Source organism: Streptohalobacillus salinus (assembly GCF_003201605.1).
Lineage (GTDB): Bacteria > Bacillota > Bacilli > Bacillales > Amphibacillaceae > Streptohalobacillus > Streptohalobacillus salinus.
The window spans coordinates 1-54,976 of the sequence record NZ_QJJR01000017.1; the positions used below are offsets into that span (position 1 = coordinate 1).

Annotated in this window: 53 protein-coding genes, 3 pseudogenes and 1 riboswitch; of the genes and pseudogenes, 26 read left to right on the forward strand and 30 right to left on the reverse strand. The window is 40.8% G+C overall.

What is annotated here, in order from left to right; all coding sequences use genetic code 11:
• Window positions 1–204: 204 nt before the first annotated feature.
• Together DES38_RS10810 and DES38_RS10815 are read right to left on the reverse strand one after the other, a co-directional pair.
• Window positions 205–462 (reverse strand): hypothetical protein, encoded by a 258-nt coding sequence (locus DES38_RS10810; protein WP_110252126.1) that lies wholly within the window; start codon window positions 460–462, stop codon window positions 205–207.
• A 144-nt stretch (window positions 463–606) separates the two neighbouring features.
• Window positions 607–1,005 (reverse strand): annotated as a pseudogene (locus DES38_RS10815) (ATP-binding protein); the annotation flags it as partial.
• 237 nt (window positions 1,006–1,242) lie between these two features.
• Between DES38_RS10815 and DES38_RS10820 the strand changes: the two are divergent.
• Together DES38_RS10820 and DES38_RS10830 are read left to right on the forward strand one after the other, a co-directional pair.
• Window positions 1,243–2,508, forward strand: a pseudogene (locus DES38_RS10820) (IS1380 family transposase).
• 889 nt (window positions 2,509–3,397) lie between these two features.
• Complete coding sequence (locus DES38_RS10830; protein ID WP_110252128.1) at window positions 3,398–4,264, forward strand: hypothetical protein; 867 nt, start codon at window positions 3,398–3,400, stop codon at window positions 4,262–4,264.
• A gap of 165 nt (window positions 4,265–4,429) precedes the next feature.
• On the opposite strand, the gene DES38_RS10835 is transcribed toward DES38_RS10830, so the two are convergent.
• The 6 genes from DES38_RS10835 to DES38_RS10855 all read right to left on the reverse strand — a co-directional run bounded on the left by DES38_RS10835 (window position 4,430) and on the right by DES38_RS10855 (window position 9,317).
• Window positions 4,430–5,941: an SIR2 family NAD-dependent protein deacylase gene (locus DES38_RS10835; protein ID WP_110252129.1), complete on the reverse strand. Its 1,512-nt coding sequence runs from the start codon at window positions 5,939–5,941 to the stop codon at window positions 4,430–4,432.
• Between the two features lie 50 nt (window positions 5,942–5,991).
• Window positions 5,992–6,210, reverse strand: coding sequence for a hypothetical protein (locus DES38_RS10840; RefSeq protein ID WP_110252130.1), 219 nt, complete (start codon window positions 6,208–6,210; stop codon window positions 5,992–5,994).
• A complete protein-coding gene (locus DES38_RS12030) occupies window positions 6,194–6,334 on the reverse strand; it encodes a hypothetical protein (protein ID WP_170114393.1) in 141 nt (46 codons plus the stop codon). The genes DES38_RS10840 and DES38_RS12030 overlap by 17 nt, the downstream gene beginning before the upstream one ends.
• A 209-nt stretch (window positions 6,335–6,543) precedes the next feature.
• Complete coding sequence (locus tag DES38_RS10845) at window positions 6,544–7,659, reverse strand: DNA/RNA non-specific endonuclease (RefSeq protein WP_170114394.1); 1,116 nt, start codon at window positions 7,657–7,659, stop codon at window positions 6,544–6,546.
• 231 nt (window positions 7,660–7,890) lie between these two features.
• Window positions 7,891–8,535 carry a hypothetical protein gene (locus DES38_RS10850; protein WP_110252132.1) on the reverse strand — a complete coding sequence of 215 codons (645 nt, stop codon included), beginning with the start codon at window positions 8,533–8,535 and terminating at the stop codon, window positions 7,891–7,893.
• An 11-nt stretch (window positions 8,536–8,546) separates the two neighbouring features.
• Complete coding sequence (locus DES38_RS10855) at window positions 8,547–9,317, reverse strand: MerR family transcriptional regulator (protein ID WP_110252133.1); 771 nt, start codon at window positions 9,315–9,317, stop codon at window positions 8,547–8,549.
• 255 nt (window positions 9,318–9,572) lie between these two features.
• Between DES38_RS10855 and DES38_RS12035 the strand changes: the two genes are divergently transcribed.
• Window positions 9,573–9,722: a hypothetical protein gene (locus DES38_RS12035; RefSeq protein ID WP_170114395.1), complete on the forward strand. Its 150-nt coding sequence runs from the start codon at window positions 9,573–9,575 to the stop codon at window positions 9,720–9,722.
• A gap of 189 nt (window positions 9,723–9,911) precedes the next feature.
• Complete coding sequence (locus DES38_RS10860; RefSeq protein ID WP_110252134.1) at window positions 9,912–10,253, forward strand: hypothetical protein; 342 nt, start codon at window positions 9,912–9,914, stop codon at window positions 10,251–10,253.
• A 794-nt stretch (window positions 10,254–11,047) separates the two neighbouring features.
• Here DES38_RS10860 and DES38_RS10865 read toward each other — a convergent pair.
• The 9 genes and pseudogenes from DES38_RS10865 to DES38_RS12150 form a co-directional block, all read right to left on the reverse strand.
• Complete coding sequence (locus DES38_RS10865) at window positions 11,048–11,872, reverse strand: DUF4097 family beta strand repeat-containing protein (protein ID WP_110252135.1); 825 nt, start codon at window positions 11,870–11,872, stop codon at window positions 11,048–11,050.
• 4 nt (window positions 11,873–11,876) lie between these two features.
• Entirely contained in the window at window positions 11,877–12,449 is a 573-nt protein-coding gene (locus tag DES38_RS10870) for an HAAS signaling domain-containing protein (RefSeq protein WP_110252136.1), read from the reverse strand.
• A gap of 13 nt (window positions 12,450–12,462) precedes the next feature.
• Entirely contained in the window at window positions 12,463–13,095 is a 633-nt protein-coding gene (locus DES38_RS10875) for a response regulator (protein ID WP_110252137.1), read from the reverse strand.
• Between the two features lie 10 nt (window positions 13,096–13,105).
• The gene (locus tag DES38_RS10880) at window positions 13,106–14,140 is read right to left on the reverse strand and encodes a sensor histidine kinase (protein WP_110252138.1); all 1,035 of its coding nucleotides are present in this window, start codon (window positions 14,138–14,140) and stop codon (window positions 13,106–13,108) included.
• On the reverse strand, window positions 14,137–14,853 hold the full coding sequence (liaF, locus tag DES38_RS10885) for a cell wall-active antibiotics response protein LiaF (protein ID WP_110252139.1): 717 nt from the start codon (window positions 14,851–14,853) through the stop codon (window positions 14,137–14,139). The genes DES38_RS10880 and liaF overlap by 4 nt, the downstream gene beginning before the upstream one ends.
• 79 nt (window positions 14,854–14,932) lie before the next feature.
• Window positions 14,933–15,562, reverse strand: a complete 630-nt coding sequence (locus tag DES38_RS10890) for a PspA/IM30 family protein (protein ID WP_110252140.1) — start codon at window positions 15,560–15,562, stop codon at window positions 14,933–14,935.
• A gap of 23 nt (window positions 15,563–15,585) precedes the next feature.
• On the reverse strand, window positions 15,586–15,900 hold the full coding sequence (locus DES38_RS10895) for a lmo0954 family membrane protein (RefSeq protein ID WP_110252141.1): 315 nt from the start codon (window positions 15,898–15,900) through the stop codon (window positions 15,586–15,588).
• 776 nt (window positions 15,901–16,676) lie between these two features.
• A complete protein-coding gene (locus DES38_RS10900; protein WP_110252142.1) occupies window positions 16,677–17,852 on the reverse strand; it encodes a dicarboxylate/amino acid:cation symporter in 1,176 nt (391 codons plus the stop codon).
• Window positions 17,853–18,159: 307 nt separating this feature from the next.
• Window positions 18,160–18,569 (reverse strand): annotated as a pseudogene (locus tag DES38_RS12150) (IS5/IS1182 family transposase); the annotation flags it as partial.
• 315 nt (window positions 18,570–18,884) lie between these two features.
• Between DES38_RS12150 and DES38_RS10905 the strand changes: the two are divergent.
• The 6 genes from DES38_RS10905 (at window position 18,885) to DES38_RS10930 (ending at window position 26,414) form a co-directional block, all read left to right on the forward strand.
• Entirely contained in the window at window positions 18,885–20,639 is a 1,755-nt protein-coding gene (locus DES38_RS10905) for a flavocytochrome c (protein WP_245882012.1), read from the forward strand.
• 252 nt (window positions 20,640–20,891) lie between these two features.
• Entirely contained in the window at window positions 20,892–22,493 is a 1,602-nt protein-coding gene (dcuS, locus tag DES38_RS10910; RefSeq protein WP_110252143.1) for a DcuS/MalK family sensor histidine kinase, read from the forward strand.
• Window positions 22,490–23,203, forward strand: a complete 714-nt coding sequence (locus DES38_RS10915; RefSeq protein ID WP_110252144.1) for a response regulator — start codon at window positions 22,490–22,492, stop codon at window positions 23,201–23,203. The genes dcuS and DES38_RS10915 overlap by 4 nt, the downstream gene beginning before the upstream one ends.
• Window positions 23,204–23,681: 478 nt before the next feature.
• Window positions 23,682–24,539, forward strand: a complete 858-nt coding sequence (locus tag DES38_RS10920) for a DMT family transporter (RefSeq protein WP_110252145.1) — start codon at window positions 23,682–23,684, stop codon at window positions 24,537–24,539.
• A gap of 95 nt (window positions 24,540–24,634) precedes the next feature.
• Complete coding sequence (locus tag DES38_RS10925; protein ID WP_110252146.1) at window positions 24,635–26,083, forward strand: amidase family protein; 1,449 nt, start codon at window positions 24,635–24,637, stop codon at window positions 26,081–26,083.
• 106 nt (window positions 26,084–26,189) lie between these two features.
• Window positions 26,190–26,414 (forward strand): hypothetical protein, encoded by a 225-nt coding sequence (locus DES38_RS10930; protein WP_110252147.1) that lies wholly within the window; start codon window positions 26,190–26,192, stop codon window positions 26,412–26,414.
• Window positions 26,415–26,579: 165 nt separating this feature from the next.
• Here the strand turns inward: DES38_RS10930 and mnmH are convergent, their stop codons facing one another.
• From mnmH to DES38_RS10945, 3 genes are all read right to left on the reverse strand, one after another.
• Window positions 26,580–27,617 carry a tRNA 2-selenouridine(34) synthase MnmH gene (mnmH, locus tag DES38_RS10935; RefSeq protein WP_110252148.1) on the reverse strand — a complete coding sequence of 346 codons (1,038 nt, stop codon included), beginning with the start codon at window positions 27,615–27,617 and terminating at the stop codon, window positions 26,580–26,582.
• Window positions 27,618–27,620: 3 nt separating this feature from the next.
• Window positions 27,621–28,670 (reverse strand): selenide, water dikinase SelD, encoded by a 1,050-nt coding sequence (selD, locus tag DES38_RS10940; RefSeq protein ID WP_110252149.1) that lies wholly within the window; start codon window positions 28,668–28,670, stop codon window positions 27,621–27,623.
• Between the two features lie 71 nt (window positions 28,671–28,741).
• Window positions 28,742–29,455 (reverse strand): HAD family hydrolase, encoded by a 714-nt coding sequence (locus tag DES38_RS10945; RefSeq protein ID WP_110252150.1) that lies wholly within the window; start codon window positions 29,453–29,455, stop codon window positions 28,742–28,744.
• A 177-nt stretch (window positions 29,456–29,632) separates the two neighbouring features.
• Here DES38_RS10945 and DES38_RS10950 point away from each other — a divergent pair, with 177 nt between their 5' ends.
• From DES38_RS10950 to DES38_RS10960, 3 genes are all read left to right on the forward strand, one after another.
• The gene (locus DES38_RS10950) at window positions 29,633–29,986 is read left to right on the forward strand and encodes a DUF2200 domain-containing protein (protein WP_110252151.1); all 354 of its coding nucleotides are present in this window, start codon (window positions 29,633–29,635) and stop codon (window positions 29,984–29,986) included.
• 77 nt (window positions 29,987–30,063) lie between these two features.
• Complete coding sequence (locus DES38_RS10955) at window positions 30,064–30,813, forward strand: ABC transporter ATP-binding protein (RefSeq protein ID WP_110252173.1); 750 nt, start codon at window positions 30,064–30,066, stop codon at window positions 30,811–30,813.
• Entirely contained in the window at window positions 30,810–31,571 is a 762-nt protein-coding gene (locus tag DES38_RS10960; protein ID WP_110252152.1) for an ABC transporter permease, read from the forward strand. The genes DES38_RS10955 and DES38_RS10960 overlap by 4 nt, the downstream gene beginning before the upstream one ends.
• 92 nt (window positions 31,572–31,663) lie before the next feature.
• Here DES38_RS10960 and DES38_RS10965 read toward each other — a convergent pair whose 3' ends face one another.
• Window positions 31,664–32,638: an ABC transporter substrate-binding protein gene (locus DES38_RS10965; protein ID WP_110252153.1), complete on the reverse strand. Its 975-nt coding sequence runs from the start codon at window positions 32,636–32,638 to the stop codon at window positions 31,664–31,666.
• A 13-nt stretch (window positions 32,639–32,651) separates the two neighbouring features.
• Window positions 32,652–33,395 carry a polysaccharide deacetylase family protein gene (locus tag DES38_RS10970; RefSeq protein WP_110252154.1) on the reverse strand — a complete coding sequence of 248 codons (744 nt, stop codon included), beginning with the start codon at window positions 33,393–33,395 and terminating at the stop codon, window positions 32,652–32,654.
• Between the two features lie 215 nt (window positions 33,396–33,610).
• On the opposite strand from DES38_RS10970, the gene DES38_RS10975 reads away from it, so the two are divergent.
• Window positions 33,611–34,087, forward strand: a complete 477-nt coding sequence (locus DES38_RS10975; protein ID WP_110252174.1) for a DUF2975 domain-containing protein — start codon at window positions 33,611–33,613, stop codon at window positions 34,085–34,087.
• A gap of 9 nt (window positions 34,088–34,096) precedes the next feature.
• Window positions 34,097–34,312, forward strand: coding sequence for a helix-turn-helix domain-containing protein (locus DES38_RS10980; RefSeq protein ID WP_110252155.1), 216 nt, complete (start codon window positions 34,097–34,099; stop codon window positions 34,310–34,312).
• Between the two features lie 124 nt (window positions 34,313–34,436).
• Here DES38_RS10980 and DES38_RS10985 read toward each other — a convergent pair whose 3' ends face one another.
• Together DES38_RS10985 and DES38_RS10990 are read right to left on the reverse strand one after the other, a co-directional pair.
• Window positions 34,437–34,787, reverse strand: coding sequence for a hypothetical protein (locus DES38_RS10985; RefSeq protein WP_110252156.1), 351 nt, complete (start codon window positions 34,785–34,787; stop codon window positions 34,437–34,439).
• 200 nt (window positions 34,788–34,987) lie between these two features.
• Window positions 34,988–36,565 carry a bifunctional metallophosphatase/5'-nucleotidase gene (locus tag DES38_RS10990; protein ID WP_110252175.1) on the reverse strand — a complete coding sequence of 526 codons (1,578 nt, stop codon included), beginning with the start codon at window positions 36,563–36,565 and terminating at the stop codon, window positions 34,988–34,990.
• Between the two features lie 187 nt (window positions 36,566–36,752).
• Here DES38_RS10990 and DES38_RS10995 point away from each other — a divergent pair, with 187 nt between their 5' ends.
• From DES38_RS10995 to DES38_RS11015, 5 genes are all read left to right on the forward strand, one after another.
• The gene (locus DES38_RS10995; protein ID WP_110252157.1) at window positions 36,753–37,856 is read left to right on the forward strand and encodes a PhnD/SsuA/transferrin family substrate-binding protein; all 1,104 of its coding nucleotides are present in this window, start codon (window positions 36,753–36,755) and stop codon (window positions 37,854–37,856) included.
• A 112-nt stretch (window positions 37,857–37,968) separates the two neighbouring features.
• On the forward strand, window positions 37,969–38,754 hold the full coding sequence (gene phnC / locus DES38_RS11000; RefSeq protein ID WP_110252158.1) for a phosphonate ABC transporter ATP-binding protein: 786 nt from the start codon (window positions 37,969–37,971) through the stop codon (window positions 38,752–38,754).
• Window positions 38,744–39,559, forward strand: coding sequence for a phosphonate ABC transporter, permease protein PhnE (gene phnE, locus DES38_RS11005; RefSeq protein WP_110252159.1), 816 nt, complete (start codon window positions 38,744–38,746; stop codon window positions 39,557–39,559). The genes phnC and phnE (DES38_RS11005) overlap by 11 nt, the downstream gene beginning before the upstream one ends.
• Before the next feature lie 12 nt (window positions 39,560–39,571).
• Window positions 39,572–40,384, forward strand: coding sequence for a phosphonate ABC transporter, permease protein PhnE (phnE, locus tag DES38_RS11010; protein WP_110252160.1), 813 nt, complete (start codon window positions 39,572–39,574; stop codon window positions 40,382–40,384).
• 478 nt (window positions 40,385–40,862) lie between these two features.
• The gene (locus DES38_RS11015) at window positions 40,863–41,567 is read left to right on the forward strand and encodes a hypothetical protein (protein WP_110252161.1); all 705 of its coding nucleotides are present in this window, start codon (window positions 40,863–40,865) and stop codon (window positions 41,565–41,567) included.
• Between the two features lie 279 nt (window positions 41,568–41,846).
• Here the strand turns inward: DES38_RS11015 and DES38_RS11020 are convergent, their stop codons facing one another.
• Entirely contained in the window at window positions 41,847–42,293 is a 447-nt protein-coding gene (locus DES38_RS11020; protein WP_110252162.1) for an OsmC family protein, read from the reverse strand.
• Window positions 42,294–42,411: 118 nt separating this feature from the next.
• Window positions 42,412–42,514: riboswitch (SAM riboswitch) on the reverse strand.
• A gap of 287 nt (window positions 42,515–42,801) precedes the next feature.
• Between DES38_RS11020 and DES38_RS11025 the strand changes: the two genes are divergently transcribed.
• Window positions 42,802–43,779 carry an NAD(P)/FAD-dependent oxidoreductase gene (locus DES38_RS11025; RefSeq protein WP_110252163.1) on the forward strand — a complete coding sequence of 326 codons (978 nt, stop codon included), beginning with the start codon at window positions 42,802–42,804 and terminating at the stop codon, window positions 43,777–43,779.
• Between the two features lie 72 nt (window positions 43,780–43,851).
• Here DES38_RS11025 and DES38_RS11030 read toward each other — a convergent pair whose 3' ends face one another.
• The 5 genes from DES38_RS11030 to DES38_RS11050 form a co-directional block, all read right to left on the reverse strand.
• Entirely contained in the window at window positions 43,852–44,286 is a 435-nt protein-coding gene (locus DES38_RS11030; RefSeq protein ID WP_110252164.1) for a GNAT family N-acetyltransferase, read from the reverse strand.
• A gap of 97 nt (window positions 44,287–44,383) precedes the next feature.
• Window positions 44,384–45,391 (reverse strand): FecCD family ABC transporter permease, encoded by a 1,008-nt coding sequence (locus tag DES38_RS11035; RefSeq protein ID WP_110252165.1) that lies wholly within the window; start codon window positions 45,389–45,391, stop codon window positions 44,384–44,386.
• On the reverse strand, window positions 45,388–46,398 hold the full coding sequence (locus tag DES38_RS11040) for a FecCD family ABC transporter permease (RefSeq protein ID WP_110252166.1): 1,011 nt from the start codon (window positions 46,396–46,398) through the stop codon (window positions 45,388–45,390). The genes DES38_RS11035 and DES38_RS11040 overlap by 4 nt, the downstream gene beginning before the upstream one ends.
• Before the next feature lie 91 nt (window positions 46,399–46,489).
• A complete protein-coding gene (locus DES38_RS11045; protein WP_110252167.1) occupies window positions 46,490–47,407 on the reverse strand; it encodes an iron-hydroxamate ABC transporter substrate-binding protein in 918 nt (305 codons plus the stop codon).
• Window positions 47,404–48,204, reverse strand: a complete 801-nt coding sequence (locus tag DES38_RS11050; protein ID WP_110252168.1) for an ABC transporter ATP-binding protein — start codon at window positions 48,202–48,204, stop codon at window positions 47,404–47,406. The genes DES38_RS11045 and DES38_RS11050 overlap by 4 nt, the downstream gene beginning before the upstream one ends.
• 243 nt (window positions 48,205–48,447) lie before the next feature.
• On the opposite strand from DES38_RS11050, the gene DES38_RS11055 reads away from it, so the two are divergent.
• From DES38_RS11055 to DES38_RS11075, 5 genes are all read left to right on the forward strand, one after another.
• Entirely contained in the window at window positions 48,448–49,503 is a 1,056-nt protein-coding gene (locus DES38_RS11055) for an NAD(P)/FAD-dependent oxidoreductase (protein ID WP_110252169.1), read from the forward strand.
• An 881-nt stretch (window positions 49,504–50,384) separates the two neighbouring features.
• The gene (locus DES38_RS11060; protein ID WP_281267690.1) at window positions 50,385–50,822 is read left to right on the forward strand and encodes a CopY/TcrY family copper transport repressor; all 438 of its coding nucleotides are present in this window, start codon (window positions 50,385–50,387) and stop codon (window positions 50,820–50,822) included.
• 83 nt (window positions 50,823–50,905) lie between these two features.
• On the forward strand, window positions 50,906–51,121 hold the full coding sequence (locus DES38_RS11065; protein WP_110252170.1) for a heavy-metal-associated domain-containing protein: 216 nt from the start codon (window positions 50,906–50,908) through the stop codon (window positions 51,119–51,121).
• Between the two features lie 16 nt (window positions 51,122–51,137).
• Window positions 51,138–53,603 (forward strand): heavy metal translocating P-type ATPase, encoded by a 2,466-nt coding sequence (locus DES38_RS11070; protein ID WP_110252171.1) that lies wholly within the window; start codon window positions 51,138–51,140, stop codon window positions 53,601–53,603.
• 84 nt (window positions 53,604–53,687) lie between these two features.
• The coding region (locus DES38_RS11075; RefSeq protein WP_146206380.1) for a heavy metal translocating P-type ATPase at window positions 53,688–54,976 on the forward strand (1,289 nt) is incomplete at its 3' end.

Consider the following 54,976-nt stretch of genomic DNA (forward strand, 5'->3'; position numbering starts at 1 on the left):
CTTACGTCTAAGAATGCTCTATCAACCATAATTTCAAAAAATAAACGAATTTATATTTGTTAAGCGCATGTATTATCCCCAAAATTGCGTAAGAACCATTTTTATCTTGCCATATACAATGAACGCATAGATTGGTCTAAGTTTAGGATGTTTCGTTAGTATCTCATTCATTATTTTCCGTTTCTTCTCATCTTCTAAATCATTTTACCATAATATTTTTCTAACGTTTTTTCTTTCGTAATAGCTATCAGGCTGTAACGTTTGGCCAGCCTTTTTCTTTCTACGTACACGTGCAACATAACATTTTAAAGCACCATAGGTTCCAGTATAATCTTTTTCTTTTAATTTATGATACATTGCACGAATGGTGAGACCGTCGGTCTCCCACTGTATAACCTCTTGTTGAAAAACATCTAAATGTTTTGAACGTTTTGTGCGCTTGAGAGATGGTGGTTCTGTCATCTCAACGTATTTCTGAATATTGCGGACAAAAAGAGCCACTTAAGCGGAGTTTAGAGCTACTGAATGCATGAAATAGAGCCACCGAGGGCGGAGAGAGAGCCAGTCGGTGGCTCGTGTCATGTTTTAAGCTTACGGTTAAAGGCTTTATTTACTTCTCTTCAATCCGTGTCGTTCACGCATAGAGATTTCGCCATCAATAATGATGTTATATGAATCATGGACAATTCAATCAAGTATGGCATCCGCAACGAGCGCTTCGCCTAACTTGTCATACCATCCTTCAGGCGCTGTTTGTGAACATAAGATGGTGGAAGCTGTCTTTAAGCGCGATTCAATAATCTCAAAAAGGGTTAACGTGTATTCATCTGGCAAAGGGGTTAAGAGCCATTCATCAATAATCAATAGATTAACCCCCTTATACTTTTTGATTAATCGACGAAAGCTACCATCTGCTTCATTCTTCGCAAGAATAAACTCATCTAATAATTCCGGTAAACGGACATATTTTACTTTATAATTTTGGCGACAAGCCTGAATGCCGTATTCAATTTCTTAACTGTTCGTCTGTCTATGTTCACGATGTCGCTAATTTTCTGAAGAGAATAACCTTGTTTTTTCAATTCTTTTCCTGAATTATTCATAGAAAATCAACAATAGGCTACTAACGCCTACCTAATAAGCTTTTTTGTTAAAAGGTAATGCATCTAAAAAGTGAAAAAAGAACCCATTTCTGATAAGGTTAAAGCAACTACGAAATAACCATCAGAAAGGATTCTTATAATGGCTACTTTACCGCAACTAACGCTTGATTTCAATCGTCAAATTAAACTATCAAATGATGGAGGAGAACTTTCGTCCGATACAGGTGAATTCATCTTTAGAGAATTCGATGAAAAAAATCTGTTTTTCAGAAACATTGGCTAAAAATTTAAACCTGAAAGATGACAGACGTTACTATTTTCATTCAAATGAAAACTTGCTTCGCCAAAAGATATATCAAATTATTGCTGGTTATTCTGAAGATGATGCTGCTGATCAACTAACGAAAGACCCTGTATTTACTCAAATCATTGGAACGGATGCGTTAGCATCCCAACCTAGTTTGTCACGCTTTTTAAACGGTTTGATAGCCAATCCATAGAGGAATTAAATCAAGCTAACCAAGAACTTATCGACAAAGCACATCAATTCAGAGAGTCAAAGGCACTCATCTTTGATTTGGATTCTACGCATTCTGATACCTATGGAGATCAAGAATCCGCGGCTTACAATGCCCATTACGGAACAGTCGGTTTCCACCCGTTAGTTGTTTTCGATGGAGTAACTGGTGAAGTTATCAAAGCTAAGCTTCGTCCTGGGAATGTCTATACTTCTAACGGTGTTGTTGATTTTATTCAACCGTTGGTTGAACATTATAATGAAAAATTCCCGGAAACTACACCATTTGTTCGTGGCGATAGTGGTTTTGCCGTCCCAGCTTAGTACGATTTGTGCGAAAAAGAATCTGTTTATTACGTTATTCGTCTCAAAGCAAATGCAAATCTACAAAGAATTGCGAATGAACTCCATCCATCATCAATGACTTCCGATGTAACGAATACGGAATGTTATTATGAAGAAACCATTTATCAAGCGAATTCATGGTCTAAGCCTAGAAAAGTGATTATAAAATCGGTACGTCCTGCAGACGAGTTGTTTTTCACACATTCATTTTTTGTAACGAACTTGATAGATGCTTTCTCTCCAAAAGATATTGTTCTTTCTTACCAGAGAAGCGGTACGATGGAGAACTATATCAAGGAAGCCACGAATGGTTTCTATTTAGATAAAATGAATAGTCATTCCTTCCACGTAAATGAAGGAAAGGTGATGTTGAGTCTACTAGCTTATAACCTAACGAATTGGCTGCGTACGCTTTGTTTTCCGGAAGAACAAAAGACAATGCAAATCGAAACAATACGTACACGGGTTATTAAAGTTGCTAGTAAATTAGTAAAGTCAGGAAGATCGCTTTACTTTAAATTGTCTTCAAGTTTCGTGTACTAAGAATTCTTTTGGAAAGTACTTCAGCGAATTCAGAACCTAAAGCTAGAGTAAACATCTTAATACCTGTTTTTAAAAAGTAAATGTCAGACCAAGGGAGCAGTCTGCCCAAAAACCGACTCTCCTCAATCACTTGCTTGAAAATCACATCGAATTTTCCAATTTACTATGAATTTTTTTGATGGTAAAGAAAAATTCTAGATTTTGATTCCATTTATGACTTAAGTTCGAAGTATGAATAATTCAGGTTAACGTAATAGAATTCTTCCGATTTGATATTGGAATGAGATGGTTCAATTACTGTATTATACCAAAAAATTCCACTTAGTGACATACTGCTGACCAGATGGCTCTTCTTGACCAACTCCTGGTACGCAAACGAAGTGTACACACTTCCTTGATTGGAGTGGATAATCACACTTCGGATTCCCACACATCTCTAGCGCCTCTTTCAAGGTATCGATGACCACCGGCGTCTTTTGATGGTTGTGTATTTTGTACGCGGAAATTTCATTATTGAATAAGTCCATCATCAATCTACCACACAGTGCCAACCTATTTACCAGCACGCTAAAGTACTCATTTACCTTTGAGGTCTCTAGGAAGTTAACGTGGCTTGACATTGAGCCTTTGCGGGTATGGTTCTTGCGCCAAAGAACCAGCGAATGTATGCTGGCTCTGCCGAACGGCCACAGCTCGATATAAAGCCTAGCCCCACTCAAGTAATGGTAAATAGCTGGGCAAACAGTGGTACAATTGTTGGCAATCACTGACCATGAACTTTGTAAGCCTGGTAAATATCATTGGCAGTAGTCAGTCAAAGTGAAGGAACATTTAAGCAAATCGCGAAAAATGTATTATAATTATAAAACTACTAAAGGAGATGAACGTTGTGCATAAAAATCAAGAAAATAAATTGTCGATATTAGAACAAGATTTAAAGTTACACTGCCAATGTGATACAAAGGTGTCAAAGGAAGAGCATAGTATTAATCGTATAATGGCCTTTTTCTGTAGTAATTCTATACAAGGGGATTTAGAAAAAGGGAATCTTCCGATAGTTAATAAACTATATGAAGTATTCGAGTGGGATAAATTCAGTTATTTTGATATCATGTATTCATTTTGGAATATGTATTCTTATGGATTACATCAGATTGATGGCGAATATTATTATATAACAGAGGCTGAAAATATCAAGCATGCTTATAAAAGATCTAAAAAAATACATATCCCCTCTTTTCCTAAAAGATATCTAAATACTAATTCTAGGGATTACGTGAAAGAAAAGCAAAGTAGTAAATGCTTAGAAGAAAAATATAAAAACATTAAAGATTTGGCTGTAAAATGCCACTCAATTTCTAATTTTTATCCTGTCCCAGATAATAAATTTAATAGGGTCAAGGGGATGTGTGGTGTAGGTGATTTTCTTCCGGTTATGATTGATAAAATACAAAAACATATAGATGATGAAACGAGTTTGATACAAAAAGATATTTGTATCGATTTAGATACATTAAAAATTTGGCATGAGTTCTTTAAAGAAAAAAGACAGGAGCTTTTTCTCGATAATGAATATACAGTAAATGGCGATACTCTTAAAGGGAATTTACTTTTTAGAAAACAATCAGAAGGTCGTCCGCTTCCGTTAAAAGAGACAGAATACATTGAGTGTCTTAATAACATACTTGATCGGATACATAAGAGGGCGGCTCTTATGGAGAAATTTTGGGATAAGAAAGAAGGGAGTAATAATTAATATATAGAAAGACGAGTTTCAAATGATCCCCACCTTAATAATAGATGTGGATCATTTGAGTTATATGGATAAATCAATAACAATATGATTATGATGATAACGCTATCCCTTTAATGCATTAAGCTAATTTTGAGAAAACCACAAAAATTTGAATGAATATAGTTATTACGTTAAATCATCAGATTCAGAATAATTAAGATAATCATATGCACAAAGAAGCATTCGATAATTTGTTTTAGTTTTATCTTTATATATTTTTAAATATTTTTTCAATGCTTCTAAATCAATGTGTTTGTTCATGGCTGAGTAAAAGATTACTTTTTCCTTGTTCGTGTTTGCAATATTTTCGTCTTCCATAATAGAGTCTATGGATTCTTTTATAATCTTACATTTAGATGATAAGCCTGACAAAATCCCGTTTAGTTTTTCGCTTTGCTGTTTTTTTAGTTTGAAAGCAGATTCGAGTGAAGCGTTCAGTCTGCAAAAACCGTATATAGGGAAGTATTGTTGAGGTTGTATCTTAAATTTATCGATAATATTTAATAATTGTATATTTTCTTCTTCAATAATATTGAAGTAATTTTCAATTACTTCTGAACTTGTTTGATATACGTAATGAATAGTATTATTTGATCCAATAACAAGCACCTTATCTTCATTGGAGAGTTTATTTAAATCTTCAGTAATGCTGACTTTAATATTCCCACCTGAATATATTTCTTTAACAATATTTTGTACTTTTCGGATATCCATAGCTGAAACTGGTAGTTGTAATGAAGATAAACTTTCATAAATAGCCTCATAATTATCTGTTTTTATTTTGTTGATTCTTACCGTTTGATTTTCTTGAAGTACAATATCATGCTCAACAACTTCTTGATTTTCATTGCCTTCATCATACTCTACCAACAAAAAATTCGATCTTATTTGTTCAGCTGTTTTAGAGTTAGGGTCAACGTAAGTATATATAGTTTGTAGTATATCCTTTATATTTTTGTCGCCCATACTGTATCCTAAAAAAATAATTGGGTTATGAATAAATAGCGACAATAATTGGGCCCTTATCAATTCATATTTTTTATCAAAATGCAGATAATCCTCTTTAGAAATAATTATTCTTTCTGAATCATTAATGCATCCGTGAATTTTATAGACAGATCCATAGGGATTACTTAATAAAATATCATTACCAATTAAAGGGTTGAAATCAAAAATATCTTCAATCATACAATCATAATTAGTAGTAATAACCGAACCAATATTTTTTCGTATTTTCTTTAATTTATTTATTTCCTCTTCCATCTCATTCTTATATTTTAACTCGCTGAAAATTTCTGATAAATAAATTTTAAATTTATTTAATTTCACACCACTCTTCATGTGTTTATAAAATATATCGTTAACTCTATTAAATTTTCCATCTCTGTGTTTATTTGCATATTCAATAAATAAATCTTGTATATTTCCTGCTATGCTGGCATAATCGAAGTCATTATTTACACTGTATTTCGCTTTTATATCATAGTATCGCTCTTCTTCGTTTGTTATTTCTAAGACAATTTTATATAAAAGTTGATCCCAAGTATAAGAATTTTGTAAATAACGTAAACTCATTCCGGTACCAACAAATAAAACAGGGTGATTTTTAAATTTTGAAATAAAACTATTAACATTCATGGTATTACTCCTCTCGAAACTATAGTAGGATTTTAATTAATCGGTGTAAATTAATTAGATAGTTGTAAATCCTCAATCAATAATTTCAACAATTCAACCTTTACATCATCAGCTACATTTATTGTCCCATCATCAGTGTGTGACACGCGTTCATCATCTTTGATTGCCCAATAATAGTTGTTGTACCCTATTTTGTCAGCAATCATAAACAATAGTGATTTAATATGATTTTGATGTTCAGTATCCATTGAATCATTTAATGTTTCCATCAATAAACGTACCGCTTCTTAAACGCCGAATCGTTCCTTGAGAAATGCCGGTTTCTCGACGCAAGGTACCATCGGTAATATCTGAATTTAACAACGCCATAATATTGCTTTTAATATCTTCCATCTTCATGCCTCCAACAGTTTAATTGATACTTATTGTAGGTTGCGAGCTGATATATGTTTTAAATAGCTATCTCTATTTTAAAGCTTTTTTCTCTATAAGTTGATTTCGACATTTAGCGCTTTTTCTGAGTCATCGAACTTATTTAGTGTTCTGTTTCTATCGGTTTTAGTAATGAAGTCATCGACGACCAGTTGTTTTCAAATAGCGTTTTATTCTCCAACCATTCCATCACCATCACGGTCAATCATATATTTATATAACCAATGATCATCAGTAATCGGCATTGAATAGCCCGCTGCTTCAGCTTCTGAGATTGTTACTGTTCCATTTCCATTTGTATCTACTGATGAGACATCACCGTCTTCCGGTTCGGGTTCAGGATCCGGCTCTGGTTTAGGTTCAGGCTCTGGTGTTGGCTTCGGTTCGGGTTTAGGATCTGGCTCTGGTTTCTGTGCTACCGCATCTTCTGTATTAGGTTCATTTAACGCGACACTTGATCCATCTGCATAATTAATTTCAATACCTGGTTGAATATTAGGTACATAAATGTTAAACATAAGTCCTTCACCGTTATCTTCAATAGAGAATCCCTCCATATAAGCGCCGGAAGCAACCAAGTTATTCCCCTCAAAGATAGGTGTGACACGATATCTGACATGATTTTCTGTGATTTCTACATAATTAGCGACATAGTTTTCATACTCTAACATGCGCATATTAAACCAGCGGGTACCCGTCATTAAGTTTGCGTAATCATCATTTCCAGTCATTTGATGACCGATGAGATGCGAGCGATTATATAACCATCCGCCTGCGCCAATTCCTTCATAACGTTCTTGATTCCAACCGGTAGGCTCATGGTGTCCGATATCTCCGCGTTCTTCTGCAGGCATAATTTCAACGCCTACAATAGCATTGGCGGCGGTCACGCGTCCGAGTGAATCTAGAGCGCCATTCCGGTGGTAAACGTCTGTACTTGATATATCCGCATTACTAAAAAGAGGAATATTATCGTTTATGACGACAGATTCTTGACCCGATGGGACACTGACAGGTTCCGTTGGTACTTGAGTTTCATTTGATTTATTTGGGTTAGCTTCTGCTGCTTCTTTCTCTTTTCGTTCTTGCTCTTCCTGTTCTTGGCGTTCTTTTTCCTCTTGTTCTTCCTTCTGCTCTTGAACTGCTTCTTCTTGTTCTTTACGTTCCTGTTCTTCTCTCTCTTCTTGTTCTTGAATGTCTTCTTCAGATAGTTCAACTTGATCAGGCGCATCTTTTTCACTTGTAGATTCAGAAAAACCTTCACTATTTATTATCGTGCCGAACATAATTAGACCACATACACTAATTATTGAAGCGTAAATAGCGTATTTTTTAGATGTTTTCTTAGGCTTTTTCTTTGTAAAATACCAGAATGCAAAAAGTGATATGGGAAGGCTGAATGGCCAAGCAAATATCGATATAAATAATGCTAGAAGTACACCTATTATAATTATTGCTTTTTTAACTTTTGTCATTTGGTTATATCTCTCCGTTTCTTTTAATAGTCTAATCGTTACTTATTGTAGATTATAATCTAATATTGCCGAATACTTCTTTTTATAAAGCACATCTATTTTTTGTTTGTATATTTGAGCTTGCTTGTCTGTTTTGTAAGCATGTATCACTCCCTCGATATTCAAAACTATTGCTAGTGTTAAGAGTGAGACAATAAATAATTGATTGCTGGTTGATAAGACAAAAATACTTATCGATATGGCAAGATAAAAGAAAGCTTGTCCTAAACGTATCACCCGCTGCCATTGCTTTGATTTGTGTGAGAAATAAAAGTAATCCTCCATTACTGACATAGCATCAACCTGTTTATTTTTAAATGTTGTTTTTGCTTGGAAATATAGACGATTTAATTCAGCAAGTGCTCGTGTATCGGTATTTTTTAATGGTTGAGCTCTTTCATGATGTGCTTGTGTCTCATTATGTATCGTTTGTTCTGTAGTATATTTAAGTTGGAAATTTGATGCATGGAAAAGGCGTATAAAGAACAGGTTGACTGTGGCCATCCCCCATATAGCTCGTGTTGGCGTGAGTGTTATTGTTGCGGTGTTATCAATGATTATTATGATGAGTGTGCTTAAAAAGATGGCAAGAAGGACTTGTCCGCTCTTTGATGAATAAGTTACGTTGACATTACCTTTATTATACATGTTTTCATCCCTTACTTAAATTGGATTTCGAAATATTTCTCTCTTTTTTTTACTAATTCTGCAATAACATCAGATATAGAGCCGTTTCTTTCTTTTGCCATCGCTTTTAACTCGGATTTAATCTCTTGGTGTAGCAATAAAGCCGTGTATTGTTCATTAGAGATGAAAGCAATGAAGCCATCGTTCATTTGTACATCCCCGTCAATACAATGTTTTTGTAAATAAGTGATGAATTCATACGATTGATTCGTTTCTAATGTACGCTCTTTAACGCTTACCAAGATGCTCCCGTTATCCGATTGAATATCTAAGTTGAGATAGCCTACTTCCGACATGAGCCAATCAATCACATCATAAACACGGTCGTTTAATGATAAGGGGTGATGGAATTGAAAGCGGACATCCCCTTTTTTTTGAATATATGTTTTCTTTACCAATGGTTGAAGCGGTTTATAATGCAGGGCTGTGGCTTCATGAAAGGATAAGATATGTTGGTCCTTTGTTTGGAACAGCGTTTCTTGATTATCTATATCCATCACACGGATCAATTGATTCGTCCCTGTCTGAATAAACGGTTGATACATATAGATTTGCTGTTTAAGGTTGTAATACGATGATGGCATTGACTGCGTTGTTCCTTTTGATTCAATGTAGCGATTGGCACTCTCTTTATCAATGATATAACGGCCATGAGCTTTAAACGGTTCTTTCGTTGCCATGAGTTCCCCGTTTTTGATTAAGCGGTGCACTTTTGTTGTTGATATCTGTAAACGTTCTTCCATCTGAGGCTCTTTTTTACGATGCAGATTGCGAATTAGTCTTGAGTATTCGATTCGAACACTACAATAAATTGATTTACTTAAAAAATTTAAAAAAGAAGGGAATCAACTGAAAAACTGTCATGTGGATGATGCCAACGGCCTCTCAGACGAAGCGAATGAAGAAGATGCCTATGGTCCTTACAGGTTATTTCAAATTACGGGATGATTGATACGTATATTCATAAGCTAATACATACAGAGGGAGTGGGGTAATGTATGGCATCATCTCACCATATCCAGGCATTAGTGAATGATAACCGTTCACTCACTGATGTAATGACTAACGTGCCCTATGATGACCTGGTTAGGAAACGTCAAGAAGCGGATGAACAGGGGCAAAAGGACTTTCATTATTTTAATGATTAAGAGATATTAGCGTATTACTTACATCATAGACTCAGTGTCAATCAGAGTTGTTCATGTTTATTGAGCATATCATGATGTAACTGCTAAAATAAAGTTAACAACTTTCGCTTGATAAAAATGAATACTTTTCAGTAAAAGAAATGATGATAATTCAAGGGACAAATTTTAAGCAAAAGTGAATCAGACCGTTTGAGAAAACAGAAACTAATTGAAGGTAGATATCCAAATGTTTATGTATCCTCACAGATAGCCGCTTTAACCGGAGATAAATCTTCTTATATAAAAAATAGAGCATTTGATAAAAAACATTATAAAAAAATGATTCTTTCATTTATTAAAGAATATTCTTCAGCAAGTAGAGCCGAGTTAGATGCGTTATTACTAGACAAGTTGTCTGATGCACTTAATCAACAACAGAAGAAGAAAAAGATAACAAATTTATTATATGAGATGCACAAAAAAGATAAGACTATAAAGAATGTGGGTTCAAATAAAAAATCAAAATGGATTTCAATATCTAAAGATGACTAAATACTTTTTTAGAAATAATTAAGAAATAAAAAACCCGCGTAATCACCAGTTTTATTTCTTGTACATCTGTATTAACAGTGAGTTAAGTACTTTTGTGCTATGAAATTTATGTCTTAAATGGCATTTTTAAAAATCATTTAAGACATAATAAGAAATAAAATGTTACCCAATCAAGTGCACATGTTGATTAAACGATATTAGACTAGACATTACGTTGTTTAGGTTTACACAGAATATGCTTAAAGGAAGTATGACATATGAGCGAAATAAAAATTTAGACAAAGAGGCAATAAAAATGAGAATTCTATCCTTATTAAAAGAACGTCCATTAAAAAATCAAGAAGTAAGGCAAATGACAAGGCTAGATCGGCAACAAGTCAATTCCCTTAGAAGGTGTTAAGGTCGTTTGACACGAAAGAGGAGCTAAATATGTTCTTGGAGACTAGTTTTACAATATAGATGCATTTACTAAACAATTCGTATACATTTATTACTTTTAACAGGTTGTTAAATGTATACGAATTGTTATTTTATACATTTATTCATACATTTATTCATACATTTTGATACCTTGTAAAGTAGCCATGCTAAAGTAAAAAATGAATGATTTGATTAACTATATAAAAACTCTAAAAGAACTATGCATTAATAAGTATTAAGACAGTGTAACTGCTAAAATAAAGTATACAGATTTCTCCTGATAAAAATGGACACTTTTCAGTGAAAGAAATGATGATAATTCAATCGTAAAAAAAGCGCTCTTTCTTCTTTTAAGAAGGAGCGCTTTAAGTTTTTTACTGGGCATCAATAGTGACTTGACCTACATCAACAGAAGCGTTTAACCTCGGTCCATCTGTGCCTACTTGTGTTTGCCACTGCTGTGTTGTGTCTACATCTGCTGCTGGCAATCCTTCAGCTTGTACCTCGCCTAAATCCGTTTCAAGGTCAACCTGATAGGATTCCGGCATCTCGAACAAGGTCATGTCAATCGAACCAAGGTTCACTTCGGCATCTACGTCCGCTTCAAACTGAAGTAAGCTAAGCTCAATCTCCCCAACACTGGCCCTTGCATGCCAAGCACCCGTTCCTCCTGTGACTTTGATTTTACCAACATCAACGTTAAGCGAAGCAGTCTCGGTTTCCACTGCGGCAAGGTCTAGTTTACCTACATGCGTCCGCGCAGAAAGTGTCTGTGCCCTTACGTCGTTGATCGTAATCTCCCCGACGTCTAACCGAATATCAATCGCATCATAGAGATTATCTGGCAATGCAAGTGTGATCAGTGGTGTCTGTTTACTGATCAAGCTAAATTTCGGCCACCCAAATACACTCGTTTGATTTAACCGGATCGTTAATGCATGATCATCATCTAACGTGACGCGTAAATCAGATGCATCATCTTCACCGATGAAAATGTGGATATCTTCATCAGCACTTGCCTCAAGCACAACTGACCCAGCATTTGCATCAAGCGCAATTGCAGAAACAGGCGATGAAATTGTTTCACTTTCGATGACCATGGCATCATCCTTAAAAACTGTCAAAGGCTCACCAAAGATGAATAAGCTAAGTGTTCCTAGCACAATCAATACCATACCTAAACGAATTATTGTTCGCATTGTTTCACCCCTTCACCCAGTTGCTTAATAGCTCGATATATTTTCTAGTCATGCTTGCGACCCCTTTTGTAAGAAGGTACCAAAGTGCTGAGGCAATCAGTGCGATGCCAAAGCCAATCGCTAACCAAGACCCCTCTGTTACAAGCGCAACAGGCGCACGGAAAAAGAGAGAGGCGAGCCAAATCACTGGACTCATTAACCCGGTGGCGATCAGTGCCCAGCCACCAATCAGGAGTCCATAAAAACCAATGACTGGACCGATGATAAAGATTACGTTAACGAGAACCACAACCAGTAAACGGCCAAGGTTGACACGCTGTTGCTGGCCAGTACCGAAATCAACATCAGGCTCACGTTCAAATGGTTCAGCGCTTGTCGGCCCATCAGATGGGGTGACATAGTTCGCTGCGATTCTTTCAGGTGGGCCAAGTTCTAAAATCAAGGTTTGTTCATTCTTCCCATCAATCGCCCCAATCTTAAATTGGTCCTCGATGTCGGCTAAAATGAGGCGCTGCTCACGTGTTGGTAAAGACCGAAGATGATAAGTGAGTTCTTGCAGATAGCTTTTCTTATCCATGTCGCCGTCTCCTTTATGGTTTGATTAAATGATGTTCATGGGCGTAAATGGCTGCTTGGGTCCGGTCATTGACCATGAGTTTACTGAGGATGTTACTGACATGGACCTTCGTTGTTTTTAATGCAATCACCAAGGTATCAGCAATCTCTTGATTGGTTTTGCCTGCTGCAATCAACAGTAACACTTCCTTCTCACGGGCAGTGAGATGCTCATGTAAGGGAGCGTCTTGGCTCCGCATCCGGGCAAGTACCTTGCTTGTGACTTCTGCTTCAAAGAAAGATTCACCTTGATAGGTGCGCCGAATAGCTGTGGCCATTTCACTGGCCTTGGTGGTTTTTAGCACGTAGCTCGTTGCCCCGGCTTCTAGGGCAGGGTAAACTTTATCATCGTCGACAAAACTGGTCATCATCAGCACCTTCGCCTCACGCCAGGCACTAATGATTTGCCTTGTTGCTTCAATGCCGTCCATGTCATCCATCACGATATCCATTAAAATTAAATCGGGTCTTAAAGCTAAGGCCTGTTTGACGCCTTCTTGGCCACTTCCCGCTTCACCAATCACGTCAATATCGGGCTGGGTAGCGAGGTAAGTCCGGACACCGAGCCGGACCATTTCATGATCGTCAACCAATAATACCTTTATCATTGTTCTTCACCTACTCCTTAATGATTGGGACTAAACAATCGAGTTTTGTTCCGGCACCAGGCACACTGACAATCCGTAAACTGCCACCAATTTCTGATGCCCGTTCATTCATGTTACTCAAACCGTACGAACTAAATGGTTGATCGGTCATTTCAAAGCCAATGCCATCGTCGACGACCGTTAAGATGACTTTGTCCTGGCGATTAATCAATGTAATATCAAGTGTCGTTGCTTTAGCGTGACGTAATGTATTCGAGACCGCCTCTTGCAAGATCCGGAACAAATGATCTTCAATTCCTCGGGGCACTTGAACCGCTTCAATGCGCCACTGCACGGTGACGGGTACTTTCTCCACCAGGTCTTTTAGTAACGCTTCGATGCCTTCTTTTAAGCTATGGTCATTAAGTGCAACCGGTCGTAAATGGAGCAATAAGGCGCGCATTTCAAGCTGAGCTTGTTGGATCATTTGTTCAACTTGTTGAATCGGCTTTTCGATGGTGCTGCCGTGTGTATCTGGCATTTCATTGATTGCTGAGACAAGCATGGAAGCAGCGAATAGTTCTTGACTGACCGAGTCATGTAAATCACGGGCGAGCCGGTTACGTTCCGCGGTGATGCGTTTCTCAATCGCTGCTTCTTGGTCTTCAACCCGTTGACTAATTAAATCCTGGGACCGTTTCGTCTGTTCTTGGAGCTGTTGATGAATCGTCGTTAATGAAACCATCACCTGCTTGAGTGTTGGTGTAACTTGACTGATCCGACTAAAGCGCGGGGCCCGTCCGCTTTCTAGGTCAGTTAAGGCATGAGCAAGGTCTTGCCACTGGGCCTGTTGACGAAAAGCACGCAGTAACCCTTTGATTAGACCGAACCCAGTCGTTATCAGCACAATCAGTACCGGAAACGGTAAAGGACCGATGACACGCACGCTCAGCATCTGCCAGCTCGTGACAGGGAAATGGAGCCACACCAACCCCATGAATAGGGCAGCAAATAATAATGAACCAGCAATCGCTTTAGCGACAGTCCGAATAAGATAGAGGATCATCCGCGTCTCACCTCAATCTCACCGAACCATAATGTCGTATGTAACTTCACCCGGCGTGCTGCGGTGTGATAGTCGGCGGTTATAATATGCAGGGTTCGATTGGTCATTCGGGCATCTTGATAACCGAGAAGATTGATTGAACCCGCGAGGACAGAGTGGTGGAGACTGATTTCAACGTCATAAGGAACGATAATGATCACTTTTCCGAACCATTGATTGACCGTTACAACTGGCTCGCCTTTAGGGAGAATGGTTGCTGTAAGGTCGATAATTGTTTCACCGATGCCCGCTTGAATGTTGATGTCTTGAAAGGGATAACCGTCTTTAGGTGTCGTTTGTTTGCCGAACCATTGGTTGACGAGTAAAACCGGTTCGTGTTTCAACTCAGCATCAGCTAAAAACTGGGGTTGATGATAGCTCGGTTGTTGATGTTGCTTGTAAAGTCGAATGAGCCAGATACCTAAAATCAGAAACAATCCAAACTTAAACAGCGTGGTATCTAACAAAGTCACCCCGACCAAGACGAGACCAATCCAAAAAACCACTTTTCCTTCCGGCCGATAGCTATGTTTCCAGGCGATATACGTAATAACACTCGCAATGATCAGCCAAATAAACGTGCTTGTTTGAAGAAAGATTAATTCAAATAAGAAAAATAAGAGCAAAGCAAGGATCAGGTAGGGTAGCACGTGGTCTTTATCATGTTTAAACATAACGGTCTCCTTTTCATCAACAATAAGTAGCAAGAGGCGCCAGGATCTGGCACCTTACTACTTATAAGAATAACCGAACTTAATGAGAAATTGAATCGTTTTTTTCCAATTCAGCAAAGCGAGCATCTAATGTGTGCAAGCGGTGGTCATGATAAACCTTATGTTCCAACCGTTCGATATAAGCTTCCACATCATTAAAGGTGACTTGACTGCGCTCGAGTTGTTCGGGATTTAAGACTTGGTTAATCCCGCGATGGACCCGGGCTAAGTTCTCACGTCCCCGTAAGTCCAAGCGTTTAACATATAGATTCTTCAGCTGATGTTGCATCGTTTCATATTTTAATTCGATGTCAGCAATTTGTGTTGTCGTTTTTTCATACATCTCTTTAAGCTGAGTAGCCCGCGCTTGGTAAGTTTCTACATCGGCTTGCGCTTCTTCTTTTAAGTCGGCGCGGTCATGTGCTTCGGCTAGGGCAACTTGTTGGCTACGTTTATCGGCCATTTGCGAAGCTTTTTGCCACTCCTTTTTATACTCGCGTTGAATCTGGTATTGCTTTTCAATTAAGCCTTTCAGCTTTTTCACTTCATCCTCACATTTTCTAATGTACTGATTGAGGTGAGTCATTGGATGTTGTTCCTCTTTTTGATCGATGAGCTGATTAATATCAGCGACGAATGTGTCTTTTAAACGCGTAAAGATGTTAGTCATTGTCATTGCTCCTTTTTCATTTTTTAGTTTTCTGTTACCCAATCATAGCGCTCTGTGTCAGGGGCAGGTTTTTGCCAAGCTTTAACCACATAATACAACACGACGGCTGCAACAAGTCCGACAAGGGCAGGACTGTTAGATAAAGAGAGGGATAAACCAATCAGGGCAACCACCGCAAAACCTATCTTCGCTAACAGCGTATCAGCCAAGATAAAATGTCGTATCCCGTAGTAGAGTAAACCTAAGGTAAGGACAAAGGCAATTAAAGGCACGAGCATTGATAAGACAATGGCGCCGGTTATCACCACAAAAATAATAAAGATAAATGTACGCATCATGTACGTCCTCCTTTCTATAGCTTAAGTGTAGCCCAACACTAGCTTTCCGTTAACGGGCTGGAGCGGTATCTTCTCCTAAGCCCAGAGGCGTATTTTTTATAGACGCAGTTAAAAACAACAGTGCAACGGAAAAAAAACAAGCCCTAAAGTGTTGCTTTAACAAGTTATTACGCTTTTTGGTCTATGTTTTAATTTGGATAGGCAACACTAAACTAGACAGGTTCGTTATGTTATAGAAAATGAGCAGGCAAGAATTACATAACCAGTAGATAATGGAATTAATGTTAGAGCGTTTTTGACAAAGTGGCTAATACACTTATTATTAATGAAGAAGGCAAAGGAGAACTTATGTTAGAGTTAGATGAAATTTCTAAAGAATCCTTAGCAGAAGATACTATTGTCGAACCGCATGGTGGTATGTCAACACAAAAAAGTTGTACGGTTTTTTGCTGACATACCACGTAAGAGAGGTGACGAGTAGTGGTGCTGAAAATCAGTTAAGCCATCAGATGCAGACAGAGATCGTAAACGTTGATGCAAGATATCCTAACCGATAGAAAGCAATAGGTTAACCACAACAGCTATCATCAAAGTTATGTTTGTATCAGGCAATGGTTTGCTGTGGGAACGGTTTTTACAGAAGGTCTTTAAGCATTAAAGTAGCACATAAAAAGGCCCCAAACAGTTAGTTTTCCGCTAACTTTTTGGGGTTGGTACCAAGGCTGATTGTTTTTTTGTAATAGTCAGCAAGCTTGTGATGACACAGCTAGTTTAATTTATGTCTTAGCGTTCGGTTTCTTAGTGACGAATGAATCAACAATTAAGGCAATCGCACCATCACCGGTAATGTTACAAGCTGTACCGAAGCCATCTTGCGCCATATATAAAGCAATCATCAAGCCAGTCTGAGCCTCAGTAAAGCCGAGAATCGAAGACAGGAGTCCTAACGCAGCCATCACAGCGCCTCCTGGAACACCGGGTGCGGCCACCATGGTAACCGCTAATAATAGAATAAACGGTAAGAAGTTCAAGAATTGTGGCGTCTGATCACCGATAATCAAGACAGCAACTGAACAGGCAACGAGGGTAATCGTACTTCCTGCTAAATGAATCGTCGCTGACAGTGGAATAACAAAATCGGCAGTCTCATCACTGACCTGATTACGAAGTGTGCTCCGGTATGTGACAGGAATGGTTGCAGCACTGCTCATCGTTCCAAGCGCAGTAAAATAAGCAGGAAGCATATTTTTAATCGCTTTTAACGGATGAATGCCGGTACGCAATGCGGCAATACTGTATTGAATCAAAATGTAACCAACGTGCATGAGTATAATTAAAAGAAAGACTTGACCAAAAACACCTAGAATATGAAATGCTTCACCTGATGCGGCCATATCAGCAAAGATACCGGCAATATGTATGGGTAACAAAGGAATAATAATTTTTTTGATGGTTAGCACAATCACCTCACGAAATTCATTCATGGCTTGATAAAGCAAAGTATAAGACTTTTCGTGGCGAATATGATTGATTCCAAGCCCGAAAATAAACGCTGTTATCAATGCGGTCATTACACCCATAATCGCTGGAATCTCTAGTTCAATGACTGGACTCAAACCTGAAGCCGCAGCATTGACAATCGAGCCGTCGGTGATGATTTTCGGAATAATAAAAATAGAAATAAAGAATGCGATAATCCCGGCGGTGACGGTCGATAGGTAAGCGAGACCGGCTGTACCAGCTAGTAAGCGACCTGCTTTTTTACCAAGGTCTGCGATCCCTGGTACAATAAAGGATATGATAATCAGTGGAACAATATATCCGAGAAATTCTCCGAAGATATGGGTGAACGTGTAGAGAACATTTCCCATCCACTCAGGGAATTGAAACCCAATCAACATCCCGCCTAAAATTCCTAAAATAAGACGCGGAAGTAAACCTATTTTTTTCATAATAACTCTCCTCATTCATTTGATTGTCTAGGCACAGAAGCAAATTTCATCTTATCACAGATTATTCACACTCGAAAGAATTTTTTAGGATTTACCAAGTATCGTCGGTCGTTAAAACTAACTACCCTTTATTTCCATCTTTCTTAATCACATTCTTGTATTTTTATGCTAAGCTATAATTAACAGTTAAGGTGGAAATTTTTAACTTTAGATAAAAGGATAGCTTAAGTTTTTTTGGAACCTGATCTATTTTAACTTTGTATACTTTTTGACAAATGCCTTCGGCATTTTTTGGACAGTCACTTTATTCTTTAGGGCGTGTGTGCTTTAATGTTTCATACTTTGGATCGTAGCTGTCGTAGCGATATGAATGTTCACGGAAACATGTTGGAACAAAGTGTTCATCTTACCCTACCAACGCTCGTTCATTCTTCTTGTTGTAGGCAATGCTTGCGTGTTGACCCATTCGATATATGTGTTCATAAATTGATACATAACCATAGCCCGTGTCCAGCGTTTGCTGTCTAGATGAAGAAAGAAACAGTTGATTGTGAATACCTTTTAATAGCGGAATAGCTGGTTTTCGATCATCTAAGCTTCCAAATGAAAAGAGTGATTGGGTGAGCAATGCTGACTCTAGGACCCAACAGCTAAGAGACCTTTAAAACTGAACCTGAAGACATTCTTACTTTGACGGTTCTTTTTCATGTTCCATTTGGCTTTTTCAGAGTTTGGGACAACGCTCTAAATAACTAGATAAAAGCGATATTTCATACAAGAATATGAAATGTCGCTTTTTTTTACTTCGTTTAATTTATTTAATTACAAAAGCTTTTGTGAAAGACTGCCGCCAATTATAATTGGGCTATCAATAACTCGAAAGAGCTATCGTGGTATATTTTTATGTGAAATAATGAACTTTAAAGATAAGAAGATAATTCTAATTTACCAATGTTCATGTATATTATATCAAAAATAAGAGCTTTGTTATACGAATTATTGTTCAAATAATCACAAAAGAGGAGAATGAACATGATGAAAAAAGGAGTACTCTCAATAATGGTAATCTTGGGGCTAAGCATGCTTTTGGTTGCTTGTTCACAAAGTGCGAGTGGAGAAGAAAAATTTAATGCAGGAACATACGAAGGGGTTTCTACTGGGCATGGTGGAGAAGTGATTGCGACAGTTACTTTGACGAAGGATGAGATTGCGTCGATTGACATAGCGGCAGAAGGTGAAACAGAAAGCATTGGAGAAGGAGCCTCTGCACAGGTAATTGCGTCGATTATTAATTCGCAGAGCCTAGCAGTGGATGCTGTATCAGGTGCAACGACATCGAGTGAAGCAATTATTGAAGCGGTAACGCTAGCGTTAGAAGAAGCAGGTGCTGATATTGATGCGTTAAAAGATCCAGCGAATAAAATTGAGGTAGCAACAGAGCAACAAGAAGATCTTGATGTTGATGTCGTTGTGATTGGTTCTGGGGGAGCGGGAATGGCAGCAGCTGTTGAGGCAAAGGCTGCGGGTAAATCAGTCGTCATCCTCGAGAAAATGCCGATTCTTGGTGGTAATACTAACCGCGCAACAGGAGGAATGAACGCAGCAGAAACAAGTGTACAAGCTGACCTTGGCATTGAAGATAGTAAAACTATTTTTTATGAAGACACCATGTCTGGAGGAAAAGAGATTAATAACCCAGACTTAGTACAAACCTTAGTTGATCATGCATCAGAGTCTGTTGATTGGATTAATGGTTTAGGTGCGGATTTATCAGATGTGGTCATATTCGGCGGACAAAGCGTACCGAGAACACACCGCCCAGCAGACGGTTCACCCGTCGGTCCTGTGGTTGTTGAAGTTTTATCAAACAAGTTGAAAAAGGAAGAAGTCCAGATATTACTTGAAACAACAGCAGTAAAATTGTTAGAAGAAGATGGTGAGATTAAAGGTGTAGAAGCAACCGACAAACAGAATCATAGCTTTACTGTGCTAGCGAAATCAGTTGTGTTAGCAACGGGTGGTTTTGGTGCAAACAGTGAGATGGTTGTTGAATACAATGAGAATTTCGAGGGCTTTTCTACGACGAATCATAAAGGTGCCCTAGGTTCAGGTATTAAGATGGCTGAAGCGGTTGGTGCTGATTTAACAGACATTGCTGAAATTCAAGCACATCCAACGACTGATCCAGAAACAGGTTATATGTTTACTGAAGCAGTTCGTGGTGATGGCGGTATATTAATCAATCAAGAAGGTCAGCGATTTATCGATGAATTAGAAACAAGAGATGTGGTTTCTAAAGCAATTCTTGAAAAGAGTGGCAGTGTTGCGTTTCTGGTCGCAAATGATGCAATGCGAGAGAAAAATGCATCGCTTGCTAAGTATATCGAACATGGTTATGGGGTCGAAGGTGATACGTTCGAAGATCTAGCTAAAGCCATGCATGTAGATGCTAAAACACTAACACAAACGATGAAACAGTATGCCTCTTATGTAGCAAATGGGTCAGATGAAGCTTATGGTCGAGATAATTTGGCGGAAGCATTTGAAGAGGGTAAGTACTATGCAATACCGGTTACACCATCTGTGCACCACACGATGGGTGGTTTGCGGATCGATACAAAAGCCCGTGTCTTAAACAAAGACGGCGCCCCTATTAAAGGGTTATATGCGGCAGGAGAAGTAACGGGAGGTATTCATGGTGCAAACCGCTTAGGTGGAAATGCGATTGCGGATATTTTAACTTTTGGTCGTATTGCAGGTATGACAGCAGCAAGTGAAATAGAGTAATAAATAAGAATAGTCATTGTTAGAGAGATTAAAAAGCCTAGCTTTTTAATCTCTCTTTTAATTTTTTCACATAAATTATGACCATGTTTAGCAGAAAAAACGATTGTAGAAGCATTGATGCTAGTTACAAGAAACTATCTGTTTGTTAGGGAGAAATGCCTTATTGATATGCTTTCGTCAAGCATATCAAGGGGCAGCACACAGCAATAGATTTTTTTGCTATAATTCTTTTATAGAAGAAGAGGTGAGGATTTGAATCGACCATTTAAATTGAGCACAATCATTACTGTATTTGCTTGTGTGGTTGTCCTCGTTGCGCTACTGGTGACAGACATTTTGATTACAACGTCAACCAATGAGCGAATCAGAGCACATGAAGAAGAAAAGGCACGTATTGTTTCAAAAACAGTTGCTAAATCTTCAATCGTGATAGAAAGTTTGTTAGCTGAAGAGCAGGCAGAAGCACTACAAGTTTACACGAGTGACGTTCAAGCGATAACAGAAATGTTATTTGTAGTTGTCATGGATATTGAAGGCATTCGTTATACGCATCCTGATCCAACTAAGATTGGCCAGTTTTTCGCAGGAGGTGACGAGCAAGCGGTCTTTCAGGGGAAAGCGTACGTATCGATATCTGAAGGTACACTTGGTGAGTCTCTAAGAGCATTTACTCCCGTGTATGACGATAATGATAACCAAATTGGCGCTGTTGCCGTCGGTGTATCACTAGAAAGTGTTACGCTTGCTTTAGCGCAGAATCACCGCAGTATTATTGGTGGAACCTTACTAGGATTACTTGTTGGCTTGATTGGAGCGGTCCTGCTTGCTAAATATATCAAACATACCTTGTTTAACTTAGAACCTTATGAAATCTCTAAATTATTAGAGGAACGAAATGCCATGCTGAATTCGGTTCATGAAGGCATTATAGCAGTTGATCAGCATCAAAAAATCACCCTCGTAAACGAAGCGGCAATCCGAATATTTAAAAAAGCAGGGATATCTGGCCACCCAACAGGCATGAGAATAACGGATTATATTCCTGGGACAACACTTGAACGGGTCATGAAAACGAAAGAAGCGGTGCATAATGATGAGCAGAGCTTAAATGGGGTTGCTATCGTGACGAATAGCGAACCATTAGTGGTAGACAATCAGGTGATTGGTTCAATAGCGACATTTAGAGACAAGACGGAAGTAAATGAGTTAGCCAAGCAGTTAACGGGTGTTAAAACATATGTAGAGGCACTCCGTTCACAATCACATGAATTTAAAAATCGTCTTCATGTTATTTTTGGTATGGTTCAAATAGAAGCTTATGATGAATTAGCTGTATTTATTCGGAAAATAGTTGAGTTGACTAGCGAAGAGGAACTCTCGATTTCCAAAAGCATTAAAGATCCAGTTTTGGCTGGCTTCCTAATGGGGAAAATGAGTTATGCGAGAGAAAAAAATGTACGTTTTAAAATCGCAAAAGATACCACCATCACTGAAGAAATTCATATTGAAGTTGTAAAAGCACTGATCACGATTATTGGTAATTTAGTTGATAATGCCATTGAAGCACTAGCCTATAGCAATGAAAAGGAAATTGAATTGCGAATAAAAACGATAAACGAAAGCTTACAAATAATTGTAGCTGATTCAGGTCCAGGTATAGCTTGTACAAACTTGGAACAGATTTTTGATAAAGGCTATTCTACGAAAGGACCCAATCGAGGATTTGGATTGTATTTAATCAAACAAAACATTGAGAAATTAAAGGGTGATTTTTCTATTGAAACGAATGAAAATGGCACAGTATTTGAAGTTATACTACCTTATGAGACAACGACAGAAAGAGGTTCGATATGATTATTAACGTACTGATTGTAGAAGATGATCCAATGGTCGCCGAGATTAATAAACGGTTTATGAATAAAGTGGAGGGCTATCAGTTAGTAGGAACTGCCAGTACAGGTGAAGAAGCTATGCAATTAATTGAAGAAAGAGCAGGGGGCATAGATTTAATTTTACTTGATGTTTATATGTCGGGACAAAGTGGACTTGAGTTACTCTCTGAAATACGGAGAAAAGGCTATTCCATTGATGTTATTTTGATTACTGCAGCTTCAGATACTGAAAAAATAAACACAGCGCTTCAATACGGTGCGATTGATTATTTGATTAAGCCTTTTGAATTTGATCGTTTTAAGCAAGCGCTATTACGGTATCAACGGAACGTAGAACTGGTAAAGGGACATAATTGTTTAAGTCAAGTTGAATTGGATCAGCGCCTCTTTGCTTCAAGCAAAGAACAGACGTATAATCAAAAATTATTACCTAAAGGCCTTACTAAAACAACTTTAGTTGTTGTGATTAACAGCATTAAGCAATTAAAGTCGTTTACAACTGACGATGTTTCAGCAATCACGGGAATATCTAGAGTATCCATTCGTAAATACCTTATCTTTTTAGTTGAGTTAGGGGTGCTTGAAGAAGCATTAACATATGGCATTGGTAGACCAGGTTATCGTTATACCTATATAGATAACAGTGAAAAAGTGGAAGCGTATTTAGATTGAGGTATGCTTTAATATATTAAGGAAGGGATAAGTTTGCAAGGTGCCTCCTAAGATTTTTAGAGGTTGAGAAAGTTTAAGTCTTACGCTGGTGAATTAGAGGGTAGAAGTTTAACTAATAGGTGCATGATTAAAATAATTCAGAACAGCCACTACGTAGTAACAGTTAATCGAAATAACGTAGGGTTGTGTCAATGTTTGATGTAATCATAGAGGACAAACCGTTATGTTGAAAATGTGGGTTTCGACTGGGGGCCATTGAAAGGATTCAAGTTTTTGATTATCATGGCTACTCAAGACTAATTAAAAAGTCACCGGTTAAAAAATGAAAACCAGAGTTAGCTTTTCATGTGTTTATGCACAGACGCTCGATAAGTAAATCTAAGAGAAGCAGCAGGCATTTGTCGCTCAATAACCTTGTTACCCCAGCGGCATGCTATCGCATACAGGAGGGGTTTATTTTTTAGGAGGTGAGAAGTCAATGCGTATCGGTGGATACGGATTAGTGATTGTTTCAACTATTCTTTGGGGCATTGCAGGAGGACTTGGTGGTTTTCTGATTAATAAGGGTTGGGACCCGTTAGTGATCGCCTTTTATCGCGGATTGGTGGGCTTAATCTTTATGGTCATCTGGCTCATCATTCGACCAGCACGTGGGAATAAAAAAACAATTTTTTGGTCGATTTTAGCGGGGATTGGTGTGACGGGTAACTTTGCCTTCTACTTCTTTAGCATGTCAGAATCCAGCATTGCTGTAGCGGCAACATTGATGTATACGGCGCCTATTTTTGTTTTTCTACTCGCATTTATCTTAGGCATTGAGCGAGCATCCTTATTTAAATGGCTGGCGATTGGCTTCGTGATGATTGGAGTTGTCTTCTTAACAGAAGTGTACCGGGTGGATGCGGGTGTTGTCACAACGGTTGGCTTAATTACCGGTTTAAGCGCAGGCGTGTCCTACGCACTCTTTATCTTTAGCTTTAAATATGCAACAAAGTATGGGCAGCCACCATTGATTTTGACCCTAACCTTTACCACGTTTATCGGCTTGATGATGCTAGTTATTAATCAAGGTGAGGCGATTGCCTTGATAATGTCTGAGGATGTTCTCTGGGTGCTTCTTTTAGGGATAATCGGTGCTGGCTTGTCCTTTTTCTTATATGTACGCGGCTTAAGACGCACCTCACCAACAGTCGCGTCCGTGATTGCGATGGTTGAACCAGTAACGGCGACCTTGTTTGGTTTGTTCGTCATGAATGAAGTGCTGAGTTGGTCACAGGTTGTCGGCATGAGCCTGATCTTAGTGACGGTTACGGTTTTAAGTGTAAAGGAACGCTGACAAAAGTGGACGACGTAAATGTTTTCTAATTAAATTGTAGTTCGTGCAGTGTTTACAGATGGAATTTATTGAAAAAATGAAAAGGACGTGTATGCATGAGTTTTAATAGTCAAGCCTATCTAAACGATCAAATCAATAAACAATACGGAGAAGTACCGCTCTCACGCTATTATCATAACCAACCTGAAATAGACGTTGCGATCAACGACGAAGTGATCCAAGAAATTATCACAAGTGATATTGCGACGCTGCAAGCCATGGTTAAACAAAACAAAGTCAGCTACGTTGAGATTGCGAAAGCTTTCTACAATCAAGCACAACGTCACCAAGATAGTCACGCTGTCATCAGTTTGAATCCAGCCGTGATTGAAGAAGCAAAAACACGGGTGTATGATGACAGCCACGATCCCTTATACGGCATACCTGTCCTGGTTAAGGATAATATCGCCACAACTGAGATGGCGACAACAGCAGGAGCCGCGATATTGAAAGACTTTTATCCGGAAACAGATGCAGTCATCATTCAAGAGTTGAAGCAAAAAGGGGCTCTCATCTTAGGGAAAACCAATTTATCCGAATGGGCGAACTTCATGACGGAAAATAGCGCCAATGGTTATTCAGCTGTTGGTGGGCAAACAAAAAACCCACACGGGTCGTTCGACGTGGGTGGTTCAAGTGCCGGTAGTGCAGCTGCGGTGGCTTTACATATGAGTCCGGTGGCGATTGGGACTGAAACAGCCGGTTCAATTATTTATCCGGCAAGTCAAAATGGCGTCGTTGGCTTAAAGCCAACCCTGAAAACAGTGGCGCAAGCCGGTATTATTCCCATCGCAGCTGCGCATGACACAGCGGGACCGATGGCTCAAACCGTTAACGATTGTTATCTCCTCTTTCAAGCGATGACGACCACTGAAGCAACGTTTAACGATCAATTTCAGCGCCTGGCTGATTATCGCTTTGGTCAATTAGATGATGCAGCATTAAAAGAAACGTATCGCGATGAAGATGCTATAATCTTAGCAACGTTTGAAGAGCAGTTACAGCAGGTAGGCGCCAGCTACCAACACCTCTCGCTTGGCAATGCCTGTTACGATGTTGATATCACAGATGTTTTACTCTATCAATTTAAAGCTGGGGTTGAAAGTTACTTTAAACATGAAACAAACCCAATCACGCTAGCCGACGTCATCGCCTTTAATCGAAAAGATGAGAAAAATGCGAGCTACTACGGTCAAGATTTGCTCGAACAAGCAAACAATCATCAATTAACTGCTTCAGCAATTGAATCAGTCATTGAGCGTAATCGAACCGTTACGCAAGCCGCTTTAGATGAAGCGTTTAAAACAGTGGATGTGTTAGTCACATTAAGTAATTATGCGACAAGCTTGTATGCCACGTCCGGCTATCCGGCACTAACCTTACCCGGCTATCAACGCCAAACAGGTGAACCGGTTGGGATTACTTTAATTGCACCAGCAGGACAAGATGTCGATTTACTTTATCTGGGTCAGTTGATTGAAGCAGCAGGTGTCTTATCGGGATAACGCTAGGTGTGAAAACAGGCCAGCTGTAAGCGCAATGAAAAAAAGTCAAAGACCGAAGCTGTCTAAGATAACTTTGGTCGTCAATGAAGCATAAAGAGGTGAGTAGATGATTCGTTTTGAACGAACACGTCGGTTAGCACGACTGCTTTACGCAGGAAGTGGGTTGTTGGTCTTCATCATTATTTTCAACGCATCGCGCTTTTATTATGATCCCCTGGGGTCTGGCTATGTATTGCTGTTTGTTTTTTGTTTGCTACTGGCTACCGCATTAACACAGGTGGCAAAAGATGCTGAAGAAGCAATCCGTCGGGTAGACAAGCTTAGCAAGTAACTAAGCGTTCACATAAAATCATGTCTAGCTACTGATCGATAGCAATAAATCTACATTGGATGAAGCGTATCTATGATAAAAATTAAGACACCCTTCCGTATCCTTCTCGAAAGGGTACGGGAGGGTGTCTTTTACTAAGCGGGGTGTTGACCAACCATCTTTTCATCAGTTAAGGTGATGCTCAATCCGTTCAAGGATCTCTTCTACGTGCGTAATTGCTTCAGTAATGGTGTGCGCGGTAATCACAAGTGATTGTTGCGCCGGATAACGTGTTGAGTGCTTGTAGCGCGGGTCATAGTAGTGCGTAAGCAACTGTTCAACAACGGTGTGATAAGCCTTGTCTGCAAAAGCCTTTTCAATCCGGGCGCTGACAGGGGTATGCATCCGGCGTTTGATGCGTTGAAAAGCTTCAATGAAGGCCGAATGGTGAACATCCGGGGTATAATCCCCTAAGATTAAGGCCACCCGCTGCTCCATCGGTAACTGAATAAACCACTGTGCGCTTTCTTCTTTGTGTTGATAAACACGTTCTGGTAACAAGACGTTACCAATTCGCTGACTTTCCCCTTCAATCAAAATAAAGGCTTCCGCTTGATAACGTAATAAAGCTTCGGTCAATAAAAAATCAAAGGTGCGTTGATTATTCGCTCTGCGTCCAATCTGACCAAAGATTGAGCCGCGATGACCGGCCATTGCTTCGAGATCAATCACGGGGTAGCCTGTGTCTTTTAAATGATGGAGGATATGTGTCTTGCCGTTACCAGTATGCCCATTTACCACATAGAACGGGGGTAAAGGTACAGTGTCGAGTTGTGTCTTTATCCAGTCACGGTAAGCCCGAATGCCCCCAGCTAAGCGGTTCACAGATAGACCCATTAAGTCTAGTACGGTAGCGGCTGTTTTACTGCGCATCCCGCCGCGCCAACAAAACACAGTGACGGGTTGTTCGAACTGTTTAAACGCAGCAATAAAAGCCGGTAACTTCGCAGAAAACAATTCTAATCCACGCGTTTTTGCTTGTTCTGGTCCCGCCTGTTTGTAGAGGGTTCCAACTTCGGCACGTTCCGCGTCAGAAAATAGTGGTATATTAATTGCACCAGGAATGGTCGCCTCTTGATATTCACCAGGTGAGCGAACATCAACAACGACTTGTCCCTGTTCTTTCGCTGTAAACAAGGCTGCCGGAGAAATGTCTGAAAACATTAGCTACAGACCTCGCTTGACATAAATATTTCCTGCAGTGCCGCTTGTAACACTCCCAATCAGATGGGCGCTAACACCTTGTTCCGTAAAGCGTGTCATCATCGCCTCGACGTCGCTTGGGTCAACGGCCATCAGTAACCCGCCAGAGGTAACTGCATCAGCAAGAATCAACTGATCAATCTCATCAAGCCCAGCATCAAACTGGACCGATGCTGCCACGTGTTTCAAATTGTTTCGTGACCCACCTGGAATGGCACCTTGTTGACACAGTTCTCTTAAGCGTGGTAATAACGGCACATCTTGATAGTTAATCGTTAAAGCCTGCTTGCTTTCGTGAGCCATTTCCGATAAATGGCCCAGTAGTCCAAACCCAGTAATATCGGTGCAGGCATGCACGTTGAAGGCATGCATGACCTCAGCGGCTGCTTTATTTAACGTAGCCATAATCGTCGTGACCTGTTTAATTTCAGCGTTTGAGAGTAATTGATGTTTAAGCGCTGTTGTGGAGATACCAACACCAATCGGTTTAGTTAAAATCAACGCGTCACCGTGTTTCGCACCGGCATTTGTTTTAATCTGGTCTGGATGAATCGTTCCCGTTACGGACAACCCGAATTTTGGTTCTTGGTCGTCAATTGAGTGCCCACCCAGTAAGGCAGTGTTTGCTTCCTGTAGTTTATCTTGAGCCCCGGTCAGAATCGCGGTTAAAATGGTTTTATCTAAGGTGAAAATCGGGAATGCGACAATGTTTAACGCCGTAATTGGCTGCGCACCCATGGCATAAACATCGCTCAGCGCATTAGCAGCCGCAATTTGTCCGAAATCATATGGATCATCGACAATCGGGGTGAAAAAATCAAGCGTTTGGACAATGGCTAGTTCATCGGTTAATTGATAAACCCCCGCATCATCCCCGGTCGTTAAACCGACAAGAACGTGTTTATTTGGTTGAAGCGGTGGCAAGTCTTGTAAGACTTTTTTTAAATCACTTGGTCCAATCTTACAGCCACAACCGCCTTTAGTCGTTAACGTTGTTAGTTGCACTTTTGACATAAGTTCTCCTTTTTCTTGCATAGTATAAAGGCTGTCTACCTCGTAAATAACCGGCTAGGCATGTGACGTGATCAATTCACGTGCTCGTTTTTTAAGTAATCAAACAATGCTTTCGCACTATGAACTTCTTGATCAGCTTGATAAGGACTGTTAGGATCTGCTTGTCGGTTGCGGTGATTCATCCAGACGGCATGCCAGCCAGCACGTTTAGCACCGACAATATCCTTTTCAAATGAATCGCCAACGTAGACCGTTTGATTAGGGTCAGCGCCAAGCTTATCTTCGACTAGCTTAAAGATTTCTTCTTTTGGTTTGGCAATCCCGTAGGTTCCGGAGATAAAGATATTAGCCTCAGGAATCCACCGATTGAGTGCTAACCGATCAATTTTCATCTGTTGGTGCGCTTCTTCGCCGTTTGTCAGAATTGCTAATTGTTTATTTTCTTGGTGCAAGGTTTCAAGGAGTGCTTCAACCTCAGGGAATAAAGTAATGGCTGCTTGGTGTTCTTTATACAGTTGGTGAAACTGAAGGGCGGTCTCGTCATCAATTTCAACACCACTATCTAAAAGTGCCAACTTAAAGCGTCCTGCTTGCCACTCAAGCACGGTAATTTCACCCCGTTCACTTTGATCAAATAACTGTTCGCTATAGTGTCTACTGGCGCGATAGACGGCGTCGATGGCTTGATAACTATAGCTGTCGTCGATCAATTGTTTAAATGTTTCATGAAACGATAAAGCTTGGTCATATAAGGTATCATCCACATCAAAAATAATTGTTTCCATTTCAGTTTCCTCCTTCATTTGTCTACCTGTTTATTATGACATGAATTAGTGATTTCGTCATATCAATCCCGTGTGTTCGATGTCATAATCGGTAAGTGAAATAATGAATAAATCATAAGAAGGCACAGTGAAATCGTGATACAATGAAGACATCAGCAAAGAAAGGACGATGTCCCAATGAAAAAACACCGCATTTATACAATGGCTTTTAGTAGTGTGTATCCACATTACGTGAAAAAAGCGGAGAAGAAGGGCCGGACAAAACAAGACGTGGATCAGATTATTGCGTGGTTAACAGGCTATAACGCTAAGGAATTAGAAGCGCTCCTGAACAACGAGACAGACTTTGAAAGCTTCTTTGAAGAGGCACCGCTACTTAATCCTAATCGATATCTTATTAAAGGGGTCATCTGCGGGATTCGAGTTGAGGAGATTGAAGAACCCTTAATGCAAGAGATCCGCTACTTAGATAAACTTGTCGATGAACTTGCGAAAGGGAAAAAGATGGAGAAAATTTTGCGGACACCCTAAGTGTTGTGAATGAAGCGTAAGATACGGTTTAATTACAACGGCGATGATTATAGTGTGAACGAGAAAGGTTAATGCACATGTCTAATAGATCCTTTATTGAAATCAGGCAATTGTCCTACCATTACAGGGAAGAAGCTGTCATAGAAAAACTTAATTTAGATTTTTCTGCGGGTATCTCTTACGGGATTATCGGTGAATCAGGCGTTGGCAAAACAACGCTTTTGCGTCTCTTGGCGGGTTTTTTAACTCCTACCGCAGGACAAATTACAATTGAAGGAACGACACGTACGGCACCACGAGAAAAAACCGGCTTTCTCTTCCAAGACCTCGGTCTATTTCCGTGGCAAACAGCTTATCAAGCCATTGAGATGCCTTTGCGACTAGAGAAGAAAACGGCGTCAGAAAGAAAATCAGCCGTTACGGCCCAGCTTCAGGCGTTGAAGATTGAAGCGATTAAACACCAATACCCGCACCAGTTAAGTGGCGGCCAAAAACAGCGGGTGGCGCTTGCGCGGACCTTAATCACCGCGCCAGATCTACTGTTGATGGATGAACCGACGTCTGCCTTGGATATGATGACTAAGGAATCGATTCAATCGTTGATGTTAACCTTGCAACAAACATACCAAACAACGATGGTATTTGTGACCCATGATATTGAAGAGGCTGTCTTCTTAGCGCAAAAAATTCTTTTGATGCACCAAGATGGCAGCATCGAAATTATTGAAAATCCACTGGTAGAGACCGAGAACAAACGCGAAAGTTTAGCATTTTATCAAAAATGCATCGAAATACGTCAGGCGATGCAGCGAGGAGAACAGCTATGAATGAAAAGTTAAAAATGGTTATCTTCCATCCTGTACTGACGGGTTTTTTAATGACAATGATGGTTTGGTATCTCGGCTATGTCCTTATGGACACCCGGTCCATACCCGCGCCTTGGCAAGCCATTATTTACTTGGTGGAGGCTAGCGACGTGATGGTGATTCATCTCGGTGCGAGCTTTCTAAGGGTCGCAGTAGCACTTGGCATTGCCTTAATGATTGGTGTCCCAATTGGCATCTTAACGGGGGTTAGTTCTCGTTTTAATCGATGGTTCTCTCCGTTTCTTTATTATATTTATCCAATCCCGAAGGTGGCTTTTTTACCTGTTTTGATGTTGTTATATGGTTTAGGGAATCAGTCAAAAATCATTTTAATGGTTTTAATCATCGTCTTTCAAATCATTTTATCGGTCCGCGACGGCGTCAGACAAATTGCTGCGACACAGTTCACGGTGATGGCAAGTTTTAAAGCCTCTAAACTTGCAACCTTACGGTTCCTTATTATTCCGGCCATCTTGCCCCAACTTTTTTCAGGCATAAGGGTCAGCATCGGTGTCTCACTGGCAACGTTATTTTTCGCCGAAAATTATGCGACGACTTACGGAATTGGTTATTTTATTTTAAGTGCATGGACGAAGATGAATTATGTAGAGATGTTTAGTGGTATTCTAGCACTTAGCTTTTTAGGCATTCTCATGTTTAAGACGTTAGATGTAACCGAAAGAAAGCTAACCCCATGGCAAACCCCAGCGACAAGCTAAGGTAACTTGTCACTGGGGTTTTTAAGTGGTTATAAAGGTGTTAGTGATAGGCGGTTCGATGATCAATCGTTCATAGCCGCAGATGATCATACTTAGTTAATCACTGAGAAATCGGTCAACGCTTCATAACTGTAGGACTGTGTGATTTGTTCTTTCTCGAGTGTCCAAGCAATGATGCTGTCAAACTGATCTTGATCAACCACGCCTGCATGTTGGTACGGTTCTGTTTTACTGTCGATGTAAGAACTCATTGCAGCTGGGAACTGATAATCTGCTAAAACATCGGCATATGCAGTCGCATCTGTTTCATTCATGTAATCAATGGCCTGGTTATAGGCGGTATAAAAACCGCGCACGTCATCCGGGAAGTCGTTAAGCATCGCTTCGGTAAAGAAGATCGTTCCACCCTTAATCCCTGCATCAGCTGAACTTGCTAACAAGTGAGCGCCTTGCTCAACTAACATACCTGCTTGTGGCTCAGTAAAGATGACACCATCAATTTGGTTTGATAATAGTGCTTCGGCCCGACCAGAAAATGATGGAATTTCAACAATGTCATAACTAAAGTCATGCATGTCAGCAAATTCATCCATAATGTATTCTAAAATGAAGTTCGGTACCAGTGATACTGATTTTTGGTCAAGTGCTTCCATCGATGTGACGTCTGATGCTGGTGATGAAAGGATTTTAAAATCTTCATTGATGTCTGAAGTGATTTTAAGGTCCATGCCACGGTCAACAAAGGCAGCGGCAGTCATGACGTCACCAATCGCAGCATCAAGTTCATTTGCTTGAAGCGCAACATTACGGTCATTGGGTGATGTGAATGTTTTGATGGAAACATTGACCCCAAGTGAAGCGAAATAGCCGTTTTCGTGCGCCAGAATAATTGGTAGCGCAGCTTCTGCTGGTAACGTACCGATTGTGATTTCTTCACCGGTAGCCGCTTCTGCGGTAGTGGTATCTGTTTGATTGTCTTCGGTGGCTTCTTTTTCTGTCTCCTGGCAAGCTGTCAGTAACAACAGGCCAAAGATCATAACAAGGGTGGTGCTAACTAATTTTTTCAAGTGAGTGTCTCCTTTAATTTACAATGGTTTTAAATTGTTCAAACGGTAAAAAATGTGGAATAACATAACGATTAAGCCGTAACGGATCAGTCGTTGGTTCATTCTTTGCTTGTTCAGTCGTAAATGCTAACTTGAAGCCAAGTTTTTTCAACAGTGCAACATTACGGTCATTAAATAGCCCAAAGGGGTAAGCAAAGACATCGGTTTCCGTCACAAAATGATTACACGTAGCTAAATCATGAGCGAGCGCGTCATCGCTTTCTTCCATCATCACACTCGTCTGTTCATCACTGCGTTGGTGGAATTGATCGGTGTGGTTTGCATACTGAAACACATCCGTCATCGCGCGCAGCTCATCTTTAGATAAACAAATCGATAGATCAGGATCAAATGCACGTGCTGCGTCATGCAGCCATCCGGTTACAACAAAAGCCGTTGCATGAAACCCGTGTGCTTTTAAAACGGGATAGGCATATTCTTTCAATGATTGAAAACAGTCATCAAAGGTTAGTAGAACCGCATTTTCTGGTAAGGGATGGCCTTCGTAATAATGTGCAATCACTTCATGCAAGGTTAACGTATGAAAGTTATTGTCTTTTAAATACTGCATCTGTTCTTTGAATTGTGCTAAGGTTACAAACAATGCTGCTGGCAATTGATCGTCATACGCTTGTTTCACATCAATTGGAGAAGGACGGTTTGGATTTAAATTGTCAGCTTCACGCATTTCGTGATAAAGAATGGTCGAAAAGGTCATGGCGATTCCTCCTTCATGTTAGTACTTTCACAAACAATAGAAAAAGTATAGCACGTTTCCAGTCATTAGACAATTACCATTCCCAAGATGTGGCACGCCAGCATTAATCCGAACCATTGGTGTGATTTTTTATTGAATTTCAATTAATATATATTGATAAACGATAAATGTAGAGGTATAATTAAATGAAAATGAACAAGAAAGAAGGTTTTCCTATGAAACAGACCCATACCCGTTTATTAAAACTTGCGATTATTTTAATTAGTTTACCCGTTATAGCAGCGGTTGGAATTGGCGGTTATCAATTAGTGAATCATCCGTTTAACGCCGACTATGCTTATCTGTTATACCCGATTGTGGGCGGGATATGCTTGACAGTCCTCCCGTTTTTCTTTGCCTTATTTAAAAGTTTTCAGCTATTGATCTATATTGACAACAACCAAGCGTTTCAGTCGATCGCTGTAAAGGCATTAAAACAAATCAAACGTGCGGCTTGCACCATTAGTTTTCTATATGTGATTGTATTACCACTGATCTTTATGATTGCTGAACGAGATGATGCGCCAGGATTAATTTTAGTCGGAATGATGCCTGTTTTTGCTTCATTTATTGTCGCAGTTTTTGCGGCTTTACTTGAAAAGCTACTGGCGCAAGCGATCGCGATTAAACTAGAAAATGATTTAACGGTCTGAGGTGAAGAAATGGCGATAAAAATTCATATTGATGTGCTTTTGGCGCAAAGAAAAATGAGTGTAACCGAACTATCAGAAAAGGTTGGGATTACGATGGCTAATTTATCAATTTTAAAAAATGGCAAAGCGAGAGCGATTCGCTTCTCGACGTTAGCGGCGATTTGTGAAGCGCTTCATTGTCAGCCGGGCGATATAATCACGTATAGTCAAGAGGCGGAGCAATAAGTAATTAACACGGATGCTTGAATGGCGGCATCGTGTCGTTAACAGCAGCAACCTCAAAAACCCCCGTCACCAGTTCGCTTGTATAAAGCGAGGCGCTGACGGGGGTTTTATCTAGGCGCTATGACTAAACGATGCGTGTAAATAAATCAATCAAAATAAGAATTAAGATCAATGTCTTAATTAAATGATGGAACTTAAAAGTGACTTTTGGGTCTACATCAATGCCCAATCGACGGAAGAGATAATGAAAAAAATCTTCTTTTTCACGTGCAAAACCATAATCACGCTGCCAGGTTGAAAGGATACAATCACCGTGTAGCTTCTCGTGGGTGTAGTGAAGGGCAATCAGTAAAAAACCGAAGTAAAAGGGCAAAAGCATGGCGACGGCAAAAGAAAAAACAATAAAGCCCACATGAAAAAGTAATATGGATAAATCAATCAGTTGTCTTTTCGTTGATCGCGGCGTTGTTGGCATGGTTATCAAGTCCTATCTCGCTTCTAGTGACTAATCAAGAGGCTAAAACATGTTAAGAAACGATGCATGATTAGTAACGAAGGTAATCGTTATAGATACCCGGTTGTGCTTTAGACGAAACACGAAGGTGGTGCGAGCGGCTCCGGTTAACGATTGAAAGCCGGCGCTTTGCCGGCATTCAACCCTTGCATTGACCGGGTTTAATCGGTCGTCACTGTGAAATTGACATAAGCACTTGGCTCAATCGTAGGGTGTTGTGAAAAATAAGCAACCAATAAGTCGGTCATATCGGTTTGCATCGCTTTAAGGACCGGTTTGTCTTTAAATAACTCGAAATTTCCGCCACCACTGGCCCGGTAACTATTCATCACAACTGGAAACGTCTCACCGTCTTGGACAGGTTGGCCGTTACGATGTAGGTACTGCACCCGTTGTCCAGGCGGCTGATTGATGGAAAGCTGATACTCAATCCCTGCCCACATGTCGTAATTATAAGGCGCTGGCTTCGGTGAGAGAAAAGCAGGGTTAACGGTTAATTGATGCTGGTCATCTAACTGGAAGTAGGTGGCCGATTGTTCAAGGGCCAATTTGATGTCTTTCCCTGTCAGTTCAAGGACGGTTAACGTATTTGGATAAATATAATTGCTGACAATCTCTCTTAGGGTTACTGCACCACTAAGCCCAGGTGCTTGGTCATGGAGGAGGCTGGTTAGCGAGATAGCAACACCTGCTGCGTCCATCTGCACGTGGTTAATCAAGGCGATAAACGGATGTGTTTTAAGCCGTAACTGAAACGGGTCACGAATGGATAAATCACCATCAATTAATCCAACCGGTTGGTCTAGCCACATCTCCGTCTCGTGATGGGCCCGGTGGGTCGTGATTAAGATGCCTGCAGAAGCTGGAATAGCTGTTGTCACAGGCATCAGATCGGCTTGTTGTGCGGTGATTGTCCATGTGTCTTTCTGTCTTGTTAAATCAAGGGTCACTTTTCCGAGTGCTTCACCGTTCACGCCAGGTTGAAGCACCGCTGTTTTACCAACGACTTCGGCAATTTTTCGGTGTTGGTGCCCAGTCAGTAAGACGTCGATGCCATCGATCTCTTTAAGTATGCGATACCCCTGATTTTCTCCTGTTAAGGCCTCAGTGGCACTGCCACTTGTTAAATCGCGTTCAAAGCCACCGTGATAACTGACAACTAACACGTCCACATCCTCTCTTTCTCGAATCGTGTTGACCCAAGCCTGTGTCGTTTCAAAGGCATCAGTGAAAGCAATCCCACTGAGGTGACGCGGCTGTTCCCAGTTCGGGATTGCGTGCGTGGTTACACCTAAAATAGCGACGCGCACGCCATGTGGTGTTTCTTTAATGAGATAGGGCTTACCATATAACGGTGCATTTGTTGATTGATCTAAAATGTTTGCCGACAGCCAAGGAAAGCGACTCGCTAGAACGGCCGCATCAAGCGCACCTCTACCAAAATTAAACTCATGATTACCAATGACGGCGGCGTCATAGTCGAGTTGATTCATCGCCTTAATGATTGGATTCGTTTCCAGTGTGGACCCATGAAAATGAGCCATTAGTGGAGAACCTTGAATCACGTCGCCGTTATCAATCAACACAACGTCTTTACTGCGGCGGCGTTCTCTTTCGATTAGCGTGGCTAATTTAGCAATTCCAAGCGGTTGATTGATCTTGCCACGATAGGTTGTTGGATACACATGCCCATGAAGATCGCTGGTCGCAAGAATTGTTAGCGTGTGTTTGTCTGTCATCTTCACTCACCATCCCCTCTATATTTACCCATGTCCTCTCAGTATAAGCAACCTATTTCGATCTTGACAAGGCTTTACAATGTAAAGATTATTTTACCAGAAGTTAACAATGTAAAGCGCGAAATCCGTGCTATACTGCAGCTGTAAGTGATTCGTAATCAAAATAGCTTCTGAGGGGGAATTGGAAATGAAACAAAAATTATTCATTCTATTGGGGTTAATTTTCATGGCGTTTGTCGTTGTTGGTTGTGCAGAGAGTGAAGACGATGCAACAGCTTCAGCAAATGAGGATTCAGGTGAGACAAATGAAGCAACAGATAGCGAAGCTACACCAGAAGAGGAAGAAAATGTCGCAATTGAGACGTTGAAAATATCTTTTGTACCCTCGCGTGACCCAGACGAAATCGTAACGGCAACAGCGCCATTAAAAGGGTTACTGACAGAAGAACTCGCAAAGCTAGGTTTTGATGTCAATACGATTGATATTAATGTGGGGACAACATATGAAGCCGTTGGTGAAGCGTTATCCTCAGGGACAACCGATGTTGGCTTAATTCCCGGTGGCACGTACGTCTTGTATGATGACGGTGCCGAAGTGATTTTAACAGCCACACGTGCAGCCCTGTCGAATGATTCAGAAAATCCTGTCGATTGGAACACGAATGAACCAACCGAAGGCTTAACGGATGAACAAGCCACCTATTATCGCAGTTTAATTATTGCTGGTCCATCTGAAAAAGGGCAAGCACTTGCTGAGAAAGTAAACAATGGCGAAGCATTAACGTGGGAGGATGTGAACAGTGCGCGTTGGTCAGTGCAATCGACCTCATCGTCGTCAGGTTACATTTACCCAACCTTATGGTTACAAGAAAATTACGGTAAAAGCATTACGGATTTAGATCAGTCAATTCAATCAAACGGTTACGGTGACACCTTTGCTAAGCTTGCAGCAGAACAAGCAGATATTGTCGTTGTTTACGCTGATGCCCGCCGTGATAACGAAGAAAACTGGACCGGTGACTTTGGTCGTGATGTTTCGATTTGGGATGAGACGGATGTTCTTGCTGTGACACGGCCGATTTATAATGATACCGTATCTGTCAGCAAACATGCAGAAGTGATGAGTGATCCGTTAAAACAAGCGTTACAAGATGCGTTCATTAATATTGCTAAGACCGATGAAGGTAAAGAAGTCATCAGCATCTACAGTCATGAAGGTTATCAAAAAGCAGCCGCAGCTGACTATGATGGTGAACGTGATGCACAGGAATTCTTACGGAACTTAAAGTAAATCATTCAGCAGTAACATAAACGAGTGAGGTCTTCACGCTTTGTGTGAAGGTCTCATTTTTCACAACTCAGCAATCAAAGAGATAGACTAACTGGTGAAATGAGGGAATCAAATGATTGTGTTTAAACAGGTCTCAAAAGTTTACCCAAATGGAATAGAAGCATTAAAAGCTATTAATCTTCATATTGAAGATGGTGAATTTGTCGCTGTTATTGGCTTATCTGGAGCAGGTAAGTCAACACTCATTCGGTGTATTAACCGGATGCATGATATCACGCGGGGTGAGTTATACGTTGATGAGATAAATGTCGGTGCGTTAAAAGGCAAAGCCATTCGCCGATTTAGACGAAAAGTCGGGATGATCTTTCAATCATTTAATTTGGTGAATCGGACGACGGTGTTAAAAAATGTTCTGGTGGCCTTTGCCCCCGACAACCCATTTTGGCGAACCTTGACAGGGGTATATACACAGACGCAAAAAAGGCAAGCGCTTGAAGCGCTTGATCAAGTCGGAATTTTAGATAAAGCATATGCCCGTGTTGATCAACTCTCAGGTGGACAACAACAACGGGTCGCTCTGGCCCGGACCTTAGCACAAGAACCAGACATTATCTTGGCGGATGAACCGATCGCCTCACTTGATCCAGTGACATCGAAGCGGGTCATGAAAGATTTCACGCGAATTAATCAAACGATGGGGATTACCATCTTAATGAATATTCACCATGTCGAAGTCGCACTTGAATATGCAGACCGCATCATTGGTATTCGGGCTGGGGAAGTGGTCTTTGACGGGAAAGCAGCGACGGTAGATGAAGACGTCTTAAAAATGATCTATGAAGGCAATGTAGAAGAGTTAGTCTCTGCCCGGGAAGCGAGCCAGACGTATGTGGGCTAAACGATTAGCGCCAAAGAAAATTGTCTTATCAAACGGAAAAAGCGTGACGGAAAAACGATCGAAATTACCAATTATACTAACGGTGCTCATCCTAGCGATGTATTACGCTGCGGTAGTCACCGGGTTTGATATTGAACAATTGATCAAACGCATCGGGGAATTTTTCACCATTATCAGGCAGATGTTACAACCGAATTGGGGCTATATTTCAGGCATTTGGCCGGAGTTAATGTCGACCCTTAAGATGTCTTTATTCGGATCAGTTCTTGGTGCAGCATTGGCATTACCGCTGGCTGTGTTCGCCTCGCAAAATATTATTAAACAAAAGTGGTTAGTGGCAACCGTAAAAACATGTTTAAGTTTGGTGCGGACGATGCCAACCTTAGTTACAGCATTAATCGCAACCTACATCTTTCAATTACCTCAAACGGCAGGAACGGTTGCAATCTTTTTATTTACAACGTCATACGTCGGAAAGTTAATGTATGAGGCGATAGAAAATGTTGAGATGGGTAGTTTTGAAGCGATGGAAGCGATTGGGATGTCTAAACTATCGGCGTTTCGCACGGCTATCTTCCCACAAATTTTGCCTAACTACTTATCGACATCGTTGTATAGTTTTGAAGGCAATGTTCGCTACGCGGCCATCTTAGGTTATGTTGGCGCAGGTGGGATTGGTCGCTTAATCAATGAAACGATTGGTTGGCGAGATTATCATAGTTTAGGCATGATCATTATTATGCTGGTCATCACTGTGTATTTAATTGAATCAACAAGTGAGTATTTCCGAAAGAAACTTGTCTAAGGAGCTGGATGTATGTCGACCTTAACTGCAGTAGAAAAACAATTTAATTTAGCGCCAAAACGGCGTGGCTATGTCTGGATGATTGTGTTGACGCTCTCTGGCTTGATGCTTTGGTCTGTGTCTGAATTAAGTTTAGCACTGGACCAACGTGGCATGGTTATTGCTTCAAATATCTTTACCGGCTTACTTAATCCAGACCTAAGCTTTTTATTTAGTTTAACCAATCAAGGCGTGCTCTATTTGTTACTGGAGACACTTTCAATTGCTTTTCTTGGTACCATTATTGGCGCAATTTTAGCAGTGCCGCTAGCTTTTTTATCGGCGTCGAACATCGTGCCGAAACCGGTAAGTGGATTGACGCGGGTCATGCTTATCTTTGTGCGCACGATTCCGTCGCTGGTTTATGGGTTAATGTTGATTCGTGTTACTGGTCCTGGTCCCTTTGCCGGTGTATTAACGATTGGGGTAACGTCCATTGGGATGCTGGCGAAGCTTTATGTTGATGCAATTGAAGATTTGGATACCAAGGTTCTGGAATCGATGACGTCAATGGGGTGCAGTATGTTTGAGAAGATTCGATTTGGCATTTTACCGCAACTGTTAGCCCTGTTTCTCTCCGTGATGATCTACCGCTTTGATATGAACATGCGTGAGGCGTCAATATTAGGGTTGGTAGGAGCAGGTGGCATCGGTGCCCCTTTAATCTTTGCGATGCAAGGCTACCGCTGGTCACAAGTTGGTTCAATCTTGATTGGTTTGGTCTTTTTAATTCTTTTGATTGAAGCGATTTCGAATAAACTAAGAGCAAAACTGGTCAATGGTTAAACAGGGTTGCTCATCTTAATCAAATGACGAGAATGATTGACGAATCATTTTATAAGTGAAAAATTCAATAAAACAAACGAGGGTCCTCATCATCAAGGCATGGAGGTGGCCTATCTTAAACGTTTAATTTATCATTCATATTAATCCATCTTCATCTTATAAACCAACAAACGAAGCCATTTTCATTTTCGCTCCGTTTGTTTGAAATAAAAAACCCACCAAGTAGTTTGATTACTTCTATCAGGCGACTTCGTTGGGTTTTAGTTTTATCTATTTATTTATTTGCTGGCAGTATTTGATAACCAACATAACGCTAACATGGAAATGGTGTCAGATGGGGAGAGGTTTGAAGTGGGGACATAGACGCTGGTTTAACAGGGAAAGGTAAGTTATCATGTATTGAGATGCAATATTAATATACGATAAACAGTATTATATAGGCATCTTCTATACATAATCAAGCAAGGGGAAAAATGCATTGAAATCAAGATCATTATTAGTGTGTATTAGTAGTATTTGGACGTTTATATACGGTCATATGTTGCAGCCAACACCAGAAAATGTCGGTGGTGCACAAGCTTTATTGATTGTGTTTATTATATGGCCAGGGTTTTTGTTTTTTCAATTGATTTGTTATGCACTATTTAAAAAATATCAGAATCACAAAATTTACGTGGGATTAACGATCATTAAGGTAACGTTTTTCCTTATTCAACCCATCATTGCCGAAAATCAACTGAACGCTATGTTTTTCTATCTAACGATCTTAGGCATCTTCCTAATTGATTTTCAGATAATGACGCTAGAGAACATGATAAACTTCAAAGAATTAACCATAACGGAACAAGAAAAGAAAAGAAGTTCAGAGTACTTTAAGGTATCTTGGTTTCTTATGGGTTCAATTGTGTTATTGTTCGCTTTATATTTCCAACTTAGTGAAGGTAACTATATGATGATTATATCATTTAGTTTTGTGTACATATTCCTTGTCTTAAGAAAACAAGAACCAAAAGGAAAGTTTATCTTTGTGCAATTGTTGGGTCTGTTAGCAGTTTATTTATTAGCGATACTGAATGCTCCTGAGTTTTTAAAAGGTGTGCTTTTAATCGGCGTATTATTTCTTATTTATCAAATTAAAAAGCAACTGCTCAATAAAGAGAAGTTGTCTAATGTTACAGATTAGACATTTTCGATAGACGTTTTATCCTGAGTATTTTATCATTGTATAGTCTTCCTATGTTTGTGAAATCGGTCTGTCATGGTCGTATTGCTTTCGTAGGTTTAATGATGATTTTTTTAGCTTTAATTTTAATATGAAAAGAGAACGTGAGGTAGAAGACTAAGAAGCCATGTATCAACGTGCGTGATATTGAGGCAATCAGGTCAATGCATAAGTACAGGATCTCTTTATTGAAATTGATTTAGAGCGCCTTGCCTGAAGTCATAGGCAAGGCGCTTTTGGTTATCTTTGGTTATTTAATTGAAAGGTTGAAGAAAAATGAACCGGGTGCTCAATGGTATCACCAACAGGGCAATGTGCTTCTAAAAATTTCACGAATGCAGCGACTTGTTCTTCACGCGCATCTGTTTCAATTTCATACGTAGCACGAATATCATAAAAGCCAGGTCGAACATCTGCTTTATCGAAAAAGCCATCAAGGTCAATATCACCAGCAAGGTTCACTTTAAAATGTTTTAAGTTAATATCAAATTTCTCAGCATACGTGCGGGCGACGATGGATTGACAAGCGCCTAGTGCAGACAATAGCAGTTCGACCGGATTAATGGCTGTGTCGGTTCCTCCAAGTGCCTCTGGTTCATCAACAAATACTTGATGCTGACGGGCGCGTGTGTCGACAAGGAATTTTTCCTTTAATTCTGCGGTTGCTTGAAATGTTTGTGTGCGCATTTGATCTGCTCCTCTTCAATACAAGTATTTTCATGTTGACAACAACTCACGCTCACGATACAAAAAAGCCTCTTCTCCATTGCGGTGAGAAGAGGCTTAAGATAAACGTAGCCATAGCTTCTCATCTTTAGTACGTGTTGTACGTCTGAAATTGGCACCTTGCTTAAGAAGCGGTTGCCGAGAGTTCACAGGGTCAGTCCCTCCCTCTCTCTGGATGAGTTGTTAATCGTATGAATTTTCTGTTAATATACAGGATATAAATGGGTTTGTCAACCTTTCAGTAAAAAAAGATGGGGATGTGTTGCTGAACTGGCAGTAGCCCGCGATTTGGTTATGAAACTTTTGATTAAGCGAACCACCGTCTCTTTAAACGCATAGAGACAGAAGAATAATAAGCGATTGCTATGAAGTGTGAATCGCTTGTGAAAGCCGAAATATAAACGTATGCTTGCTATAGAAGAGTGACCAAATCAGAAAAGGAAATGATTGATTAAAAGGAGCTAAATAAATGACGACTAAGGTGAAAATAGTTATTGTAGGTGCAGGAATGGCAGGAATTAGTGCTGGATGCGTGTTACGCGAAAATAAACAGACTGATTTTTTAATCATCGAAAAGAGCCGTAGTGTAGGTGGGCGAATGGCGACCCGGCGAATAGATGAGGGGAAAGTTGATCACGGGGCGCAATTTTTTACGGCACGCACAGCTAGGTTTCAGACCGCGATTGAGCAGTGGTTAGCGCGTGGCCTAGTGAAACCATGGTTCGGCGAACACCATGCGCGCTATATGAGCCCAAATGGCATGAATGCATTGGCCAAAGCGTTAGCAAACGAGTTACCTGTCCGGTTAAATACTGAAATTAGCGAGATTAAAGAACAAGACAACGGCTTTTTGTTAACGACAACGTTAGGTGAAAAAATTTATGCCGCAGCTGTGCTTGTCACCGCACCAGCACCACAAGCAAAAGCGCTGCTGATTAGAGGGCAGTTGCCGTTAGCACAACCCGTCATCGACCAACTGGATGCGATTCGCTTTCATCCTTGTCATGTCGGGCTCTTTCAACTAAGGGAAGCACCACCGTTACCGGAAAGCGGCCATCTTGATAACGATTTACCAGAGGGGGTCATGCGCATCGTTGATCACTATCAGAAGGGGATATCAGCGGCACATACGGTCAGTGTCTATATGACGGGTGCTTGGAGTTTGCGCCACGACGATAACACAGACCGTGATATTTTAGCGGAAGTCTCTACGATAGTCGCGCCCTATATCGATCCTCGCCACGTCTTATCGGTTCAACTGAAAAAGTGGCGGTATGCAGAAGCAATCGAATTTCTGCGTCAGCCATATATGACGGTAACGGCAGCACAACCACTTCTGATTGCTGGTGATGCCTTTCTAGCAGCGAGCGATAAGGCGACACACACCCGCCTTGAAAGTGCGTTTATTTCCGGGGTGATGGCCGGAGAGGCGTTGTTAAACGTTTGAGATATGCAAGCAAATAAATAATAGCCCTACACCTCGACGTGATGCATTAAACCGTGAAGGTGTGGGGCTAGTTTAGCTTAACGTTTTTACCATGCGTACATGGGGCAAGCCGTCTTCGTCAAACACATCGGAATCGGTTCGATAACCGAGCGATTGATAAAAACCTTCCGCATGGGTTTGTGCATGCAGTTTTACCCTTGTAAGACCGCGGGTGATGGCTAATGCTTCTAACGCAATGAGTATGTCTCGTCCTAATCCTTGGCCGCGTGCTTGTTTCAGTAAACAAATGCGTTCGAATTTACCCTGGCCATCGACTTCCCGTAAGCGGGCTGTTCCGACTGCTTGACCTTTGTCTAGGACTAGCAGGTGTTGAACGGCAGGCGTTAACTGATCATAGTGATCAAATTCGTCTTTAAGTGCGACGCCTTGTTCTTCGACAAAGACGTGTTTGCGGATGGAAAAAGCCTGTGCTAAATCATCTGCGGTGTTAATGTGTTTGACTGTCATCTACTGACCTCCTAAGCCTTTTAAATTAACGCTGATGTTGTTTATTTAATAATGAATGATCGCTTATTTTAACATATAGACACGGTTTTCGTCAGCTCTAATCACTGGTGAGCAGTAAATAAATAAAGTACGGGGCACCGATCAGTGATACGACAATCCCGGCAGGAATCATTGTGTTGGTTAAACTGCGTCCAAGCGTATCGGCAACGAGTAATAACCAGCCGCCAGTAAGAATCGCTAAAGGTAAAAAGAGCTGGTGTCTAGGTCCAATTAAACGTTTGGCAATGTGCGGTGCCATCAAACCGATAAAAGCAATGCCACCAGTAATCGAGACGCTAACAGCAGCTAAAGCGACGGCAGCGAATAAGAGTTGGATCCGTTCTTTTTGAATGGAAACACCAACGCCAATCGCAACCGATTCACTCATGCTGAGTAAATTGAGTCGATTTGCTTTCAGTAGTGTGAACGGAATAAACACAATCAGCCAAGGAAGTAACGCAAACACAAACGGCCAATCACTTCCCCAAATGTTACCCGCTAACCACTTGGCAATAAAATCAACTTTCTCTGCCTCTTGTGAAGAAATAATGACAACCATTAAACCTGACAAAGCCGTTGAAAATCCGACACCGACGAGAATTAAGTGCATCGGTTTTATGCCCTCAGTGCGTTTATAACTAAACAGATAAATCAAAACCGCGGTGATTAAAGCCCCAATAAAGCCAACCAACGGGATCATGTAGACAAACGTCCCTGCTTCAATATTAAAGAAAATAAAGAAGATACTAACGGCCACACCAGCGCCTGCGTTAATTCCAATGATACCTGGGTCTGCTAAATCATTACGGGTTACGCTTTGTAAAATTGCCCCGGATAAGCTAAGGGCCATGCCAGCGAGTAAGGTAATAATGATACGCGGCATGCGAATCGAAAACAAGATGAATGACTCTTGAAACGTACCCGCACCAGTAAGTGTTGGGATTAAGCGGTGAAGTGGTAAACTGGCGTGCCCAGAAGTCATCGCAATCATTAAAGTAATGAAAATAACAACTGCCATGAGTCCTAAATAGAAGTGCTGTTTTTTAAGCAAGCTTGCATGAATCATAGAAAAGCACCTCGCTTTATCTTAACAACCCAAAGGAAAAAAGGGAGGCCGAAAATGGATACAATGGCCACCACGGGTGTTTCATAGGGTGCGTAAATAAGCCGTGCAACCGTATCAGCAAACACCATGAAAATCGCACCAAAACTAGCCGAGACTGGAATAATGAAGCGGTAGTCCATTCCGACAAAACGTCTGACAATATGGGGAATCATTAAACCGATAAAGGTCATGTTGCCAATTAAAGCAACCGCTGAACCGGTTAAAATAATAATGAATAAAAATAAAAAAATACGTGTTTGTTTAATGTTTTGTCCTAAACCAACAGCAACTTCTTCACTTAAACTTAGAATGGTTAAGCGAGAAGATAAAAGGATTGCGCCAATGATACCGATGAGTGTAAAAGGGATGACAATTTCAAGTTGTGACCAAGTGGTGCCACTGAGCCCACCTGCGGTCCACATGGCCATGTCTTTGGTTTGTTTAAAATAAAGCCCAATGCCTTCAGCGATTGCATATAGGAAAGTTGAAATAGCGGCACCAGCAAGCACCATCCGCACAGGCGATAACTGGGTGCGTTTAACCGCCCCTAAACCGAACACTAGCGCCCCGCCAACCGCTGCCCCGACAAAGCTCGTGATCATCACCATGTAGTAATTAAGAAAAGGGAAAATTGCCGAGGTAATCGCGAGTGCTGCATAAGCACCGGCAGAAAGCCCAAGCAGCCCAGGATCAGCTAAGGGGTTGCGGGTCATGCCCTGCATCATCGCACCGGCAACACCGAGTGCTGCGCCGACGAAGACTGCAGCCACTTCACGTGGCAAGCGGATCTCCCGAATAATAAGTATTTGATCACTTGTCTCGGTAGTGAAAAGTGATGATAAAACGTCTTTGACAGCAATGTCAGCCGCACCAAAAATCATGGCGAATGTAAACATCACAAATAGAAGCAATAGACTTATCATGAAGGTGAGACTGAAGCGTTTAGTTTGATTGATCGGTTGTAACATGGTGAATCACCTCGCTTTTTAACAGGATAAACAGAAGAGAAGAGGATGATGTGCTAAAAACCCACATCGTCCTCTTAGGCTAACAAAGGTATTATTCGCCTAGAAAGGCGTCTTCAAAGAATGCAAGTTGTTTTTCTAAGGTGATCGGATCGGTAAAGCTCGCGCCTTCACCTTGCATTTCAATCACATGGCCATTTTGGACAGCAGGCATGTTTTGGAATGTTTCTGTTTCTTCAAAGGCCGTGTCTGCACCTTCGTATTTACTAAGGATAAGATAGTCACCAACATATTCCGGGATGACTTCCATTGATAAAGCAAGGTAACCATCAGCAACGACATCCTCTTCGACCGCTTCAGGCATAGCCAGCTCCATTGTTTGGTAAAGAATTTCGGTTCCACGTGCCCAGTTGTTTCCGTAGACATAAACGGTTTTATCAAAAGCTTCTAATACAGAGACCGTGGTGTCTTCACCAATTTCAGCTTTAATTTCTTCACCAATTGACTCAGCACGCGTGCGGAAATCTTCAACCCAAGCCGTCGCTGCTTCTTCTTTATTTAATAGTTTGCCAATTTCAATATGTTGCTCAAGATAATTCATCGCGCCCCATGTGTAGGTCACCGTTGGCGCAATCTCTTGCAAGGTATCTAAATTGCTAACCGTTGAAAGCGCGATAATTAAATCAGGCTCAAGTTCAATGATTTTTTCAAGGTTATCTTCTGAGACTTCTTCAACATCAGCTAATTCATCCGCAAACGTCGGATTGTTTTTTGACCACGTATCAACCCCAACGATGTTGACATCAAGTTTGATGACATCACCCGTATAACCAGATAGAACGACAACGCGTTCAGGGTTAGTCGGCACCTCAACCGGACCTGTTTCTGCTTGATAAGTAAAGGTGGTTGCTTCATCTGTCCCTTCTGTCTCCGGTTCAGTTGTTTCATCATTGGTATTACAAGCGACAAGTGCAACGAGTGCAATGATCGCGACAAAAAATAGTTTTTTCATGTCAATGTTCCTCCTTCAAGTAATTGGTAAGTTAAACACATCGGTTTATTGGTGCGTGGATCTTTGCCGATAACGGCATCAATCTGAAAAACTTTTTTTAGTACATCTGAAATCATAATATCAACAGGCGCACCTGCACGAACGATGGCCCCTTCTTTTAAAGCAATGATAAAGTCAGCAAAACGGGCGGCATGATTTAAATCATGGAGAACCATCACAATCGTCCGTCCTTCTTCCTTATTCAAACGCTCTAGCAATTCTAAGACTTCTAATTGGTGTGCCATATCTAGATAAGTCGTCGGCTCGTCAAGAAAAATAATGTCAGTTTCTTGTGCTAAAGCCATCGCAATCCAGACCCGTTGACGCTGACCACCGGATAAAGCATCGACGGCTTTATACTTAAAACTGGATGTCCCGGTAACTTCCAAAGCCCAGTTGATCACGTCGTGATCTTTCTTACTTAAATGGCCAAGCATGGTTTGGTAAGGGAAGCGGCCATACGAAACGAGCTCTCCAACAGTTAAACCATGCGCTCCTTCTGGTGCTTGGGGGAGAATCGCCATTTTTTTCGCAAGGGCCTTCGTATGTTCTGTGGTGATTTCTTTACCATCGAGAAAGATGCCACCGGTTTGGTAAGGGAGAATGCGAGTCATCGCTTTTAATAATGTTGATTTGCCACAACCATTGGATCCAATAATGGTTGTGATTTTTTTATCAGGGATGGTGATATTTAAATCTTTAATGACGAGCGTATCGTCATAGCCGATGGTTACATCCGCTGTCGACAGGCGATCCATCTATAAAACCTCCGTAATGAGAATGATTATCGATATCAGTAACATATGTATAATATAGCGGTGTTGAAGTTTTCTGTCAATGATAAATTTTGGTAAGGAATAATGGCTAGAACGAATCATGCCTTGTTTTCATTCTACGTGTTAAAGAAAGGGTTGTACATTGACAAGGGTTCATTTATCATTGATAATGATTATCAATTGAATGGTATCCTAAATGTTTAATAGATGTGAGGAGTGGAGAAGATGCAAACAGACCTTTTTGATGTGACGATTATTGGTGGTGGACCTGCTGGCTTGTACAGTGCTTTTTATAGTGGTTTACGCCACATGAAAACAAAACTGATTGATGCCCATCCGAGTTTAGGGGGAAAGATGCACGTTTACACTGAAAAAACCATCTGGGACGTCGGCGGTGTGCCACCGATTAAAGGTGAAGCGTTAATTAAGCAACTTACAGACCAGGCGTTAACGTTTGATCCAACAGTTGTTTTAAATGAAAAAGTAACAGTGATCACCCGTGGAAAAGATGAAACATTTACTCTGACAACAGCGAGTGGTCAACGTCACTGGACGAAGGCAATTATTATTGCCGTTGGCGGAGGGATCTTACATCCAAAACGTTTAGAAGCAGAAGCGACCCTCACTAAACCAGCAACGAATCTTTACCACACGATGCCAACGTTAACGCAGTTTAAGGATAAGCGGGTCCTAATTTCAGGAGGCGGAAATTCAGCGATTGACTGGGCGCGTTTACTGGAACCAATCGCACATGAAGTAACGCTCACTTACCGGAAAGAAACCCCGACGGCTCATGAACGATCAGTCAAAGAGCTGCTCAGTTCATCTGTCGCGGTATTTCCACAGCACGCGATCACTGCGTTAAAAACGGACGATGAAACAGGTGTGGTTGAAAATGTTTCCTTGACACACGTTGAAACCGATGATGCCACAACCATTTCCGTTGATGCCGTAATAGTTAATCACGGTTACGAGAAGGACACGTCCTTACTTGACGAGAGCGATTTGGCACTTGAGCGAATCAATGATTTTTATTTGGCCGGTACAGCAGAAGGCAAAACAAGTCTCTCAGGTATTTATGCAGCAGGTGACATCATCAGCTATCCAGGCAAAGTGAATTTGATTGCGGGTTGTTTTCAAGATGCAGTTAACGCAGTAAATCAAGCGAAAATGTATACTGAGCCAGAAGCAGATCGATTTGGGATGGTGTCGAGTCACCATCAAGAGCTAAAAGAAAAAACGCAAAAGGCATCTGAGTTAAACGACGATAAGGAAGAATAGCAACCCGTGGCCGGTTAGCGATAATCGATGCAATTTGCTTCATTTGAAACGATAGGAAATAACAAAAACAGTAGCGTGTTGCTATTTAAAGCATTCATAGAGGGTATATTCACAGAAGGCTCCATTCGAGTTCTTACTGAATGTTGTAACATGCAGTAAGAACTTGATTGGGGTCTTAGTGTGTCGTTATCGGAAAAATCCAGCTAACAGCGAGTAATTGTATTGAATAGCGCGCGGGTCTTCTTGAAATCATCAATCAATAGGTGCTAACATTCACATGCTTTCAAGCGACGTTTAAAACATTTCACAGAATATAAAAAGTAGGAAAGACAAAGCATTGCTGTGAAGTATTTTTGGTTTTAGTACAATATGAGAAAGAATATTAAATGATAAGTGGGTGAAGCTAATGAATGCTTTTCGTGAACACCGGACCCTGTTAGTTTCGCTGTGAATCCATACCGCAGCAACGCTGCTATCCAATACCATTTAATCCATAGTTATCGCTTACGGGTAACAATCATGGCGGTAAGCGAATCTTCTCAAAAGAAAAGGGGGTGCATCTTGCTTATTTTGAAGAGCATCAGCCTGTATCGATGGCACGTATGCGCGAAACAAAACAAATGAACGTGTTTGATCATGACTTAGCAGAAGCATAACAATAACGGTAACGCCCATACCCTCCTACGAAATTATCGCAGGGGGGTATGAATGTTTACGGCCATGAACTCTAGTGATGGCAAAGTTGATGAAAGGATCATTTTTTAAAAAAGACGTAAATAAACGTGTGGGATTTTAGATCATAAGGGTTGACATCTTCTGTTTACAGTTGTAGACTACTGTTATAGGTTTACAATCGTAAACGATTAAAGGGGGGTGATGACGTGGCTGGAAACTTCCAAATTACAGACGCAGAGTGGGAAGTGATGCGGGTCGTTTGGACATTAAATCAAGCAACCAGTAAAGACATTGCCGATATTTTGTGGACAAAGAAAAATTGGAAGCAAGCAACAACGAAAACGTTAATTGGTCGACTTGTTCATAAAGGTTTGCTGAATACGGAGAAGGATGGCAATCGTTATCAATACCGTGCAGCAGTTAATAAATCAGAAGGCATCAAACTGTTTGAGACAAAGTTACTAGGGCGGGTCTGCAACAAAGATATTGGGAAAGTGATTGCTAGCATTATGGCTGAAGCAACGCTGAGCCATGATGATATAACCTTATTAGAAGAAGCGCTTCAAGAAAAGAAAAATGAAGCCGTAGATGAAGTTCGGTGTGGTTGTGTCAAAGGCCAATGTCTATGCAAAACGGTCAATTAGGAAACAACAGAAACCTTTTAAAGGTAATAGTATTAAAGGTAATAATACTAAAACGATAAATTATAGAGAAGGAGTAGATAAATATGAAAAAAACAACGATGAAGGTAACAGGCATGAATTGTGGTCACTGTGTAAGCAAAATTGAGTCTGCATTAAATGAACAAACAGGTGTAACAGACGTTGACGTTAACTTAGATGCTGGTACCGTTACAGTCGCCTATGATGAAGCTAAACTTACTCAAGACGAGATAACTGGTGCGATAAATGAAGCGGGTTATCAAACAGAAGGCATTAAGTAACGAAAGGGTGAAGAAAATGGAGACGAAAACAGTAAAGATTGAAGGGATGACCTGTGCTTCTTGCGCCCAAACGGTCGAAAAAGCGACGAAAAAGATTGAGGGGGTTGACACAGCAAGTGTTAATTTAGCCACTGAAAAATTAACCGTTGCTTATGATGCTGCGGATGTGTCAATGGAAGACATTCAATCAGCGATTGATAAAGCAGGCTATAAGGTAGCTGCTGACACAGAACGTAAGACTTTCTCAATCACAGGTATGACCTGTGCCTCCTGTGCACAAACGATTGAAAAAGCAACAAAAAAAATGGCAGGTGTAACAGAAGTTGATGTGAATTTAGCCACTGAAAAAATGAGTGTTCAGTATGATGCCGCAACCGTAACTGCAGCAGCGATTAAAGATGCAGTTGCTGAAGCAGGTTACTTAGCGGAAGAAGAGGTTAACAGATCGTCAGCATCGGTTGATGAAGATCGAATCAAAAAGGAACAAGAAATAAAAGGGCTTTGGAAACGGTTTTTAATCTCTGCAATCTTCTCGCTCCCGCTCCTTTACATTGCGATGGGACATATGGTCGGTGCGCCGATACCGAGATTCATTCATCCTGTCGCTAACCCTGAAGCTTTTGCTCTGGCTCAAGCACTCTTAACCTTTCCAGTTATTTTAGTGAATAGAACGATTTATGCAACAGGGTTTAAAACGTTATTTAGAGGTCATCCAAATATGGATGCATTGATCGCAATCGGAACAAGTGCTGCCGCGCTCTACGGTGTTTTTGCCACCGTGATGATTTATACGGGGGATACAAGTTATGTCGATGATTTGTATTATGAGACGGCTGCCGTTATTTTAGCACTCATTACCTTAGGTAAGTATTTAGAAACCTTGACTAAAGGAAAAACGTCAGAGGCCATTAAAAAATTGATGGGTTTAGCACCGAAGACAGCGCACGTTGTGAGGGATGGACAAGAGTTAGAAATAGCCATTGATGACGTGGTCGTCGACGATATCATTATTGTTAAACCAGGAGAAAAGCTACCCGTTGATGGTGTGGTCGTCGAAGGAATGACAGCCATTGATGAATCGATGTTAACAGGTGAAAGTATCCCTGTAGAAAAAACATCTGGAGATAAAGTTATCGGTGCAAGCATTAATAAAAATGGTACAATTCAATACCGAGCAACGAAAGTTGGTAAGGATACAGCACTTGCTCAAATTATTAAATTAGTCGAAGAAGCCCAAGGCTCGAAAGCACCTATTGCTAAAATGGCGGATATTATTTCCGGTTACTTTGTGCCGATTGTTATCGGACTTGCGCTCATTTCTGGATTGGCTTGGTACCTTAGTGGACAGTCGCTGATTTTCTCGTTAACCATTTTAATTTCGGTGCTTGTTATCGCTTGTCCATGTGCATTAGGGCTGGCAACGCCGACCGCCATTATGATTGGAACCGGGAAAGGCGCGGAGAACGGTGTCTTAATAAAAAGTGGGGTTGCCCTTGAAACCACCCATAAACTAGAGACAATTGTCTTTGATAAGACAGGAACAATCACTGAAGGGAAACCGATTGTGACGGATGTGGTAACCGTAAAAGGTATCTTGGATAATACGTTGCTCGCACTAGCAGCTTCTGCCGAAAAGGGGTCAGAACATCCTTTAGGTGAGGCAATTGTCAAAGGTGCAGAAGAACGCCAGTTAAGCTTAATGAAAACAACTACCTTCCATGCGATTCCGGGTCATGGTATCGAAGTAACCATTGATGACCAAAACGTGCTATTGGGAAACAAAAAATTAATGGATGACCGGATGATTTCACTAGCAGAATTAAGTGACACGTCGGACCAGTTAGCGTCTGATGGAAAAACACCCATGTATATTGCGATTGATGGAGAAATCGCTGGCATCATTGCTGTAGCAGATACTGTGAAAGAAAACAGTCTGAAAGCGATTGAACAACTACACCAAATGGGAATCGAAGTTGCCATGATTACAGGTGATAATAAACGGACAGCAGAAGCGATCGCCAAACAAGTAGGAATCGATCGCGTACTTAGTGAAGTCCTACCAGAGGATAAAGCGAGTGAAGTGAAAAAACTTCAAGCAGAAGGTAAAAAGGTCGCCATGGTTGGTGACGGCATTAATGATGCACCAGCGCTCGCGCAAGCAGATGTTGGGATTGCGATTGGATCTGGTACCGATGTCGCGATGGAGTCAGCAGACATTGTATTAATGCGTAGTGATTTGATGGATGTACCAACAGCGGTTCAACTAAGTAAATCAACACTCAAAAACATTAAACAGAATTTATTCTGGGCATTTGCATACAATACAGCTGGGATTCCAGTAGCGATGGGGTTATTATTCTTATTTGGTGGCCCACTCTTAAGCCCGATTTTCGCGGCTGCCGCTATGAGTTTTAGTTCTGTATCCGTACTTTTAAATGCATTACGATTGAAGCGTTTTAAACCGGTGCAAGCAAATCGTTAAGAGCAGTGATGATTAGAACGGGTATAGAAGCGGGGTGATTTTTGCCGCCGATCCGTTTAACAATAATCAAAAAGAGGTGGAAACATGAACAAACACGAACATCATCAACATAAACAGACAGATGAAGCGAACCATAACGGAGAGCATAGTCATCATGATGAGACACATCAAGATCATCATGGTCAGCACGAGGGGCATGATCACGGTCATGATCATAGCCATATGATTGATGACTTTAAGAAGCGCTTCTATATTTCAACAATTGTGACCATTCCAATCTTAATTTTATCACCGATGCTACAATCGTTCGTCAATGTGGATTGGCGCTTTACGGGTGATATGTATCTTTTATTTATCCTGTCTACCTTTGTTTTCTTCTACGGTGGTATGCCGTTTCTAAAAGGGGCAAAAGATGAGTTAAAAGACAAAAATCCAGGCATGATGACTTTAATCGCTTTAGCGATTGTGGTTGCCTACGGTTATAGTTCCTTAACCGTCTTTGGCCTACCAGGTAATAATTTCTTCTGGGAATTAGCAACGTTAGTTGATATTATGCTTTTAGGTCACTGGATTGAGATGCGTTCCGTGATGAGTGCTTCCAATGCACTGGAAGAATTGGTCAAGTTAATGCCCTCTGAGGCACACCTGATCGATGAAGAGGGTAACGTTAAAGAGGTACCTATTCAAGAATTAACCAAAGGAAATCGAGTTCTTGTGAAACCGGGTGAAAAAATACCGGTCGATGGGGTGATTGAAAAAGGTCAGTCTGCGGTCGACGAATCGATGTTGACGGGTGAATCGGTGCCCGTTGAAAAAAACATCGATGATGAAGTCATCGGTGGGGCGATTAATGGCGAAGGTTCCTTAACGGTTTCGGTGGTCAAAACAGGTGAAGAAAGTTACTTATCTCAAGTTGTGACGATGGTGAAGGAAGCGCAGGAATCGAAATCAAAAACACAAGACTTATCTAACCGCGCGGCAAGATGGTTGTTTTACCTTGCCTTAGCTGCAGGTTTAATTACCTTAGTGGTTTGGTTGTCGCTCGGTTACACCTTTAATTATGCGCTTGAGCGCATGGTGACGGTTATGATTATTGCTTGTCCACATGCCTTAGGTCTTGCGACACCACTCGTTGTTGCGCGCTCGACAGCACTAGCGGCTAAACGGGGCTTGTTAATTCGAAACCGCGCGAGCTTTGAAGAGGCAAGAAAGCTACAGTCGGTGGTCTTTGATAAAACGGGCACCTTAACAGAAGGCGCCTTCGGCATTACCGATGTTCACATTGTCGATGGCTTCGAAGAAGCGGATGTTTTAGCGTTGGCTGCCTCGTTAGAACAAGAGTCAGAACATCCAATTGCCCGTGGAATTGTGGA

Bases quoted from the DNA above. Each gene is read 5' to 3' on its own strand.
- DES38_RS10810 (WP_110252126.1), bottom strand. From the start codon at position 462: ATGACAGAACCACCATCTCTCAAGCGCACAAAACGTTCAAAACATTTA.
- DES38_RS10835 (WP_110252129.1), bottom strand. From the start codon at position 5,941: ATGAATGTTAATAGTTTTATTTCAAAATTTAAAAATCACCCTGTTTTA.
- DES38_RS10840 (WP_110252130.1), bottom strand. From the start codon at position 6,210: ATGGAAACATTAAATGATTCAATGGATACTGAACATCAAAATCATATT.
- DES38_RS12030 (WP_170114393.1), bottom strand. From the start codon at position 6,334: ATGGAAGATATTAAAAGCAATATTATGGCGTTGTTAAATTCAGATATT.
- DES38_RS10845 (WP_170114394.1), bottom strand. From the start codon at position 7,659: ATGTTCGGCACGATAATAAATAGTGAAGGTTTTTCTGAATCTACAAGT.
- DES38_RS10850 (WP_110252132.1), bottom strand. From the start codon at position 8,535: ATGTATAATAAAGGTAATGTCAACGTAACTTATTCATCAAAGAGCGGA.
- DES38_RS10855 (WP_110252133.1), bottom strand. From the start codon at position 9,317: ATGGAAGAACGTTTACAGATATCAACAACAAAAGTGCACCGCTTAATC.
- DES38_RS12035 (WP_170114395.1), top strand. From the start codon at position 9,573: ATGGCATCATCTCACCATATCCAGGCATTAGTGAATGATAACCGTTCA.
- DES38_RS10865 (WP_110252135.1), bottom strand. From the start codon at position 11,872: ATGCGAACAATAATTCGTTTAGGTATGGTATTGATTGTGCTAGGAACA.
- DES38_RS10870 (WP_110252136.1), bottom strand. From the start codon at position 12,449: ATGGATAAGAAAAGCTATCTGCAAGAACTCACTTATCATCTTCGGTCT.
- DES38_RS10875 (WP_110252137.1), bottom strand. From the start codon at position 13,095: ATGATAAAGGTATTATTGGTTGACGATCATGAAATGGTCCGGCTCGGT.
- DES38_RS10880 (WP_110252138.1), bottom strand. From the start codon at position 14,140: ATGATCCTCTATCTTATTCGGACTGTCGCTAAAGCGATTGCTGGTTCA.
- liaF (WP_110252139.1), bottom strand. From the start codon at position 14,853: ATGTTTAAACATGATAAAGACCACGTGCTACCCTACCTGATCCTTGCT.
- DES38_RS10890 (WP_110252140.1), bottom strand. From the start codon at position 15,562: ATGACTAACATCTTTACGCGTTTAAAAGACACATTCGTCGCTGATATT.
- DES38_RS10895 (WP_110252141.1), bottom strand. From the start codon at position 15,900: ATGATGCGTACATTTATCTTTATTATTTTTGTGGTGATAACCGGCGCC.
- DES38_RS10900 (WP_110252142.1), bottom strand. From the start codon at position 17,852: ATGAAAAAAATAGGTTTACTTCCGCGTCTTATTTTAGGAATTTTAGGC.
- DES38_RS10905 (WP_245882012.1), top strand. From the start codon at position 18,885: ATGATGAAAAAAGGAGTACTCTCAATAATGGTAATCTTGGGGCTAAGC.
- DES38_RS10915 (WP_110252144.1), top strand. From the start codon at position 22,490: ATGATTATTAACGTACTGATTGTAGAAGATGATCCAATGGTCGCCGAG.
- DES38_RS10920 (WP_110252145.1), top strand. From the start codon at position 23,682: ATGCGTATCGGTGGATACGGATTAGTGATTGTTTCAACTATTCTTTGG.
- DES38_RS10925 (WP_110252146.1), top strand. From the start codon at position 24,635: ATGAGTTTTAATAGTCAAGCCTATCTAAACGATCAAATCAATAAACAA.
- DES38_RS10930 (WP_110252147.1), top strand. From the start codon at position 26,190: ATGATTCGTTTTGAACGAACACGTCGGTTAGCACGACTGCTTTACGCA.
- mnmH (WP_110252148.1), bottom strand. From the start codon at position 27,617: ATGTTTTCAGACATTTCTCCGGCAGCCTTGTTTACAGCGAAAGAACAG.
- selD (WP_110252149.1), bottom strand. From the start codon at position 28,670: ATGTCAAAAGTGCAACTAACAACGTTAACGACTAAAGGCGGTTGTGGC.
- DES38_RS10945 (WP_110252150.1), bottom strand. From the start codon at position 29,455: ATGGAAACAATTATTTTTGATGTGGATGATACCTTATATGACCAAGCT.
- DES38_RS10950 (WP_110252151.1), top strand. From the start codon at position 29,633: ATGAAAAAACACCGCATTTATACAATGGCTTTTAGTAGTGTGTATCCA.
- DES38_RS10955 (WP_110252173.1), top strand. From the start codon at position 30,064: ATGTCTAATAGATCCTTTATTGAAATCAGGCAATTGTCCTACCATTAC.
- DES38_RS10960 (WP_110252152.1), top strand. From the start codon at position 30,810: ATGAATGAAAAGTTAAAAATGGTTATCTTCCATCCTGTACTGACGGGT.
- DES38_RS10970 (WP_110252154.1), bottom strand. From the start codon at position 33,395: ATGACCTTTTCGACCATTCTTTATCACGAAATGCGTGAAGCTGACAAT.
- DES38_RS10975 (WP_110252174.1), top strand. From the start codon at position 33,611: ATGAAACAGACCCATACCCGTTTATTAAAACTTGCGATTATTTTAATT.
- DES38_RS10980 (WP_110252155.1), top strand. From the start codon at position 34,097: ATGGCGATAAAAATTCATATTGATGTGCTTTTGGCGCAAAGAAAAATG.
- DES38_RS10985 (WP_110252156.1), bottom strand. From the start codon at position 34,787: ATGCCAACAACGCCGCGATCAACGAAAAGACAACTGATTGATTTATCC.
- DES38_RS10990 (WP_110252175.1), bottom strand. From the start codon at position 36,565: ATGACAGACAAACACACGCTAACAATTCTTGCGACCAGCGATCTTCAT.
- DES38_RS10995 (WP_110252157.1), top strand. From the start codon at position 36,753: ATGAAACAAAAATTATTCATTCTATTGGGGTTAATTTTCATGGCGTTT.
- phnC (WP_110252158.1), top strand. From the start codon at position 37,969: ATGATTGTGTTTAAACAGGTCTCAAAAGTTTACCCAAATGGAATAGAA.
- phnE (WP_110252159.1), top strand. From the start codon at position 38,744: ATGTGGGCTAAACGATTAGCGCCAAAGAAAATTGTCTTATCAAACGGA.
- phnE (WP_110252160.1), top strand. From the start codon at position 39,572: ATGTCGACCTTAACTGCAGTAGAAAAACAATTTAATTTAGCGCCAAAA.
- DES38_RS11020 (WP_110252162.1), bottom strand. From the start codon at position 42,293: ATGCGCACACAAACATTTCAAGCAACCGCAGAATTAAAGGAAAAATTC.
- DES38_RS11025 (WP_110252163.1), top strand. From the start codon at position 42,802: ATGACGACTAAGGTGAAAATAGTTATTGTAGGTGCAGGAATGGCAGGA.
- DES38_RS11030 (WP_110252164.1), bottom strand. From the start codon at position 44,286: ATGACAGTCAAACACATTAACACCGCAGATGATTTAGCACAGGCTTTT.
- DES38_RS11035 (WP_110252165.1), bottom strand. From the start codon at position 45,391: ATGATTCATGCAAGCTTGCTTAAAAAACAGCACTTCTATTTAGGACTC.
- DES38_RS11040 (WP_110252166.1), bottom strand. From the start codon at position 46,398: ATGTTACAACCGATCAATCAAACTAAACGCTTCAGTCTCACCTTCATG.
- DES38_RS11045 (WP_110252167.1), bottom strand. From the start codon at position 47,407: ATGAAAAAACTATTTTTTGTCGCGATCATTGCACTCGTTGCACTTGTC.
- DES38_RS11050 (WP_110252168.1), bottom strand. From the start codon at position 48,204: ATGGATCGCCTGTCGACAGCGGATGTAACCATCGGCTATGACGATACG.
- DES38_RS11055 (WP_110252169.1), top strand. From the start codon at position 48,448: ATGCAAACAGACCTTTTTGATGTGACGATTATTGGTGGTGGACCTGCT.
- DES38_RS11065 (WP_110252170.1), top strand. From the start codon at position 50,906: ATGAAAAAAACAACGATGAAGGTAACAGGCATGAATTGTGGTCACTGT.
- DES38_RS11070 (WP_110252171.1), top strand. From the start codon at position 51,138: ATGGAGACGAAAACAGTAAAGATTGAAGGGATGACCTGTGCTTCTTGC.